The organism is Rhodospirillaceae bacterium (assembly GCA_040219235.1).
Lineage (GTDB): Bacteria > Pseudomonadota > Alphaproteobacteria > Rhodospirillales > Rhodospirillaceae > WLXB01.
On sequence record JAVJSV010000016.1, the window covers coordinates 113,000 to 170,091 of the forward strand.

57 protein-coding genes, 1 tRNA gene and 1 pseudogene (2 of these 59 running past the window's edge) are annotated in these 57,092 nt (G+C 52.0%); 55 read left to right on the top strand and 4 right to left on the bottom strand.

Annotated elements, in window-relative coordinates; all coding sequences use genetic code 11:
• The 24 genes from lon to RIC29_15205 all read left to right on the top strand — a co-directional run.
• Nucleotides 1–44 carry the 3' end of an endopeptidase La gene (gene lon, locus RIC29_15090; protein MEQ8736250.1) on the top strand. 2,365 nt of this gene lie to the left of the window's left edge, so the window shows 44 of its 2,409 coding nt (coding positions 2,366–2,409); its start codon lies off the left edge, out of view; the stop codon is at nt 42–44.
• 355 nt (nt 45–399) lie between these two features.
• On the top strand, nt 400–675 hold the full coding sequence (locus RIC29_15095; GenBank protein ID MEQ8736251.1) for an HU family DNA-binding protein: 276 nt from the start codon (nt 400–402) through the stop codon (nt 673–675).
• Nucleotides 676–808: 133 nt separating this feature from the next.
• A tRNA-Val gene (locus tag RIC29_15100) sits at nt 809–884 on the top strand.
• A 63-nt stretch (nt 885–947) separates the two neighbouring features.
• Nucleotides 948–1,736 carry an aspartate dehydrogenase gene (locus RIC29_15105; protein ID MEQ8736252.1) on the top strand — a complete coding sequence of 263 codons (789 nt, stop codon included), beginning with the start codon at nt 948–950 and terminating at the stop codon, nt 1,734–1,736.
• 322 nt (nt 1,737–2,058) lie between these two features.
• Complete coding sequence (locus tag RIC29_15110; protein ID MEQ8736253.1) at nt 2,059–2,424, top strand: NADH-quinone oxidoreductase subunit A; 366 nt, start codon at nt 2,059–2,061, stop codon at nt 2,422–2,424.
• Entirely contained in the window at nt 2,415–2,969 is a 555-nt protein-coding gene (locus RIC29_15115; GenBank protein ID MEQ8736254.1) for an NADH-quinone oxidoreductase subunit B family protein, read from the top strand. Before RIC29_15110 ends, RIC29_15115 begins: the two co-directional genes overlap by 10 nt.
• Nucleotides 2,970–2,992: 23 nt before the next feature.
• Nucleotides 2,993–3,622, top strand: coding sequence for an NADH-quinone oxidoreductase subunit C (locus RIC29_15120; protein MEQ8736255.1), 630 nt, complete (start codon nt 2,993–2,995; stop codon nt 3,620–3,622).
• Nucleotide 3,623: 1 nt separating this feature from the next.
• Nucleotides 3,624–4,811: an NADH-quinone oxidoreductase subunit D gene (locus RIC29_15125; GenBank protein MEQ8736256.1), complete on the top strand. Its 1,188-nt coding sequence runs from the start codon at nt 3,624–3,626 to the stop codon at nt 4,809–4,811.
• The gene (nuoE, locus tag RIC29_15130) at nt 4,808–5,518 is read left to right on the top strand and encodes an NADH-quinone oxidoreductase subunit NuoE (GenBank protein MEQ8736257.1); all 711 of its coding nucleotides are present in this window, start codon (nt 4,808–4,810) and stop codon (nt 5,516–5,518) included. Before RIC29_15125 ends, nuoE begins: the two co-directional genes overlap by 4 nt.
• Nucleotides 5,518–6,807 carry an NADH-quinone oxidoreductase subunit NuoF gene (gene nuoF / locus RIC29_15135; protein MEQ8736258.1) on the top strand — a complete coding sequence of 430 codons (1,290 nt, stop codon included), beginning with the start codon at nt 5,518–5,520 and terminating at the stop codon, nt 6,805–6,807. The genes nuoE and nuoF overlap by 1 nt, the downstream gene beginning before the upstream one ends.
• 9 nt (nt 6,808–6,816) lie before the next feature.
• Nucleotides 6,817–8,883 (top strand): NADH-quinone oxidoreductase subunit NuoG, encoded by a 2,067-nt coding sequence (gene nuoG, locus RIC29_15140; GenBank protein MEQ8736259.1) that lies wholly within the window; start codon nt 6,817–6,819, stop codon nt 8,881–8,883.
• Nucleotides 8,876–9,907 (top strand): NADH-quinone oxidoreductase subunit NuoH, encoded by a 1,032-nt coding sequence (gene nuoH, locus RIC29_15145; GenBank protein MEQ8736260.1) that lies wholly within the window; start codon nt 8,876–8,878, stop codon nt 9,905–9,907. Before nuoG ends, nuoH begins: the two co-directional genes overlap by 8 nt.
• 15 nt (nt 9,908–9,922) lie before the next feature.
• Entirely contained in the window at nt 9,923–10,411 is a 489-nt protein-coding gene (gene nuoI, locus RIC29_15150) for an NADH-quinone oxidoreductase subunit NuoI (protein ID MEQ8736261.1), read from the top strand.
• Nucleotides 10,412–10,487: 76 nt separating this feature from the next.
• Complete coding sequence (locus tag RIC29_15155; GenBank protein ID MEQ8736262.1) at nt 10,488–11,102, top strand: NADH-quinone oxidoreductase subunit J; 615 nt, start codon at nt 10,488–10,490, stop codon at nt 11,100–11,102.
• A gap of 2 nt (nt 11,103–11,104) precedes the next feature.
• A complete protein-coding gene (gene nuoK / locus RIC29_15160; GenBank protein ID MEQ8736263.1) occupies nt 11,105–11,413 on the top strand; it encodes an NADH-quinone oxidoreductase subunit NuoK in 309 nt (102 codons plus the stop codon).
• A 7-nt stretch (nt 11,414–11,420) separates the two neighbouring features.
• A complete protein-coding gene (nuoL, locus tag RIC29_15165; protein ID MEQ8736264.1) occupies nt 11,421–13,343 on the top strand; it encodes an NADH-quinone oxidoreductase subunit L in 1,923 nt (640 codons plus the stop codon).
• Nucleotides 13,344–13,347: 4 nt separating this feature from the next.
• Nucleotides 13,348–14,901: an NADH-quinone oxidoreductase subunit M gene (locus RIC29_15170; protein ID MEQ8736265.1), complete on the top strand. Its 1,554-nt coding sequence runs from the start codon at nt 13,348–13,350 to the stop codon at nt 14,899–14,901.
• A 5-nt stretch (nt 14,902–14,906) separates the two neighbouring features.
• Entirely contained in the window at nt 14,907–16,352 is a 1,446-nt protein-coding gene (gene nuoN / locus RIC29_15175) for an NADH-quinone oxidoreductase subunit NuoN (GenBank protein MEQ8736266.1), read from the top strand.
• Between the two features lie 12 nt (nt 16,353–16,364).
• Nucleotides 16,365–17,108, top strand: a complete 744-nt coding sequence (locus tag RIC29_15180; protein ID MEQ8736267.1) for a biotin--[acetyl-CoA-carboxylase] ligase — start codon at nt 16,365–16,367, stop codon at nt 17,106–17,108.
• A 2-nt stretch (nt 17,109–17,110) separates the two neighbouring features.
• The gene (locus RIC29_15185) at nt 17,111–17,887 is read left to right on the top strand and encodes a type III pantothenate kinase (protein MEQ8736268.1); all 777 of its coding nucleotides are present in this window, start codon (nt 17,111–17,113) and stop codon (nt 17,885–17,887) included.
• A complete protein-coding gene (locus RIC29_15190) occupies nt 17,884–19,569 on the top strand; it encodes a ribonuclease J (protein ID MEQ8736269.1) in 1,686 nt (561 codons plus the stop codon). The genes RIC29_15185 and RIC29_15190 overlap by 4 nt, the downstream gene beginning before the upstream one ends.
• Before the next feature lie 28 nt (nt 19,570–19,597).
• On the top strand, nt 19,598–20,002 hold the full coding sequence (gene mce, locus RIC29_15195) for a methylmalonyl-CoA epimerase (GenBank protein MEQ8736270.1): 405 nt from the start codon (nt 19,598–19,600) through the stop codon (nt 20,000–20,002).
• A complete protein-coding gene (locus RIC29_15200) occupies nt 19,999–20,574 on the top strand; it encodes a nucleotidyltransferase family protein (protein ID MEQ8736271.1) in 576 nt (191 codons plus the stop codon). Before mce ends, RIC29_15200 begins: the two co-directional genes overlap by 4 nt.
• A gap of 75 nt (nt 20,575–20,649) precedes the next feature.
• Entirely contained in the window at nt 20,650–21,126 is a 477-nt protein-coding gene (locus RIC29_15205; protein MEQ8736272.1) for a hypothetical protein, read from the top strand.
• A gap of 31 nt (nt 21,127–21,157) precedes the next feature.
• Here the strand turns inward: RIC29_15205 and RIC29_15210 are convergent, their stop codons facing one another.
• Nucleotides 21,158–22,894, bottom strand: a complete 1,737-nt coding sequence (locus RIC29_15210; protein MEQ8736273.1) for a thiamine pyrophosphate-binding protein — start codon at nt 22,892–22,894, stop codon at nt 21,158–21,160.
• 72 nt (nt 22,895–22,966) lie between these two features.
• Between RIC29_15210 and dctP the strand changes: the two genes are divergently transcribed.
• The 30 genes and pseudogenes from dctP to lpxB all read left to right on the top strand — a co-directional run bounded on the left by dctP (nt 22,967) and on the right by lpxB (nt 52,404).
• A complete protein-coding gene (gene dctP, locus RIC29_15215) occupies nt 22,967–23,995 on the top strand; it encodes a TRAP transporter substrate-binding protein DctP (protein ID MEQ8736274.1) in 1,029 nt (342 codons plus the stop codon).
• On the top strand, nt 23,992–24,570 hold the full coding sequence (locus RIC29_15220) for a DUF1330 domain-containing protein (protein ID MEQ8736275.1): 579 nt from the start codon (nt 23,992–23,994) through the stop codon (nt 24,568–24,570). Before dctP ends, RIC29_15220 begins: the two co-directional genes overlap by 4 nt.
• 24 nt (nt 24,571–24,594) lie before the next feature.
• On the top strand, nt 24,595–25,071 hold the full coding sequence (locus tag RIC29_15225; protein ID MEQ8736276.1) for a VOC family protein: 477 nt from the start codon (nt 24,595–24,597) through the stop codon (nt 25,069–25,071).
• Nucleotides 25,072–25,183: 112 nt separating this feature from the next.
• Nucleotides 25,184–26,518 (top strand): proline--tRNA ligase, encoded by a 1,335-nt coding sequence (locus RIC29_15230; protein ID MEQ8736277.1) that lies wholly within the window; start codon nt 25,184–25,186, stop codon nt 26,516–26,518.
• Nucleotides 26,518–27,762 (top strand): lipoprotein-releasing ABC transporter permease subunit, encoded by a 1,245-nt coding sequence (locus RIC29_15235; protein MEQ8736278.1) that lies wholly within the window; start codon nt 26,518–26,520, stop codon nt 27,760–27,762. Before RIC29_15230 ends, RIC29_15235 begins: the two co-directional genes overlap by 1 nt.
• Complete coding sequence (locus tag RIC29_15240) at nt 27,755–28,447, top strand: ABC transporter ATP-binding protein (GenBank protein ID MEQ8736279.1); 693 nt, start codon at nt 27,755–27,757, stop codon at nt 28,445–28,447. The genes RIC29_15235 and RIC29_15240 overlap by 8 nt, the downstream gene beginning before the upstream one ends.
• Before the next feature lie 173 nt (nt 28,448–28,620).
• Nucleotides 28,621–29,562, top strand: a complete 942-nt coding sequence (locus RIC29_15245) for a hypothetical protein (protein MEQ8736280.1) — start codon at nt 28,621–28,623, stop codon at nt 29,560–29,562.
• Between the two features lie 65 nt (nt 29,563–29,627).
• The gene (locus RIC29_15250; protein ID MEQ8736281.1) at nt 29,628–30,074 is read left to right on the top strand and encodes a copper chaperone PCu(A)C; all 447 of its coding nucleotides are present in this window, start codon (nt 29,628–29,630) and stop codon (nt 30,072–30,074) included.
• Between the two features lie 86 nt (nt 30,075–30,160).
• Nucleotides 30,161–33,640 (top strand): DNA polymerase III subunit alpha, encoded by a 3,480-nt coding sequence (gene dnaE / locus RIC29_15255; protein ID MEQ8736282.1) that lies wholly within the window; start codon nt 30,161–30,163, stop codon nt 33,638–33,640.
• A gap of 154 nt (nt 33,641–33,794) precedes the next feature.
• Nucleotides 33,795–34,223 carry a hypothetical protein gene (locus RIC29_15260; protein ID MEQ8736283.1) on the top strand — a complete coding sequence of 143 codons (429 nt, stop codon included), beginning with the start codon at nt 33,795–33,797 and terminating at the stop codon, nt 34,221–34,223.
• Nucleotides 34,224–34,237: 14 nt separating this feature from the next.
• Complete coding sequence (locus RIC29_15265) at nt 34,238–34,429, top strand: helix-turn-helix transcriptional regulator (protein ID MEQ8736284.1); 192 nt, start codon at nt 34,238–34,240, stop codon at nt 34,427–34,429.
• 95 nt (nt 34,430–34,524) lie between these two features.
• Nucleotides 34,525–35,469, top strand: a complete 945-nt coding sequence (locus RIC29_15270; GenBank protein ID MEQ8736285.1) for an alpha/beta hydrolase — start codon at nt 34,525–34,527, stop codon at nt 35,467–35,469.
• 3 nt (nt 35,470–35,472) lie between these two features.
• Entirely contained in the window at nt 35,473–35,817 is a 345-nt protein-coding gene (locus tag RIC29_15275) for a hypothetical protein (protein MEQ8736286.1), read from the top strand.
• 10 nt (nt 35,818–35,827) lie between these two features.
• Nucleotides 35,828–36,769 (top strand): glutaminase, encoded by a 942-nt coding sequence (locus tag RIC29_15280; GenBank protein MEQ8736287.1) that lies wholly within the window; start codon nt 35,828–35,830, stop codon nt 36,767–36,769.
• A 10-nt stretch (nt 36,770–36,779) separates the two neighbouring features.
• Nucleotides 36,780–37,313 carry a sulfur transferase domain-containing protein gene (locus tag RIC29_15285; protein ID MEQ8736288.1) on the top strand — a complete coding sequence of 178 codons (534 nt, stop codon included), beginning with the start codon at nt 36,780–36,782 and terminating at the stop codon, nt 37,311–37,313.
• 204 nt (nt 37,314–37,517) lie between these two features.
• Nucleotides 37,518–38,273: pseudogene (rpsB, locus tag RIC29_15290) on the top strand (30S ribosomal protein S2).
• A gap of 368 nt (nt 38,274–38,641) precedes the next feature.
• Complete coding sequence (gene tsf / locus RIC29_15295; GenBank protein ID MEQ8736289.1) at nt 38,642–39,571, top strand: translation elongation factor Ts; 930 nt, start codon at nt 38,642–38,644, stop codon at nt 39,569–39,571.
• A gap of 224 nt (nt 39,572–39,795) precedes the next feature.
• Nucleotides 39,796–40,521 (top strand): UMP kinase, encoded by a 726-nt coding sequence (pyrH, locus tag RIC29_15300; protein MEQ8736290.1) that lies wholly within the window; start codon nt 39,796–39,798, stop codon nt 40,519–40,521.
• Between the two features lie 3 nt (nt 40,522–40,524).
• Nucleotides 40,525–41,088, top strand: a complete 564-nt coding sequence (gene frr, locus RIC29_15305) for a ribosome recycling factor (protein ID MEQ8736291.1) — start codon at nt 40,525–40,527, stop codon at nt 41,086–41,088.
• A complete protein-coding gene (locus RIC29_15310; protein ID MEQ8736292.1) occupies nt 41,088–41,828 on the top strand; it encodes an isoprenyl transferase in 741 nt (246 codons plus the stop codon). Before frr ends, RIC29_15310 begins: the two co-directional genes overlap by 1 nt.
• A gap of 5 nt (nt 41,829–41,833) precedes the next feature.
• Nucleotides 41,834–42,619, top strand: coding sequence for a phosphatidate cytidylyltransferase (locus RIC29_15315; protein MEQ8736293.1), 786 nt, complete (start codon nt 41,834–41,836; stop codon nt 42,617–42,619).
• Between the two features lie 7 nt (nt 42,620–42,626).
• Nucleotides 42,627–43,808 (top strand): 1-deoxy-D-xylulose-5-phosphate reductoisomerase, encoded by a 1,182-nt coding sequence (locus RIC29_15320; GenBank protein ID MEQ8736294.1) that lies wholly within the window; start codon nt 42,627–42,629, stop codon nt 43,806–43,808.
• 19 nt (nt 43,809–43,827) lie between these two features.
• On the top strand, nt 43,828–44,970 hold the full coding sequence (gene rseP / locus RIC29_15325) for an RIP metalloprotease RseP (protein ID MEQ8736295.1): 1,143 nt from the start codon (nt 43,828–43,830) through the stop codon (nt 44,968–44,970).
• Nucleotides 44,971–45,085: 115 nt separating this feature from the next.
• Nucleotides 45,086–47,329: an outer membrane protein assembly factor BamA gene (gene bamA, locus RIC29_15330; GenBank protein MEQ8736296.1), complete on the top strand. Its 2,244-nt coding sequence runs from the start codon at nt 45,086–45,088 to the stop codon at nt 47,327–47,329.
• A 2-nt stretch (nt 47,330–47,331) separates the two neighbouring features.
• Entirely contained in the window at nt 47,332–47,943 is a 612-nt protein-coding gene (locus RIC29_15335) for an OmpH family outer membrane protein (protein MEQ8736297.1), read from the top strand.
• Nucleotides 47,944–47,954: 11 nt separating this feature from the next.
• Complete coding sequence (gene lpxD / locus RIC29_15340) at nt 47,955–48,998, top strand: UDP-3-O-(3-hydroxymyristoyl)glucosamine N-acyltransferase (protein MEQ8736298.1); 1,044 nt, start codon at nt 47,955–47,957, stop codon at nt 48,996–48,998.
• Nucleotides 48,999–49,046: 48 nt separating this feature from the next.
• Entirely contained in the window at nt 49,047–49,514 is a 468-nt protein-coding gene (fabZ, locus tag RIC29_15345) for a 3-hydroxyacyl-ACP dehydratase FabZ (protein MEQ8736299.1), read from the top strand.
• Nucleotides 49,515–49,517: 3 nt separating this feature from the next.
• Entirely contained in the window at nt 49,518–50,324 is an 807-nt protein-coding gene (gene lpxA / locus RIC29_15350) for an acyl-ACP--UDP-N-acetylglucosamine O-acyltransferase (GenBank protein MEQ8736300.1), read from the top strand.
• Between the two features lie 38 nt (nt 50,325–50,362).
• A complete protein-coding gene (gene lpxI, locus RIC29_15355) occupies nt 50,363–51,235 on the top strand; it encodes a UDP-2,3-diacylglucosamine diphosphatase LpxI (GenBank protein MEQ8736301.1) in 873 nt (290 codons plus the stop codon).
• Between the two features lie 14 nt (nt 51,236–51,249).
• Complete coding sequence (gene lpxB / locus RIC29_15360; GenBank protein ID MEQ8736302.1) at nt 51,250–52,404, top strand: lipid-A-disaccharide synthase; 1,155 nt, start codon at nt 51,250–51,252, stop codon at nt 52,402–52,404.
• A gap of 27 nt (nt 52,405–52,431) precedes the next feature.
• Here the strand turns inward: lpxB and RIC29_15365 are convergent, their stop codons facing one another.
• The 3 genes from RIC29_15365 to gltX form a co-directional block, all read right to left on the bottom strand.
• Entirely contained in the window at nt 52,432–53,592 is a 1,161-nt protein-coding gene (locus RIC29_15365; protein MEQ8736303.1) for a PAS domain-containing sensor histidine kinase, read from the bottom strand.
• 77 nt (nt 53,593–53,669) lie between these two features.
• On the bottom strand, nt 53,670–54,956 hold the full coding sequence (gene gltA / locus RIC29_15370; protein ID MEQ8736304.1) for a citrate synthase: 1,287 nt from the start codon (nt 54,954–54,956) through the stop codon (nt 53,670–53,672).
• A 167-nt stretch (nt 54,957–55,123) separates the two neighbouring features.
• Complete coding sequence (gene gltX, locus RIC29_15375) at nt 55,124–56,530, bottom strand: glutamate--tRNA ligase (protein MEQ8736305.1); 1,407 nt, start codon at nt 56,528–56,530, stop codon at nt 55,124–55,126.
• A gap of 127 nt (nt 56,531–56,657) precedes the next feature.
• Here gltX and RIC29_15380 point away from each other — a divergent pair, with 127 nt between their 5' ends.
• Nucleotides 56,658–57,092 carry the 5' end (the start) of a ComEC/Rec2 family competence protein gene (locus RIC29_15380; GenBank protein MEQ8736306.1) on the top strand. It continues 1,716 nt past the right edge of the window, so the window shows 435 of its 2,151 coding nt (coding positions 1–435); the start codon lies at nt 56,658–56,660; its stop codon lies off the right edge, out of view.

Consider the following 57,092-nt stretch of genomic DNA (forward strand, 5'->3'; position numbering starts at 1 on the left):
GCAAAGATGGGGATGCGGACGACGACGTTCTGGTCACGCATTAAGGCGGTTCGCCCGAGTCTTTTATGACTATAAAAAGCCCGGATTCTCAAGGTTTTCGCCTTGAAGATCCGGGCTTTTTCGTGAAAAATACGGTTTTTCCCAACTTGACATCCCTAAAAGTGCATTTTTCGGCAGTTTTCCACAGTTTTCCTTGGTTTTTTAGGAGTCGATGGATTGACGACGAAGGTATCCGGAAGCAAACTCCAGACCATCCCAGCGTTGAGAAACTGCGGTTTTTGAGCTGATTGTGAAAATGCCTGATTGTGAAAAAACCGTGGTCGTTAGAGAACACCATAACGTAGCTGGGATGTTCTCATTTAGATTCACCCAATAGACTTACAGATTAAGGGGTCAAACATGAATAAAAACGACCTGATTGCCGCAGTGGCAGACGGTACCGGATTGACGAAGGCAGATGCCGCTAAGTCAGTGGATAGCGTATTCGATACAATTACTGCCTCACTCAAATCAGGCGGCGAAGTCCGTTTGGTTGGTTTCGGGACCTTCAGTGTTGCCAATCGTGCGGCAAGCGAAGGCCGCAATCCCCGTACCGGTGAAAAAATCCAAATCCCTGCGTCCAAGCAGCCTAAGTTTAAGGCAGGCAAGGGCCTCAAGGATGCGGTGAACAAATAGACGGCCAGTCTATAAGGGTTCCGCACAAGTGCCGGTTGTTAACGCAGCCGGCACTTTTCGTTTCTTGAGACTTTTCATTTTGATAAAGCTGGCATAGTGTGCGGCGCTTGCTGTTATAGAGGCAGAATATTAAGGGCGATTAGCTCAGCTGGAAGAGCATCTCGTTTACACCGAGAAGATCGGCAGTTCGAACCTGTCATCGCCCACCATTTTTACAAAAGCGGGGCCAACCCAATAGAGGGGAATGGCCCTGTTTTTTTGTGGAGGATGCTATGGTGAAGCTTGGCCTGATCGGAAATGGCGCAATTGCTGGCATTGTGACACGTCACTGCGAGGCATCGGGGGGACGGCTGTCGATTGTCGGTGCGGCGGTCACGCCAGAAGATGGGCCAAGCGTCGGGCAACACCCGACCTTCTTAGAACTCTCAAAAGTTTTGGCGCTCAAGCCCAGCCTGGTGGTTGAATGTGCCGGCCAGCAAGCGGTTCAAGCGCATGGCCCGGCCATTCTGAGCGCGGGTATTGACCTGATGATCATCTCGGTCGGGGCCTTGGCCAATGATGCTTTGACAGAGGAATTACAGACAAAAGCCTCGCAAAACGGCGCGAAAATCTTGATTCCAGCAGGGGCGTTGGCCGGTTTAGATGCCATAACGGCGGCAAAGACGGCGGGGCTCACGTCGGTCAGTTTGACAACGCGCAAGCCGCCGCAATCCTGGTCCGGAGCACCGGGCGTAGCGGGAATTGATCTTGGTGCGATCACAGAGGCGACGGTTCTCTTTACCGGGACATCCCGCGCGGCGGCCCTGGCATTTCCCAAAAATGCCAATGTGGCTGCGGCTGTGGCGCTCGCCGGCCTGGGGCTGGATGACACCAGGGTCGAGCTGATTGCGGACCCAACGGTGTCGCGCAACATCCATAAAATTACGGCAGAGGGCGCTTTTGGTATCCTGAACGTGGAAGTTCAGGCCGAACCATCGCCGGACAATCCAAAGACCTCATATTTGGCCGCTTTGAGCATCATGCGCCAATTGGACCGGTTGACAGAGACGCTTGTTATTTGACGGATATGGCGAATTGATTTCGCCGCAAATTAAGGTTCTTTCCAGAGTCGTATGACGACGTCCGGTAATGCGGCCCGAAACCGCAGAAAACCCATATTTGTCAATGGTTAAGTTAGGGCTAAGTTGAGCGTGAGGTAGAGGTAAGTTGGCTTGACTTGTCTACGCAGCAACGGCTACACCAACGCCGGGTCAAGGACATTCAAAAACCGTTGCGAACGTTAAGATTGGTTCGCAGAAAAGAGTCTGAGTGTCTTGAGGATAGAATGACAAAAATAAGGGTTTGGCCCTCATCTTGGGTTAACCAAATGGGACCGAGAAACGCATGCAAGACCTGTTGACCGAGTATTTGCCGATCTTGATATTTATGGGCATCGCGTTTGGTTTGGCGCTGGTGATTGTGATCGCCTCATTGATTGCGGGCCCTTCGAATCCTGACCCTGAAAAAACATCTGCTTATGAGTGCGGTTTCGAACCTTTTGACGATACCCGCTCTAAGTTTGACGTGCGGTTTTATCTGGTCGCCATTCTCTTCATTATTTTTGACTTGGAAGTTGCCTTCCTCTTTCCGTGGGCGGTGAGCTTGTCTGACATCGGGATGTTCGGATTCTGGTCGATGATGGTGTTTCTGGGCGTGTTAACCGTCGGCTTTATTTACGAATGGCGAAAAGGAGCTCTGGAATGGGAGTGACGATTCCGGCTCAAGTCGAAAGCGATCCAATCCGGGCCACCACGGATGCAGATCAAAATGTCGTCGCCCGCGTGGCGGAAGAACTGCAAAGCAAGGGCTTTGTGTTGTCATCGGTCGATAAGCTTGCCAATTGGGCGCGCACTGGCTCGATGTGGCCGATGTCGTTCGGTTTGGCCTGTTGCGCTGTTGAGATGATGCATTCCGCCATGGCGCGTTATGATCTTGATCGCTTCGGCATGGTGTTTCGTCCGAGCCCACGGCAGTCTGACGTGATGATCGTTGCTGGTACCTTGACCAATAAAATGGCACCTGCACTGCGCAAAGTTTACGATCAAATGCCCGAGCCGCGCTGGGTGATCTCTATGGGGTCCTGCGCAAACGGCGGGGGCTACTATCATTACTCTTATTCCGTCGTGCGCGGTTGTGACCGCGTTGTGCCGGTCGATATTTATGTGCCGGGATGCCCGCCTACCGCTGAAGCCTTGTTGTACGGTATTCTGCAGTTGCACAAAAAAATCCGCCGTGTCGGCACATTGGATCGTTAAGCAGACGATCAAGGAGAAGGCGGATGGAAAAAAATTCAGAAAACACATCGGCGCTGGCCGACTTGGCGGAAGCTCTCAGTTTGTCGCTAACGGATGACATCATCAGTGCGACGGTTGAGCGGGAAGACTTAACGGTATGGGTGCAACCGCCCTCCATTGTTAAAGTGCTCAAGCATTTACGCGATGACAGCAATTGTCAGTTTACACAATTGGTCGATATCTGTGGTGTTGATTTTCTCGATCGCGAAAAGCGTTTTGAAGTTGTTTATCATCTGCTCAGTATGAAGCAGAACCTGCGTGTGCGGGTTAAGGTGGCAGCAAGCGAAGACACGACGGTGCCTTCTGTGGCGAGTATTTTTTCCTGCGCTGATTGGTTCGAACGCGAAATTTGGGACATGTATGGCGTGTTCTTCTCGGATCATCCTGACTTGCGCCGTATTTTGACCGATTACGGTTTTGATGGACATCCCCAACGCAAAGACTTTCCGCTCACCGGCTATGTTGAAGTGCGTTACGACGAAACCCAAAAACGGGTCGTCTATGAGCCGGTTAAACTGACCCAAGATTTCCGCACTTTTGACTTCATGAGTCCATGGGAGGGTGCCGAACACGCACACCAGCAAATGCTCCCGGGCGATGAGAAAGCATCCTAAGATGGCTGAATCCATAGAAGCCGAGATTGAGAACTACACCGTTAACTTCGGGCCACAGCATCCGGCGGCGCACGGCGTATTGCGTTTGGTGCTGGAGATGGGGGGCGAGACGATTGATCGTGTTGATCCGCATATCGGGTTACTCCATCGCGGCACGGAAAAGCTGATTGAACACAAAACCTATCTGCAGGCGGTGCCGTATTTTGACCGCCTTGATTACGTGTCGCCGATGAACCAAGAGCAGGCGTATGCGATTGCGGTTGAGCGCCTGCTCGGCATCGATGTGCCGAAGCGCGGCCAGTATATTCGTATGTTGTTCTGCGAGCTGACGCGCATTTTGAATCACATCATGAACATTGCGTCCTACGCCATGGACGTTGGTGCCATGACGCCGTTTCTGTGGACCTTTGAAGAGCGCGAAAAGCTGATGGGCTTTTACGACGATGTTTCGGGGGCCCGCATGCACGCGGCTTATGTGCGTCCGGGGGGCGTTGCCAGAGACTTGCCGCCGGGATTGGCCGAACGGATTGCCGCATGGGCTGAGAATTTTCCGAAAGTCCTCGACGACATGGAGGGCCTGTTAACCAATAACCGGATTTTTAAACAACGCACCGTCGATATTGGAACCGTTAGCAAGGAAGAGGCGCTGGACTGGGGCTTCACCGGGCCGAACCTGCGGGCCAGTGGATATGCGTGGGATTTGCGAAAAGCCCAGCCTTATGACGGCTATGACGAAATGGATTTCGACATCCCCATCGGTAAGCATGGCGATTGCTACGACCGCTATATCGTGCGTGTTGCTGAAATGCGTGAGTCGCTGCGCATCATTCATCAGTGTTTGAAAAAGATGCCGACTGGTCCGGTGAAAGTTCAAGACCGCAAGATCAGCCCGCCACCCCGGGGCGATATGAAAGGCTCAATGGAAGCCTTGATCCATCACTTCAAGCTGTACACTGAGGGCTATCATGTGCCGCGCGGGGAAACCTATGCGGCCGTAGAAGCGCCCAAAGGTGAGTTTGCAGTTTATCTGGTTTCTGATGGGTCTAATAAGCCTTATCGCTGTCGCATTCGTGCCCCAGGCTTTGTGCATATGCAGGGCATGGATTTCATGCTGCGCGGTCACATGTTGGCGGACGTCCCAGCGGTGCTGGGGTCCCTTGATATTGTGTTCGGTGAGGTCGACCGATGAGCACGCGTAACCTTGCCAAAGAGCAACCAGAGCACTTCGCATTTACGGACGAGAGTAAAGCACGGGCCGAAAGAATTATTGCCAAGTATCCAAAAGGGCGCCAGCAAAGCGCGGTCATTCCTTTGCTGGATCTTGCGCAACGCCAAGAGGGCTGGGTGACGAAGCCTGCGATCGAAGTGGTTGCCGAGATGTTGAGCATGCCGGTGATCCGGGTGCTTGAGGTCGCGACCTTTTACACGATGTTCAACCTTCACCCCGTTGGCAAATGTCATCTGCAAGTGTGCACGAGTCTGTCGTGCTGGTTGCGCGGGTCCGATGATGTGGTGAAGGCGTGCGAAGATAAACTGGGCATAAAGTTCGGTGGGACAACACCTGATGGGGCGTTCACGTTGAGCGAAGTGGAATGCGCAGGTGCCTGTGTGAATGCGCCGGTGGTTGCCGTCGGCGATGATTATTACGAAGACCTGGATTATGACCGCATGGCCTCGTTGATTGAGGCCATTAAAGCGGGCACTCCACCTGAGCCAGGGTCCGCCGCTGGCCGCCAAGGGGCGGAGCCGGAAGGACAGCGCTCGACGTTGACCGAGGATCCAAACTCACCGCCGCAGATGCAAGATCTGGCATCTGCAAAGCAGAAGTATGAAGAGGCCAAAGAGGCCGCTCGCAAAGCGAAAGAGGCCGAAATGAAGGCCAAGGAAAACGCGTGATGTTGCAAGATAAAGACCGCATTTTCACCAATCTCTATGGCGAGCACGACTGGGGCCTCGCTGGCGCCCGTGCTCGTGGCGATTGGGATGGAACCAAAGACCTGATGGCGATGGGCCAGGAATGGATCATTGATGAGATGAAAGCCTCTGGGCTGCGTGGTCGTGGCGGCGCTGGTTTCCCGACGGGCCTGAAGTGGTCCTTCATGCCCAAGACGGTTGGTGAGCGTCCGCATTATCTTGTGGTGAATGCGGACGAGGGCGAGCCCGGCACCTGTAAAGACCGCGACATGATGCGGTTTGACCCGCACAAGCTGGTGGAAGGGTGCTTGCTGGCCAGCTTCGCGATGAATGCGCATGCCTGCTACATCTACATTCGCGGTGAGTTCTATCAGGAAGCCTCGAACCTGCAGGTGGCCATTGATGAGGCTTACGAAGCCGGTTTGATTGGTAAAAATGCCTGCGGCTCGGGGTGGGACTTTGATCTATACCTGCATCGCGGCGCGGGGGCTTACATCTGCGGCGAAGAAACAGCCTTGATCGAAAGCCTCGAAGGTAAAAAGGGTCAGCCAAGACTGAAGCCACCGTTTCCGGCTGGCGTTGGTTTGTACGGTTGCCCGACGACGGTAAACAATGTTGAGAGCATCGCGGTTGCCCCAACAATTTTGAGACGCGGTGCGTCATGGTTTGCTGGTTTTGGCCGACCCAACAATACGGGCACAAAAGTTTTCTGCATTTCTGGCCATGTGAACCGTCCATGCAATGTGGAAGAAGAGATGAGCATTCCGCTGAAGGAGCTCATCGACAAGCATTGCGGTGGCGTCATTGGCGGATGGGATAATCTTCAGGCAATTATTCCCGGCGGGAGTTCTGTGCCGTGTTTGCCGAAAGAAATCTGCGACACTGTTCTGATGGATTTTGATTCTCTGCGCGACGTGAAGTCGGGTCTTGGGACTGCCGCCGTTATGGTGATGGATAAATCCGCCGATATGATTGCTTCGATCACACGTCTGTCTGCCTTTTATAAACACGAAAGTTGCGGACAGTGCACGCCGTGTCGTGAAGGGACGGGGTGGCTGTATCGGGTGATGAAGCGGATGGTGACGGGCGAAGCGTCGCTTGAAGAAATTGATATGCTGGAACAGGTCTCCTATCAGATCGAAGGGCATACGATTTGTGCTCTTGGGGATGCGGCCGCTTGGCCGGTGCAGGGATTGATCCGGCATTTCAGACCTGAATTAGAACAACGCATCAAAGACTATCGTGACGGCAAATTGCCGCGTGCGGCGTAAGGACAAGGTATGCCTAAGCTCACTATTGACGGGGTCGAGATAGAAGTAGAACCCGGGATTACCATCATGCAGGCCGCTGAAGAAGCGGGCGCGGAGATTCCCAGGTTCTGTTATCACGACCGCTTGTCCATCGCTGGCAACTGCCGCATGTGTTTGGTTGAAGTTGAAAAGTCACCCAAACCGGTGGCGTCCTGTGCCATGCCGGTCGGCGAGGGGATGGTGGTGCACACCAAATCCGAGAAGGCTGTTAAAGCGCGCAATGGCGTGATGGAATTTCTGCTGATCAATCACCCCTTGGATTGTCCGATTTGTGACCAGGGCGGTGAGTGTGATCTGCAAGATCAAGCCTTGGCTTTTGGGTATGACCGTGGACGCTATGGAGAGCAAAAGCGGGCCGTTAAAGACAAGTACATGGGGCCGATTGTTTCGACGATTATGACCCGGTGTATTCACTGCACGCGATGTGTGCGGTTTGCCGAGGAGATTGCCGGCGTTACCGAAATTGGCGCAACGGGGCGTGGCGAAGATACCGAAATTACAACCTATCTAGAAGGGGCGTTGACCTCTGAGTTATCGGGCAACGTTGTTGATCTTTGTCCCGTTGGCGCACTGACGAATAAACCGTATGCGTTTACCGCCCGCTCCTGGGAGCTGCGTAAAACGGAATCCGTCGATGTTATGGATGCGGTGGGTAGCAACATTCGCGTTGATAGCCGTGGCCGCGAAGTGATGCGCGTTCTGCCGCGCCTGAATGAGTGGGTGAACGAAGAGTGGCTGGCGGATAAGTCACGCAACGCGTGCGACGGACTGAAGTACCAGCGCCTCGATCAGCCTTATGTGCGTCGCGATGGCAAACTTCAGCCAGCAGAGTGGTCAGAAGCTTTTGCTGCAATCGCTGAAAAAGTCTCCGGACTCAGTGGTGATAAAATCGCGGCCCTGGTTGGGGATACGGTTGATTGTGAATCGACGCTGGCATTGAAAGATCTGATGGGGGCTTTGGGCTCACCACATATGGATTGTCGTCAAGATGGCGCAGTGTTGGACCCGAAGGTGCGCAGCTCCTACCTGTTCAACACGACCATCTCGGGGATTGAAGATGCCGACGCCATTTTGTTGGTTGGCACGAACCCCCGCAAGGAAGCACCGATTTTAAACGCGCGCCTCCGCAAACGGTATTTGGCCGGTGGTGTTAAGATCGCAGTCATTGGGGAAGGTGCTGACCTGACCTATCCCTATGAGCACTTGGGTGAAACAGCGGACGTGCTGGCGCAGGTTGCTGACGGCACCCATGCTTTCGCAAAAACTTTGAAAGATGCAGAGCGTCCCATGGTTGTGTTTGGTATGGGCGCGCTGACCCGTGCGGATGGAGCCGCACTTCTCGCGGCAGGTTATAAGCTTGCAGAAGCGACGGGTATGGTGTCCGGCGATTGGAATGGCTTTAACGTTCTTCATACGGCTGCAGCACGTGTTGGAGCGCTGGATGTTGGATTTGTGCCCGGCGAGCACGGCAAAGACACGCGCGCTATTTTGGATGCTGCGGCCTCTGGTGCGATTGAGGTCGTTTACCTGCTCGGCGCAGACGAAATTGATACAACGAAGCTGAAAAACGCGTTTGTCATCTATCAAGGTCATCACGGGGACGCCGGTGCCCATGTGGCTGATGTTATTCTGCCGGGTGCGGCCTATACCGAAAAGAGCGGCACGTATGTGAACACCGAGGGTCGCCCTCAATTGGGGCAGCGGGCAATTTTCCCGCCCGGTGATGCGCGCGAAGACTGGTCTATTGTTCGTGCGCTGTCTGACAGCCTCGGCAAAACACTGCCGTATGACTCGTTGGATCAAGTGCGTGCGGCTTTGGCCGAGTGTAATTCTATCTTCACGCATATTGATGAAGTTATCGTTGAAGATTGGTCTGCGTTTGGCACAGCAGGCGCTATCGAGGCTACACCTTTGGTGTCGCCTGTAACGAACTATTATCAGACAGACCCGATCAGTCGCGCCTCACGTACGATGGCGCAATGCACCCAAGAGTTTGTGATCGGCAAGTCCGGGAAAGTGACGGGCACCTATGGCTGAGTTATGGACAGGTTACATTTGGCCTGTGCTCTGGATCGTAATTCAGATCCTGATGTTTATGGTTCCTATTCTGGTGAGTGTCGCTTATCTCACTTACGCTGAACGCCGTATTATTGGGGCGATGCAAATGCGGATTGGCCCGAACGTTGTGGGCTGGTTTGGATTGCTGCAACCGATTGCGGATGCCCTAAAGCTTTTAACCAAAGAAACAGTGTTGCCATCCGGGGCGAGCCCGATGGTCTTCTTCCTGGCACCGATGGTGACCTTCTCGCTGGCGATGCTGGCCTGGGCCGTTATTCCCGTGAATGCGGGTTGGGTGATCTCCGACCTGAACGTCGGTGTGCTGTATCTGTTTGCGATTTCATCACTTGGCGTCTATGGCGTGGTGATGGCGGGTTGGGCCTCTAACTCGCGCTATGCGTTTTTGGGCGCGATGCGCTCTGCCGCGCAAATGGTGTCGTACGAAGTCTCCATCGGTTTCATCATGATTACGGTTCTAGTGACTGCCGGGACTTTAAATTTGAGTGAACTGGTTCAGGCACAATCGGAGCCATTGTTTGGCTTCCTGCCGGGCTGGTACTTTATTCCGCACCTGCCAATGTTCATTGTATTCTTTATCTCAGTATTGGCGGAAACAAACCGTCACCCGTTTGACTTGCCAGAGGCTGAGTCAGAACTGGTCGCTGGCTTCATGACCGAATACTCATCGATGTCATTTGCTCTGTTCTTCCTGGGCGAATACGCCAACATGATTATGATGAGCGGCATGGTGACCATTCTGTTCCTCGGCGGTTGGTTGCCCCCGTATGACGTTGCTCCGTTGAACATGATACCGGGCGTGGTCTGGTTCGCGGCCAAAATCGCTTTCTGCTTGTTTGTGTTCATCTGGGTCCGGGCAACCTTCCCACGATATCGCTATGACCAACTGATGCGCCTGGGATGGAAAGTGTTCTTGCCGCTGTCGCTGATTTGGTTGGTGCTGACAGCCGGTTTCCTCGTCTACTTTGATAAATTGCCGGCATAAGGAACGGACTTAGCCATGGCATCTTTTGATCGTACCGCGCGTTCTTTTCTGCTCAGTGAATTGCTGAGTGGCATGTGGTTGACGCTGAAGTATATGTTTGGTCCGAAAGTGACCATTAACTACCCGTTTGAAAAAGGGCCATTGAGCCCGCGCTTCAGAGGGGAGCACGCCTTGCGTCGTTATCCCAATGGTGAAGAGCGCTGCATCGCCTGCAAACTGTGTGAAGCCATTTGTCCGGCACAAGCCATCACCATTGAAGCGGTGCCGCGCGAAGATGGCAGTCGACGCACAACGCGTTACGACATTGATATGACCAAATGTATCTATTGCGGTTTCTGCGAAGAAGCTTGCCCGGTAGATGCCATTGTCGAAGGTCCGAACTTTGAGTTCGCGACCGAGACGCGGGAAGAATTGCTCTACAACAAAGATAAGCTGCTGGCCAATGGTGACCGGTGGGAGTCTGAGCTCGCAAAGCGGCTCGAGCTCGACGCACCTTACCGGTAATTCAGGTCAGACGACGGGGAAGACGAATGCAGCAGGTTAACACTAAAAAGACGGTATGCACCATCGGGGGCGCGCGATGATTGCGGCTACGCTGGCGTTTTATCTGTTCGCGGCCCTTGCGGTTATTGGGGCGCTGAACGTTATTTTTCAGAAGAACCCTGTTCACTCTGTGCTGTGGTTGATTTTCACGTTCTTCAATGGCGCCGGACTGTTTGTTCTGCTGGGTGCTGAATTCGTCGCGATGATTTTGGTCGTAGTGTACGTGGGTGCTGTCGCGGTGTTGTTCCTGTTTGTGGTGATGATGCTCGACATCAACATTACGGTGGTGCGGGAAGGGTTCCTGAAGTATTTGCCCGCGGGTCTTCTCGTCGGGGGACTGTTGCTGGCTGAACTGGTCACCGTGTTCGTGGCGTGGCAGGTTTCTGACAGTGCAGAGGCCATGCGTGCTGCGCCAACGCCCGACCCTGCGGTGATTACGAACACCGAAGCTATTGGTCAGATTCTATATACGGATTATCTCTACGTCTTCCAGGCCTCCGGATTAATTCTGCTGGTGGCTATGATTGGATCTATTGTTCTGACGCACCGTTCTCGTGCAGGCGTGCGTAAGCAAGTGATTGCGGACCAGAATGCCCGTCGCCCTGAAGACACCCTTGAGATCGTTAAGGTCGAGTCAGGGAAGGGGCTATAATTATGGTTGTCAGTCTCGCGCACTTTCTCACTGTTGCTGCGATTTTGTTTACGCTCGGTATCTTTGGGATTTTCCTTAACCGGAAAAACCTGATCGTTATTTTGATGTCGATCGAGTTGATGCTGTTGGCGGTGAACATCAATTTCGTCGCGTTCTCGGCCTACCTCGGTGATTTGGTTGGGCAAATTTTCACCATGCTGGTGCTAACTGTTGCCGCCGCTGAAGCGGCCATCGGCTTGGCCATTGTTGTGGTGTTCTATCGTTCTCACCGGTCTATCGCGGTGGAAGATATTAACGAGTTGAAGGGGTAGGGGCATCATGGAAGCTGCCGCAATTTTCCTGCCTCTGTTAGGGGCACTTATCGCTGGGTTCTTTGGCCGCCAGATTGGTGACCGGGCCTCTCAGGTTGTGACATGCGTGGGCGTTGGGTCCGCTGCTGTTTTATCGATCCCACTGTTCTTTGATGTGGCGATTGGCGGCAACGAGCGCGTTGTGACACTGATGAGCTGGATTAACTCCGGCACCTTTGAAACATCCTGGGCGCTGCGTTTTGACACTTTGTCTGCTGTCATGGTGATGACGGTGACCTGTGTGTCCACACTGATTCACGTCTACTCGGTTGGCTACATGAGCCATGATGACTCGAAGCCCCGGTTTATGGCGTATCTGTCGCTGTTTACCTTTGCGATGCTGATGCTGGTGACCGCCGATAACCTGGTGCAGTTGTTCTTTGGCTGGGAAGGCGTCGGCGTTGTCTCCTACCTGCTGATCGGGTTCTGGTTTAAGAAGCCCTCGGCTAACGCGGCGGCCATCAAAGCGTTTGTGGTCAACCGGGTTGGAGACTTTGGCTTCCTGCTGGGGATCTTTGGCATTTACATGCTGTTTGACGCGGTCACGTTTGACGCGATTTTTAATGCGGTGCCGAACCATGTGGATGACAGGGTAACGTTCTTTGGCATTGAAGGGCATGCGCTAACATTGATCTCGCTGCTGCTGTTTGTCGGTGCCATGGGCAAGTCAGCTCAGTTGTTGCTGCACACCTGGTTGCCAGATGCCATGGAAGGTCCGACACCGGTGTCGGCGTTGATTCATGCCGCAACCATGGTGACGGCGGGTGTGTTCCTGGTGGCACGGATGTCGCCGGTGTTTGAATATGCCCCATCGGCGTTGCAAGTTGTGACCATTGTTGGGGCTTCGACAGCCTTTTTTGCGGCCACCATTGGCTGTGTACAGAACGATATCAAGCGCGTGATAGCCTATTCGACCTGTTCGCAGTTGGGCTATATGTTTTTTGCCTGTGGTGTCGGGGCCTATTCAGCCGCCATCTTCCACCTGATGACTCACGCCTGGTTTAAAGCTTTACTTTTCCTTGGCTCAGGGTCGGTCATTCACGCCATGTCCGACGAGCAAGACATGCGCAAGATGGGTGGCATCTGGAAGCACATTAAGTTCACCTATGCGATGATGTGGATTGGCACGTTGGCTTTGGTCGCGGTGCCGCCTTTTGCGGGATACTATTCTAAGGACCTCGTGCTTGAAGCGGCTTACGCGGCACATTCCAGCGTGGGCACCTATGCCTTTGTGATGGGCATTGGCGCGGCGTTGCTAACGGCATTCTATTCTGGGCGGCTGTTGTTCATGACGTTCCACGGCAAGCCGCGTGCGGATAAGGATGTGATGGACCATGTCCATGAGAGCCCATTGTCTATGACGATTCCCCTGGCTGGTCTGGCCCTTGGTGCCATCTTTGCTGGCATGGTTGGCTATGATGTGTTTGTCGGCGATGGCCGACTAGACTTCTGGCGTGATGCGCTGGCCGTGGTTGGGGCAGATGCTGTTGAAGACGCGCATCATGTACCGGCGTGGGTGGTGTGGTCGCCATTGGTTGTGACGGCGATTGGCCTAGCTGTGTCGTTCCAAATGTATATGCGGAAGCCAGATATGCCAGCAAAACTGGCTGCGGAGTTCCCTGGCGTTTATCAATTCCTGCTGAACAAATGGTACTTCGACGAGCTTTATGACTTCCTGTTTGTGCGCCCGGCCTTTTGGATTGGTGACAAACTTTGGAAGAAAGGCGATCAAGGCATCATTGACCGCTTTGGTCCTGATGGCATTTCATCCTCCATTGCCAATGGCGCGCGCAAGCTTGGCGCTGTTCAGTCTGGTTATCTCTATCACTATGCGTTCGCGATGATCATTGGCGTTGCCTTATTCGTATCGTGGATTGTGGTGGGGGGCTGAGCAGATGAACGGATTTGCTGAAAGTTTACCGCTGCTGAGCGTGGTCACGTTTATGCCCTTGCTGGGCGTACTTTTGTTGCTGACGATTCGCGCCGATGACCCAGAGATTGTGGCCCGCAACTGCCGGTGGGTGACGTTGTGGGTTACGCTTGGGGCGTTCCTTGTCTCGCTGCTGATCTGGGCGAATTTCGACAAAAGCACGGCCGACTTCCAGTTTGTGGAGAAGGCTGAGTGGTTCCCGCTGTTTGGGATCAACTACCATATGGGAGTGGATGGCATTTCTATGCTGTTCGTCATCCTGTCCACCTTCCTGATGCCGATTTGTGTGTTGGCCAGTTGGGATGCGATTAAGACCCGTGTGCGGGAATACATGATCGCGTTCCTGATCTTAGAGACCATGATGATTGGCATGTTCTGTGCCTTAGACATGGTGTTGTTCTACCTGTTCTTCGAAGCTGTGCTGATCCCTATGTTCCTGATCATTGGGATTTGGGGTGGGGCGCGGCGCGTGTACGCGGCCTTTAAGTTCTTCCTCTATACCCTGATGGGCTCGGTGCTGCTGCTGGTCGCGATTCTGGCCATGTACTTTGTTGCGGGTACTACAGACGTACCGACGCTGATGGCGACGGAATTCCCGTTCCAGATGCAGTTCTGGCTGTGGCTGGGCTTATTTGCGTCATTCGCAGTGAAAGTGCCGATGTGGCCTGTGCATACCTGGTTGCCGGACGCCCACGTGGAAGCGCCAACGGCAGGCTCGGTTATTCTGGCTGGAGTATTGCTGAAGATGGGCGCTTATGGCTTCCTGCGCTTCTCTCTGCCGATGCTGCCCCTGGCCAGTGAATACTTTACGCCATTGATTTACGGCCTTTCCATTGTCGCTGTGATCTACACATCCTTGGTGGCTTTGGCCCAAGAAGATATGAAGAAGTTGATTGCTTATTCTTCTGTCGCGCATATGGGGTTCGTGACCGTCGGTATTTTTGCCGCGACGCAGCAGGCTGTTGAGGGGGCGATCTATCAGATGCTGAGCCATGGGGTTGTTTCTGGTGCATTATTCCTCTGTGTGGGAGTGGTGTACGATCGTTTACACACCCGCGAGATCAACCGTTATGGTGGCTTGGCCAATAACATGCCGAAGTATGCACTCGTCTTTATGCTGATGATGATGGCCTCCGTTGGTTTGCCAGGGACGGCTGGCTTCGTCGGCGAGTTCCTGGTTCTGACCGGAGTGTTCCAGGTTAATACGTGGGTTGCGCTGTTTACCGCGACCGGCGTGATTCTGGGAGCGACCTATATGCTGTATCTCTACCGGCGCGTCATTTATGGCGAGCTGGTGAAGGAAGACCTTAAAGGTATGACCGATCTCAATCCGCGCGAAGTTGCCATCTTTGCACCTTTATGTGTGGTGGTGATGTGGATGGGCGTTTATCCGATGTCGTTCCTGAGTGTGATGGATGTTTCTGTTGCGAAACTTATTGCCGATTATCAGTCAGCGATTGACGCCAACACGGCCATGCTTGGCCTGGCGGATGGCGTGCGCGTCGCGTTGGGCCGATAGGGGAGATGGATATGACTGCACTCCCAGATTTAACCCCCGCGTATGCTGAGATTTTCTTGGCCATTGCCGGTATGGCCTTGTTGATGGTCGGTGTCTTCCGCAAAACCGATCCGGCGCGCGGTGTTACCCTACTGGCTGTTCTTGCGTTTGCCATTGCAGCGGTTCTTGCGCTGACCACAAATGCTGTTGAAACCGTGACCTTTAACGGCCTGTTTGTGGTGAACGCGTTTACCGGATTCGCCAAGATGCTGATTTTGTTGGCGGCGGCGTTGTCGATGTTCCTGGCGTTATCTTGGGCGAAGAATGAAGGCATCGCACGATATGAGATGCCGGTAATCATGCTGTTTGCCGTGCTGGGCATGATGATGATGGTGTCATCCAACAATCTCATCTCATTGTACATTGGCTTAGAGCTTCAAAGTTTGGCGCTGTATGTGCTGGCCTCCTTCAATCGCGGTAATCTGCGGGCGACGGAAGCGGGCGTGAAGTACTTCGTTCTTGGCGCGTTGGCATCTGGCTTGCTGCTGTATGGCTCGTCGCTGGTCTATGGGTTTGCCGGAACCACCTCCTTTGCCGGACTTGCCGATGCATTGACGGGTGTTGAACAGAACACCGGTGTTTTGGTCGGGTTGATTTTTGTGATCTGTGGCTTGGCGTTCAAAATATCTGCCGTGCCATTTCATATGTGGACGCCAGACGTTTACGAGGGATCTCCCACACCGGTGACGGCATTTTTCTCGGTTGGTCCGAAGATCGCAGCGCTGTGTTTGTTTTTGCGGGTTTTAGTCGGACCATTCGAAGGTCTGATGGATGAATGGCGGCAAGTGCTGACCGTGATCTGCGTTGCGTCGATGCTGTGGGGCGCCGTTGCTGCAATCGCGCAAAACAACATCAAGCGTTTGATGGCCTATAGTTCCATCGGTCATGTTGGCTACGCACTGATTGGCCTGGTGGCCGGCACGCAAGAAGGGGCGAGGGGTATGATTTACTACATGCTCATCTACCTGTTTATGAATGTCGGGACGTTTGCGGTTATTTTGTCCATGCGCGTTAAAGAACGCTACGTGGAAAGCATTGATGATTTGTCCGGATTGTCCAAGACAAATCCGGCCATTGCGTTGGCCTTGGCGATTTTGATGTTCTCCATGGCAGGCATACCGCCTCTGGCCGGATTTTTCGGCAAGTATTTCGTGTTTGTTGCCGCCGTGAACGAGGGGCTGATTCCTCTTGCGGTGATCGGACTTCTGTCCAGCGTCATCGGGGCCTTTTACTATCTACGTCTGATCAAGATTATGTATTTTGATGAGTCTGTAGAAGCTTTTGATCGTCCCGATCACTCCACGGCTTTAATTATGGGATTGTGCGCGCTTTTAGTCGTGCTCTTTGTTGGTCTTCCTGAGCCACTTCTGGCTGGTGCAGACACAGCAGCTGCAGCCCTGTTTCCGGGTTAGACTAAAACTTTCATGACCTTCGTGTCTGAGCTACCGACAGGATGGCGTCTCACCAAAGTCTCCGAGACTGAAAGCACGAATTCAGATATGAGGAAACTCGCCGAAGCGGGCGAGTCTGAGGGCTTGCTTCTTCTGGCAAAGACACAAACGTCTGGTCGTGGCCGGCGAGGCCGGGTGTGGAGCAGCCCAACGGGTAATCTTTATGTGAGTATTCTGGTTGATGCGCCGTCACCAACTGGAGGCGAAGTTGGTTTTGTTGCAGCCTTATCTTTGATAGATGCCGTTGAATTGGTCGCCGGTCGTGAAGTGGCTGCCTTGTGCTGTAAATGGCCCAATGACGTGTTGTACAGAGGTGGAAAAGCCGCCGGGCTATTGCTCGAAGCCGTGCCTGAGCGGTCTCAGGTGATTGTTGGTATTGGGGTCAATTTGATTGAGACAGTGGTTGAAGATGCGCTTTACCCTGTTGGTTCATTGTCTGACTTGTCTATTGCGCCTGAAGATCTAGCCGTAAGCCTCGCGCAGTGTTTATCTAAATGGCTCGGGACATTACGGACGTTGGGATTTGCACCGGTAAGACGGGCCTGGTTGAGCCGTGCGACCGGTGTTGGAGAACATGTTGTCGTGCGTTTACCTCAAGATACCTTTGAAGGCACGTTTAAAGGTTTGGCGGAGGACGGTGCACTTTTATTAGAGCAAGGTATGAGTGGCGTTAAAACTGTGTCTGCGGGTGACGTCTTTTTTGGGGCCGGAGCTTAACCATGTTGCTGGTGATTGATTGTGGGAACACGAACATCGTGTTCGCTGTTTATGAAGACGATAGGCTGGTGGGGCAGTGGCGCACGGCAACGCAAAGCGAAAAAACCGGCGATGATTATGGGGTATGGCTGACTCAGATTATGCAGCGGGATGGCATTGCGCGAGACGATATAACAGCTGCTATTGTTTCTTCTGTGGTGCCCAGCAAGGATCGTGCCTTGCGGACAATGTGCCAATCTTTCTTTGAGGTGAACGCGCGTTTTGTAGGCGATGAAGGTCTTGTACTTGGGCTGAATGTGTTGCTGCAAAATCCCCGCGAGGTTGGCGATGACCGGCTGGTCAATGCTATTGCAGCACAGGAAACCTATGGTGGTCCGTTGATCATTATCGATTTTGGTACGGCGACAACGTTCGATGTCGTCGACAAGGATGGTAACTATGCGGGCGGCGTTATTACCCCTGGTATAAACCTTTCGATGGAAGCGCTGCATATGGCGACGGCTTTGCTGCCTAAAATTCCGATTGAAAACCCTGGGAACGCGCCTGTTGTTGGAACGTCTACCGTAGAGGCGATGAGATCAGGCGTTTTTTGGGGTTACATTGGTTTGATTGAAGGGTTGGTTGGTCGTATCCAGGCTGAACAAGGTCCGGGTTTAAAAGTGATCGCCACAGGCGGTCTGGCACCACTGTTTGCAGAGTCTGCTGGTGTGATTGATCATACGGATGACACGTTGACCTTGCGTGGTTTGCGCGCTGTGCACGAACGTAATCCGGTATGAGCACGGCACGCCCCGCCTCCCGGCCTGTACCAAAGGGTTTAAACAAAGGATTGTGGTTTGTGCCGCTGGGTGGTTCCGGCGAGATCGGCATGAATTTGAATCTGTATGCCTGTGATGACCAATGGCTGATGGTCGATCTTGGGGTCACATTTGGGGATGACAGTATTCCGGGCGTCGATGTGGTTATGCCGGATCCCAGCTTTATCGCCGAGCGCAAGGACACGCTATTAGGCTTGGTGCTGACCCATGCCCATGAAGATCATTTGGGGGCGGTGTGTTACTTGTGGCCGCAACTGCAATGCCCGGTTTATGCGACTCCCTTTGCGGCGGAATTTTTGAAACGAAAGCTCGTCGAGACGGGCCTGCAAGATGTTGTGCCACTGACCATCATTCCATTGGGGGGCAGGCTTGAACTCGGGCCCTTTGATATAGAGTTTATCACGCTGACTCATTCCATTCCTGAGCCGAATGCGCTGGCCATCCGTACATCCTATGGCAACATCATGCATACGGGCGATTGGAAGTTCGACCCTGACCCCCTGATTGGTGAAATCACTGATTTTGCAACGCTTGAGGCGCTTGGTGACGAGGGCGTATTGGCGATGATTGCGGATTCAACCAATGTTTTCTCAGAAGGTGAGGCAGGATCCGAAGGGGATGTGGCTGTTGCGCTTACAGAATTAATTGGGAAACTCAGCGGTCGCGTTGCTGTTGGTTGCTTTGCGTCCAACTTTGCTCGGGTGGAGAGTATTGCGCGGGCGGCTGAGGCCAATGATCGGCATGTCTGTCTTGTCGGAGCCTCGCTGTGGCGTGTCACGGAGACGGCGCGTAAGACTGGCTACTTGTCTGACGATTTAACGTTTTATGAAGCCGAGGATGCAGCCCATCTGCCAAACGATAAAGTGCTCTATATCTGCACCGGCAGCCAAGGCGAGGCGCGAGCGGCTCTCAGTCGCATTGCCTTTAACAACCATCGCGAAGTTACCCTGGAAGAGGGAGACACGGTTGTGTTTTCGTCGCGGGTGATTCCGGGGAACGAGAAGTCGATTTTCAAATTGCAGAATCAACTGGCACGACTAGGTGTGGATATCATTACCGCTAAAAATGCCCCTATCCATGTTTCTGGTCACCCGGCACGGGATGAGATGCGACGCATGTACGGCATGATCCGTCCACATACCGCCATTCCGGTTCACGGTGAATACATGCATATGCGGGCACATGCGGCTCTGGCTTTAGAGTGCCAGGTGCCCCAAGCGATACAAGTGGAAAATGGCTGTGCTGTTCGTCTGGCCCCTGGCGATCCAAAAGTCATGGGTGAAGTTTGGGCTGGAAGAATGTCTTGGGAAGGCACTAAGGCGGTGCCGTTCTGGGATCCGGTGCTGCGAGACCGAAAGAAGATGTTTTATGGCGGCAGTGTGGTGGTGTCGGTTGTTCTGGAGGACGATGGCCGTCTCGCGACAGATGCACAGGTGTCGGTGTTGGGGATCGTTGACCCACTTGAGGCTAAGGGCGAGGACGCCCTGGCTATTGAGATTGAAAGCGCCATTGAAAGATTACCTGGCCGAACAAAGCGGGATGACGGCGTTATTGAAGAGGCTGTCCGCAGATGCGTGCGCCGCATATTCTCAGGCGGGCAAATGGGCAAACCCTTGATTAAGGTTCATGTTGCCAGAGTATAATCGGGTGTTGGTTGCGAAAGAGGGCGATATGATTGGACAATTGAACCACGTGGCGATTGCTGTACCGGACTTGGCGGCGGCGAGCGCCACCTATCGGGATGCGTTAGGGGCTGAGGTTTCTGAGCCAGAAGACTTGCCCGAGCATGGCGTGACCGTGGTTTTTGTGAAACTGCCAAATACCAAAATCGAACTCTTGCACCCGCTTGGGGAGAATTCCCCAATCCAGGGCTTTTTAGATAAAAACCCATCCGGCGGTATGCATCATCTATGCTTTGAAGTTGAAGATATCCTGGCGGCACGCGACCAGTTGATTGCGGAAGGCAAACGTGTGCTGGGCGATGGCGAACCCAGAATTGGCGCTCACGGCAAGCCGGTGCTGTTTGTGCACCCTAAAGACTTTGTTGGGACGTTGATTGAGATTGAGCAGGCGTGAGTGCTGACGAGGCTCGGTTCCTCGATCTGATTAAGATCAACCCTATTAATGAGACGCTTCTAAGCAGACTACCAGACCTTGGTTTGCCTGATATTTGGCTTGTATCGGGGAGTCTGTTTCAAACGGTTTGGAATGTTCAAACCGGTCGCCCACCTCATTACGGCATCAAGGATTACGACTTGTTTTACTTTGAGCCCGGAGATTTAAGCTGGGAAGCCGAAGATGCGGTTATACTAAGATGCAAGGGCGTTTTCTCGGATATCAAGGCGGAGGTGCAGATCCGCAATCAGGCGCGGGTGCATGTTTGGTATGAAGAGAAGTTTGGCGCTCCTTATCCACCCTTGAAGAGTAGTTGTGACGGTATCGATCGCTTCACCACACCCTCAAGCATGTATGGTGTTGGTCATGACGATGAAGGAAACGTGAAGGTATATGCGCCCCACGGCTATTCTGACGCCTTCGATCTGGTGGTACGGCCAAATCCGGATAGTGAGGCTGTGGCCTATGTGTATGCCGAAAAAACGACGCGCTGGAAGGCGTTATGGCCGGAATTACAGGTTGTTCCATTTTGATGTTTTAGGGCTCTGCGGCGCCAGCTCTGCTGTTTTAAGAACCGGTTGTTAACCATTCAAATGCACACTTAAAGCATGAAAAACGAGATTATCAGCCTCACGACATTCGCATGCGTGGTTTTGTCAGTACCGGCACTAGCGCAGATCTCAAGTCATCGTGTCAGCACCGATGATTGCCGCGCAATTGTGGCGCATGTTCCAGCAGATGACGTTGCTTTCGTGCCTGGGGTTGATGTGCGGGGCCGGCAAGTCGCACCCGCAGATCTGGATGGTGGCTACGACATTGCGGTACCTGATGTTGTAAATATCGATATTCGGCTGGACCTGGCGGAACGCCTTGGTCTGGGTGAGGATTCAGAAGGCGGGGTGTCTGCATTGATTGCTGGGGAGGGCGTGGTTGGCCGGGTTAGTGTTCAGGGGCGTGATGTTTACTGGAATGATTCTCTGCTTCCATTGAATCGCGCCTCAATTCTGGCTGCTGCCTGCCGCGAGGCTTTCACCGATGCGGGGATCCCGCTGCCGCTTATTAAGCCTGAGGCAAATGCAGACTAAGACTAGGACGTTTGTTAATGTCTGGTGTCAGCTAGTTTGAAGGTTTGTTTTCTGAGGCAAAGTGCGTTGCGCGCGTTGCCTCTACGTCGTGATAAAGAAGGGTGCTGGTGAGAGGGTTTAGCCCGCCCTCATCCTTGACAATTACATCAACAACAACGGGCTTCTCATTGATATTAAAAGCTTTATCAAGAATTGGTGCTAGGTCCTCAACGGTCTCTACACGAAACCCGATCGCACCTAATCCTTCAGCGACTTTGTTATATTGAACATCGCCAAAATGGGCATTTATGGTTCGTCCAACTTGATGAGGTTGGGTGTGGATTTCATTGCCCCAGCCGCCATTGTTGGAGATGACGCAGAGAAATGGCAGGCCAGCTTGAGCAGCTGAGTCAATCTCGGCGCAATAAAACCCGAAGGCCCCATCACCGGTCACTAGGACCACCTTGCGCTCTGGTGTGCCGGTTTCCGCTGCTACTTCTTTAGACCCAGCAACAGCACCTAAGGCGAGTGGCGTGCCCATCCCCATGGACCCCAGTGGCATGGTGTCCATGTAGCCCCCTTCGGCGCTGTATGTGGTGACAGCCCAACTGCGCACCAGGATGGAAGCGCCGTCCTGCACAAAAATGGCATTCTTTGGCAGGCGCAGGTTGACCTCGCGCGCTAACCGCATGGGATGAATATAGTCCTGCTCATGACCCGTTTCTGCGATAGCATTGAGGCGGTCTTGCAGGGAGGATTTAACCCAAGTGGGGTCTTTCGGAGTGGTTTTGCGGTGTTTCAGTTCTGAAAGTATGGCTTCTAACGAGAGTCTGCAATCGGCATTGATACCGACCTCGACCATGCGATTGCGACCGATTTCCTCAGCCTCAATATCAATTTGGATCATCTTGGTGGAAGCCGGGAACCGAGGACTGAGACCATAGCCGAATTTTTTGCCCATGCGAGCCCCGGCCCAGACCACGACATCGGCATCTTTGGTGGCAAACTGGGCGAGGGGCCAGCCCCAAGCTGAGTCTTGATTTTCATCAACCAGGCCGCGCCCAAGATTGTTGGTGGCAACCGGGATGCCGAAATCCGTGATGAGTTGACGTAAGGCTATGCCAGCACCGGAGCGAAAGGCTCCGGACCCGGCGATGACCAATGGGCGTTCCGCAGTTTCAAGAAGGTCTACCGCTCTGGTCACATTTTCTGGGATCGGTGCGGGCGGAGATGGCATGTGAACAGGTGTGTCGATATCGACCCCAGGATCGACAAGTTGGCTTAAGAAGTCCTTGGGGAAGGCGAGTACGACTGGTCCAGGCCGGCCGGATAAGGCCCGGCGGCAGGCGGCTTCAAGGTACTCGCCAAGGCGCGCGGCGCTCTGAACATTTCTGGCCCATTTGGTGACGGGTTGGACCATGCCGAGAACACCGTGATCAAAGTCCAGTTCTGGCTGAGTCCAACTGTCAGGCTCACGCCCAACCAGGACGACAACCGGGGAGCAGGCTTCCAGTGCTTGTTGCAGGCCAGTGATGGCGTTTGACATGCCTTGGTCGATGTTAACCATGGCAATGCCAACCTTTCCGGTCACACGGGCATACCCATCGGCAGCGCCGACCGTGGCGCTTTCGTGCCGGCCGGGAACGATCCGGAAGCCGGATTTTTCGCATTCATCGAGAAGTTTTGTCTGCGAGGCGCCAGCCAGGGCAAACACGGTTTTGACCCCAAAGCGCTGGAGCACACGCCGCATAACGGACGCGCCCGTAAAGCGGTTTGTTTCGGTGGACATTATTTCTCCCCAAAAGGACCTAGTTTGATTAGGCTGAAGGCTACTTTTATCAATCAGAGATATGTTTGTCTTATGCGGATCATACAACACCATATTAAATCAGCATTTGCAGTTATCGTGTTCGCATTATGGGCGAATATTGGCCCGAGTCAGGCTGAGCCTATAACGGGACGCATTGCCGCGAGCGCGCCAAAGGGTTCAGTTTGGGATCGCCAATGGGATGGCTACAAAGAGGTGTTTGCCTCGCGCCCGGACCTATTTGAACTCGACTACCATATTTATGGTGAACTGGGCGCGTCTGAGCCACTTCTGGGCGCATTGAAACGCGGGCGGGTGCAATTTGTCGGTACGTCACAGTCGGTTATTTCAACTCAGATTCCAGAAGTTGCGGTGCTGAGCCTGCCGTATTTGTTCGAGAGCCGGGCGGAGGCGGATTACGTCTACGATTGTTGTATCCGCGATCTCTATCAGCCGTTGGTGGCCAAAGAAAACTATGTGCTGTTGATGTTTGCGGAAGCTGGCTGGTCGCATTTCTATGCGGATCAAGCTGTGCGCCTGCCGGTTGATGTGAAGGGCTTAAGTATTCGGGCCGCGCAGTCGCCTGCCGTGGTTGGATTCCTCCAGCAACTGGAAGCGGACACCGTGTTTCTGACTATGTCAGACGTTGTGCCGGCCTTGCAGACGGGCATGATCAATGGCGGATTTGGGGCGATTACCTGGCATGTGGGAGCAACACGCGAAGATGCGCCCCATTTCACCCTTACGGGACATGTCTATGAAACGGGATTATTTCTGGTCAATAAACGATGGTGGGACGGCTTTACGGACGAGCACCGTGCGGTGATGCTTCAGGCGTTTGGCGGCTTTGAGCAGCAGCGCACCGAAGTCCGTTTTGATCAGGATGCTGAGATTGCCCGCATCCGGGCCGAAGGTGATCCCGTACACGATCTCACGGAGGCTGAACTTGCCGCTTGGGTTCAAGCCGGGCAAGCGAGTCACGCGGCGGTCCTTGATGAAATTGGCGGTGAGGCCCAGGCGATCTACGACCGTATTATGCAAGCGAAAGCGGCGTTTAAAGCGCAGGCGGGGAAGTACGAATGACGACGCGCGGATATTCCATCGCTTTTGCGCGGGACATGATTCCAGAGAAGATGAAGCCGTATTCCTCATCCCTGCCGCCAATTTATGAGAAATACCAAGGCAAATATCTGGCGATTGGCGGACCCGGTCGCGGCGTTGATTGGCTCTGCGGCGACTGGGGCAATCGCATGGTCATGGTCGGAGAGTTTCCGACACCGCAAGCGGTAGGTGATTTCTGGTGGGGTCCAGAGTACCGGGTGTCGGCCAAGCTGCGGGCCGGGGCTGTATCGGTTGATGTGGGGCAGGTGGCTGGCACCAACCTCGCACCATCAGCCGATCATAAGGTTTTTCTTCTGATTGCGGTTCCTGGTGGGGCCAAAGCGGCGGCTCCTATCACTGTTTCTAAGGGTGATACAGTGATCAGTGCGGCCCCTGAGAGCATAACGACCCTCGAAGGAGATCTCTCCGGATTAGCAATAACAATGGTCGGTTTTCAGACACGAGAGCGGCTTGAGGCCGCCTGGGATATGGTTTCGGATCAGGTTAAAGCACTCGGTGGATATGCCTGCGCAGCATCGCGGGCACCTGCAGGTTAAATCAGAGAAATTAGGGGGCAGCAAATGTCAGACAGCAACAAAACGGCACCGGTCAAAAGGACAACCATCATCGTACGCGATATGGAAAAATCTCTGAAGTTTTATAGAGATTTATTGGGGATGGATGTGTTCTACGAAGGACATATTGGCAATCCTGGGGCCTCTGATCTCATGGGCATGACGATCTCAGGCTTACACATGGTGGTGATGAGCGCAGCTGGCGCTGATACCGGTATGGTGGGCCTTATGGAACTGAAAGATGCAGAGCCGACGATGAAGGAAACGGAGTGGTCTGATACGGTCAAAGCTGGCGAGACTATATTGGTGATCCCGACGGAAAACATGAAAGAGTTGTATGAAGGGATGCTTGCTCAAGGTTTCACTGTGGCCACGCCACCGACCAAAATGGAAGTTCCCAACCGGCCTGAAATTCACGAGATGATGGCCCGTGATCCTGACGGTGTGATCGTTAATCTGACCCAGCGTGGACCATTGCGATAGACTTTTTGATTGATCCTGTGCCGGGCTTGAAAATGGTTTCATAGACAGTCGCCCAAGCTTTGCCTAAATTGCGCGGCAGTCTTGTTATTAATCTAATTTTTCGAGGTTTTTCATGCGGTTGTCGCGCGCTTTCATCCCTACCCTCAAGGAGACGCCGTCTGAAGCCCAGGTTGCGTCACATCGCCTCATGCTGCGGGCGGGGCTGGTGCGTCAGCATGCGGCGGGCATCTATAATTGGCTGCCTATGGGGACACGCGTTCTCAAGAATATCGAGCAGATTGTACGTGAAGAGCAAAATGACGCTGGCGCGCAAGAAATTCTTATGCCCACAATTCAGTCGAGCGAGTTGTGGAAAGAAAGCGGGCGCTACGACGATTATGGCCCGGAAATGCTGCGTATGACGGACCGGCATGACCGCGACATGCTGTATGGACCTACTCATGAAGAAGTGGTCACGGATATTTTCCGCAACAACGTCCGGAGCTATAAAGACCTGCCGCTGAACCTGTATCAGATCAATTGGAAGTTCCGCGACGAAGTGCGGCCCCGTTTTGGGGTAATGCGTGGGCGTGAGTTTCTGATGAAGGATGCGTACTCTTTCGATCTGACCTACGAAGCGGCGAAACATTCCTACAATCAGATGTTTGTTGCCTATTTGCGGACCTTCGCGCGTCTGGGCCTGAAAGCTATTCCAATGAAGGCTGACCCTGGTCCGATTGGCGGGGACCTCAGTCACGAATTTATTGTGCTGGCTGAAACCGGCGAAAGCGCCGTGTATTGCCACAAGGCTCTGCTGCAAAAGCCAATTCCATTGATCGTTGATTATGCCAGCGACCTGCAGCCGATTGTCGATGACTGGACCAGCGAATACGCCGCGACTGATGAAGAACACGATGAGTCGCAGGGCAAAGAGCTTGGGGATGATTTGGTCTCTGCCCGTGGAATTGAAGTCGGGCATATATTCCACTTTGGCAAAAAGTATTCTGATCCGATGGGCGCTCAATTCGCTGCTCCAGGCGGAGAGATGGCTACGCCGTACATGGGCAGCTATGGCATTGGTGTGTCCAGGCTGGTTGGCGCGATTATTGAAGCTTGCCATGATGATGACGGTATCATCTGGCCGGATACGGTGGCGCCCTACCGGGTTGGTTTGATTAATCTGAAAGCGGGCGATGCTGAGACGGATAAAGTGTGCGGCGACTTATACGCCAAGTTCCAGGAGATTGGTCTGAGCACGCTTTATGATGATCGCGAAGAACGCGCCGGTGTGAAGTTTTCCAATATGGATCTGATTGGCTTGCCCTGGCAGTTGATTGTTGGCCCCAAGGGCCTGAAAGACGGCGTGGTTGAACTGAAACGCCGGGCCACGGGCGATCGCCAGACGTTGCCGCTGGGTCAAGTTTTGTCGGTGTTGACAGGCTCTTCTTCTGAGGTGGGGGCCGGCTAATGTTTGGCCCCTTCGAGCGGATGATGGCTGGGCGCTACCTGCGGGCACGGCGCAAAGAAGGCTTTGTCTCAGTCATCGCCGGTTTTTCCCTGCTCGGGATCGGTTTAGGCGTTGCCACCCTGATTATTGTGATGGCCGTCATGAACGGCTACCGGCAGGACATCATGAGCCGGATTCTCGGCGTAAACGGTCACATTGAGGTTCAGGGTATTGAATTCTCGATTGCTGATTATGACGCGCGCGGTGATGCCATCCGGAATATCCCAGGGGTGGAATCGGTCTTGCCGCAGATTACAGGACAGGTCATGGCGACCACAGGCGGTGTGACCTCCGGCGCTGTTGTGCGTGGCGTTCGTGGAGAAGACCTTGAGGCCCGGACGGTTGTCTCCGGAAATATCATTCTGGGGTCGTTGTCTGCCTTTACCCGCGGCGAAGGTCTTATGATCGGTATTCGTATGGCCGACCGGTTCAGAATTTCCGTCGGTGATAAACTGACGTTGATATCACCGAAAGGGAACGTCACGGCATTTGGCACGGCCCCACGCTTGAAAGACTATCCCATCGTTGCTGTTTTTGATGTCGGCATGAGCGATTTCGATTCTTCGATTATCTATATGCCGCTCGACCTGGCTCAAACTTATTTCAAGTACCCCGGCTCGGTTACAGGCATTGAGGTTCAGGTTTCGGACCCGGATCAAGCCCGTTTCATTGCCCGCGAGGTTATGGAAACAACGGGGCCGGGTGTTCGGGTGCTGTCCTGGGAGCAAACCAACTCAACGCTGTTCAATGCGTTGCAGGTGGAGCGCAATGTGATGTTCCTGATTCTTACGCTGATCATTGTGGTGGCGGCATTTAACATAATCGCCGGACTGATAATGCTGGTGAAAGATAAGGGGCGTGATATTGCGATCCTGAGAACCATGGGGGCGACACGTGGCATGATCATGCGGGTGTTCTTCCTGGCTGGTGCGAGTGTGGGAGCGACAGGGACAATTTTGGGTCTGATCCTCGGGATTGTGTTTTGCGAAAACATTGAAGCGGTCCGAAGAGTTTTAGAGACTTTAACGGGTACGGATTTGTTTTCAGCGGAAATCTACTTTCTCTCGACCATTCCGGCGGATATGGATTGGGCCGAGGTGGCCTCGGTTGTGTTGATGGCTCTTGGCCTGTCTTTAGCCGCAACGTTGTATCCGTCATGGCGGGCGGCGCGGACGGACCCCGTTGAAGCGCTACGCTATGAGTAGAATCACCCGCATTCCAGCTCTACAACTTCAGACCGTTTTTCGAACCTTCGAGCAAGGCGGCAAGAAGCTAGAAGTACTACGTGGCGCTAATCTAACGGTGAACCCTGGCGAGGTAGTTGCTTTGGTTGGGCCCTCCGGGTCCGGCAAATCAACGCTGCTGCACCTGGCGGGATTATTGGAAAAGCCCGATAAAGGCGAAGTGATCATCGCCGGAGAAGCCTGCGGCACGGCGTCCGAGGGCCGTCAGACTGAGTTGCGGCTGAAGCATCTGGGCTTTGTCTATCAATACCATCATTTGCTACCCGAGTTCTCGGCGGTCGAGAATGTGGTGCTGCCGCAGATGATCGGGGGGGTGGTCCGTGAGGCTGCGACGGTAAGGGCTCAGGAGCTTCTGACAGACTTAGGGCTGGCGGAACGTTTTGATCATCGGCCAGGGTTGTTGTCCGGGGGAGAACAGCAGCGTGTGGCAATCGCTCGGGCTTTGGCAAATCATCCAGATTTGCTGCTGGCCGATGAGCCTACGGGTAATCTCGATCCACACACGGCTGATGGCGTTTTCGATGGCTTGATCAAGCTGTCACGTGATCATGGCCTGGCGGCGTTGGTTGCTACGCACAATCCAGACTTAGCCAAGCGCATGGATCGTGTGGTGCGCTTGGAAGAGGGCGTGCTGCTTGAGGTATAGGCTGTTGCGGTCTCAATTAAACCCAAGCGTGTAAACCCAAGCGTGTCAAACTATCGAGTCAAAACTATATCTGTTACACGCGGTTACCCTAATTCTTTTAGGGTTTAGACCGGCTTGGATTAGATTAAAGCTCAGTCGCGGTTTGTTTGCATTGATTTGGGGGACATTTCGATATGCCAGCAGAAGCCAGCAGTACATCCGGAACATCTAAGGCCGGTTTTTTTACCCGCCCGCCATTCATCGGGTTATTTGCCTTTTTCATCGTCTTTGTGTTCCAGGGATTGGGACACACCATCATGATCGTGATGGAGAACGTGTTTGGTGAGGAATACGTCTACCAATGCGCCTTTGCCATGGGACTTGCAGGGGCCGGGTTGTTATTCTGGGGGATGAAAAGCAGCAATGAGGTTGCTGCCACATGGCTTGGCTTCTGGGCTGGCTCTTTTCTGTGGACAGGCTGGGTCGAGTTTTCTTTCGTATGGTCTGGCAACTACCTCGGAGTGCCTGATTTGATGGACCCCAATATGCCGGGAGAGATTGCGACAAAAGCCGAATACCTGGTGATGATGTCGTCGGTCGGTGTTTTGGCGTCGACGCTGGTTTACTTTCTGCTGAACAAAGACACGAAGTGTAATTTCTTTTTGTGGTTTCAGCGCAACGCCGGTATGCGTGTGGCCAAACCAACCCCTAATTATGAGCGCAATTTTGCCGCTATTACGGCCCTGGAGACGATTTACGTCATCTGGTTTTTCTATCTCATGCTGCTGTTCATTTATGACGAGAATATCCTTGGGGACCGCCACCCTGTTACGTATGGAATTTTTTTCTTAAATACGATCTGGGGCTTCTATTTGTTTCAGCGGTTAATTAAATTTTGGCGGGTTCCGACCGCGATCCGGTATGGTATTCCGACTGCTATCATTTGCTGGAACTCGGTGGAGTTGGCTGGGCGCTGGCATCTCTTTACGGAGTTCTGGGAAAAGCCGACCGAGTTTGCGCTGGAAATGACTTTGGTGCTGGTTGCCATTGCGATCGCAGCTGTACTGGCCGCGCGCGCGCCGGCGAACCCCAAGTCTGCGTTGTCGGCAGAAGAAAGAGCGGCACATCGAAGTTAGCTTTTCTATCTTATAATTCAGAAAAGCCGGTTGTTATCTCGACCGGCTTTTCTTATGTCTAGCGCATGATCAAATATCTTTTTTCTGCTGGCTCTTTGGCCTGTTTAGTCTTGGCCCCTCTTTCAGGCTTTGCCGCTGATATCGCGATTTCAAACGCGTGGGTCCGGGCGACCATTGGGCAAGCAAATGTGACAGCCGGCTATCTGACCATCGTAAACCAAGGCAGCGCAGCTGATCGCCTGATTGCGGTGGAAGCGCCTGTGGCGGCCAAGACTGAAGTCCATACGACTCTCATGGGAGAGGGCGGTATGATGAGCATGCGGCCAGTTGAATCTGTCGACATTCCAGCCGGTGAGAGCGTCGCTTTGGAGGCCGGCAAAGATCATCTGATGCTGACCGGTATTAAATCAGGCTTGAAAGATGGCGAAGTCATTGATTTGATTTTGACTTTTGAGAGGGCAGGCACCCTTGAGGTGCAAGCCGATGTGGCGCGCCGCAATCCTTATCCCTAAAGTTATGCAGAGATATATCCACTTTTCTGTGGATAACATGTTCTGTGTACTGGTCGTTGAGGGCCAATAATGGAATGAATAGGGGTATGACAAAGCCTGATCATGCTCCCTTTGTGCACCTTAGAACACACTCCGCGTTTTCCCTCGCTGAGGGTGCGATTAAGATTCCCCAGCTGGTTGCGCTGTGCGTCAAAAACCGCATGCCCGCGGTGGCTTTGACAGATACGCGAAACCTCTTCGGCGCCTTAGAATTTTCAGTGTCTTGCGCAGAAAAAGGCATTCAGCCGATCATTGGTTGTCAGCTTTCAGTTGAGCGTGCTGTCGAGGAGGGTAAGGCGGGGTCAGGCCCAAGAGTGCCCGAGCCCGATCAACTGGTTCTGCTGTGCCAGACGGAAGAAGGTTATTCCAACTTGTTGAAGTTGGTCAGTCAGTCCTTTTTAGAGACACCGCCCGGTGAAACACCACATGTGTCTATGGCTGACATCAAACTCAATTCGGGTGGACTTATTGCCTTGACGGGCGGCTTGCAAGGCGCTGTTGGGCGCCACCTTGTTGAGGGGCAGTTCGCCAAGGCCGAGACTGTGCTGCTTGATCTGGCCAAGACGTTTCCAGACCGTTTGTATGTTGAAATCCAGCGCCATGGCTTGCCGGATGAAGATCGTATTGAGCCTGCTTTGGTTGATCTCGCGTTTGCACACGATGTGCCTCTGGTCGGAACCAATGAGCCCGCCTTTGCGGATGCAAGCATGTACAGCGCCCATGACGCCCTGATGTGCATTGCCGAGAAGTCTTATATCTCGATTGCAGACCGTAAGCGGTTGACACCTCAGCATTACTTTAAATCAGCAGAGGAGATGGTCGAACTTTTTGAAGACCTGCCGGAAGCTGTGGAAAATACGCTGGTTATTGCGCAGCGTTGCTCTGTCATGGTGGAGCGTAGAGACCCCATTTTACCACGTTCGCCAAAGGCTGGCGACCGGACAGAGGAAGAGGCGCTGCGAGAACTCTCTCTCGAGGGCCTGGAAGGGCGTTTGAAAAAGCACGTTTTTACAGCGGACATGAGTGAGGCCGATAAACAGGAGGTTGCCAAGCCTTACCGGGAACGCCTGGAGTATGAATTGGGTGTGATTGGTACCATGGGGTTCCCTGGTTACTTCCTGATTGTTGCCGACTTCATTCAATGGGCCAAAGATCAAGGGATTCCGGTTGGCCCGGGTCGTGGTTCGGGGGCGGGCTCTGTTGTCGCTTGGGCGCTCTTAATTACCGACCTCGACCCATTGCGCTTTGATTTACTGTTTGAACGCTTCCTGAATCCTGAGCGCGTGTCGATGCCTGACTTCGATATCGACTTTTGCCAGGACCGCCGAGAGGAAGTTATCAAGTATGTACAGCATGAGTATGGCGTAGATCGGGTCGCTCAAATTATTACATTCGGAAAACTACAAGCGCGCGCCGCTTTGAGAAACGTTGGGCGGGTGCTGGAGATGCCACTCGGTTATGTGGACAAGATCTGCAAGATGGTCCCGAATAATCCGGCGAGTCCCGTGACACTGCAGGAGGCTATTGAGTCTGAAAGCGAGCTCAGAGCCCTGCGCGATACCGACGAAAATGTTGCGCAATTGTTCGATATCTCGCTCAAGCTTGAGGGGCTTTACAACCATGCGTCAACGCACGCCGCAGGCGTGGTTATTGGAGACCGGCCCCTCGCTGAATTGGTTGCGCTATACCGCGATCCCCATTCTGAAATGCCCGTGACTCAGTTCAACATGAAGTGGGTTGAGCAGGCGGGTTTGGTGAAATTTGACTTCTTGGGCCTGAAGACACTCACAGTATTAGATACTGCGGTGAAGCTTCTGGCCAATCGTGACATTAAACTCGATTTAGCAACCATACCTCTGGATGATACGGCGACTTTCGACATGTTATCGCGCGGCGATACGACGGGCGTGTTCCAATTGGAAAGTACGGGCATGCGCGATGTCCTGCGCAAACTGAAGCCAGATGTGTTCGAAGATATTATCGCCGTTGTGGCTTTGTATCGTCCGGGGCCAATGGATAACATTCCTAGTTTTATTGACCGCAAGAACGGGCGCGAGAACATCTCCTATATGCACCCTGTGTTGGAGCCGATCTTGAAAGAAACCTACGGCATCATGATCTACCAAGAGCAGGTGATGCAGGCGGCCCAGGAGATGGCCGGATATTCATTGGGTAGTGCTGATCTTCTGCGCCGCGCCATGGGCAAAAAGATCCAGGCGGAAATGGATGCACAGCGCGAGCAGTTTGTGAAAGGGGCGACGGAAAGAGATACAACCGCTGAACAAGCTTCTGACGTTTTTGATACCATCGCTAAGTTTGCGGGCTACGGCTTTAATAAATCCCACGCTGCGGCCTATGCTTTGGTGGCCTATCAGACGGGGTATCTCAAGGCGAACTATCCGGTTGAGTTCATGGCGGCGACCATGTCTCTTGATATGCAAAATACGGACAAGCTGGAAGGGTTTAAGTCTGAACTCAGGCGCTTGGATATTGAGCTCTTGCCACCTGACGTCAATCACTCCGGTGTCAGGTTCACGGTTGAGCAATTGCCAGACGGGGCATGGGCCGTGCGGTATGCGCTGGCGGCGGTTAAAAACGTCGGTGCCGGTGCCATGGAAGGGCTGGTGAAGGTCAGAGATGAGGGTGGGCCGTTCAAGGATCTTAATGACTTCGCGGGCCGGCTGGACACGAAACTTATCAATAAACGCCTGATCGAAAACTTAGTGCGGGCCGGGGCCATGGACAGCCTGCATTCTAATCGTGCTGAGATGATGGAAGGGTCTGAGATTATTTTGCGTCATGCTCAAGCCGGGGCCGAGGCGCGAAACTCGGATCAGCATGCTCTGTTTGGAGGTGAGGCTGACCTTCCCAAAGTAAAACTGCCGACCGTCGAAGACTGGCGCAAGATGGAGCGTCTGGAAAAAGAGTTTGAAGCTTTCGGGTTTTACCTCTCTGATCACCCTCTTGATGCCTATTCGGCAACGCTTAAGGCGCAGGGCGTCGTGAGCGCGCGTGACTTAGACACACTGACAGCAGCGGATTTTGCAAAGCCACTGCGCATGGCCGGAACCATGTTGAGTAAACGCGAGCGCGTCAGTAAGAGCGGCAACCGCTACGCGTTTTTAAATTTGTCCGATGCGACAGGCTCCTTTGAAGCCGTGATTTTTTCGGAAGTGCTTGCGGCATCACGTGAGCTGCTAGACTCCGGCCAGCCTATGCTGATCACACTTGATGGCCGCCAGGAGGATGATCAGGTGCGCCTGATGGTGACCAAACTCACGCCGCTTGATGAGGCGGTTGCCGCACGGCTCGATAACCTGCGCATTGAGATGAAGGACGGCACTCCGGTTGAGGAGCTGAAGGCTATTATTGCCTCAGACGGTGTTGGTAATGGCCGTATTCTTCTGGTGGCGCGTTCCAACGGGCACGAAGTTGAAGTGGCATTGCCAGACCGGTACGCGATCTCGCCGCAGACCCTTGGACGCGTGAAAGACGTGCCGGGCGTGACCGATATCCTCCAATTTTGAGTCTTTCCGCTCTAAGCTCTTTGCCTTGATTTTCCTATTGAGTGTCAAGTGACCTTGACAGCTACCGTCACACACTGGTATGTCAAGTAAGCTTTACATTTACGGATGTGCATTTTCCCGTGCAACAAGGTGGACACTCAAAGGAGGAGGCAAGATGTTTTCTTTTTGGAAGAGCCCCAGTAATTCCAATGTGTTTGATCGCGATAACAACAAAAAATACCGATGGGAACTAGGTACTGGAGTTCTATTGTATTTTTTGCTGACGATAACCCAAGGCTGGTCCTATCACTTGTGGCAGCTTGATGAGAGTCGTTGGCGCGCAATCATCGCACTTTCGCCGATGATGGGCATTGCGGTTTGTTTATGGGCCGGATGGCGCATGTACAAACGGGTCGATGAATTTCAGCGTCGTATTATGAATGAAGATATTACGATTGCTGCATTTGGTACTGCTTTTATCACTTTTGGATATGGCTTTCTTGAACAGATTGGTTTCCCGCGACTTACCATGTTCTGGGTATGGGGCGTTCTCGGGACTCTGTGGATAATGGTGTACTGGGGCAATCGCCTCTTTCGCCGTTAACACACAACTAGATTATGAAAAACTTGTTGTGCGACATGCGTAAACGGGCGGACTGGTCTCAAGCGGAACTTGCAGATCGGCTTGAGGTGTCCCGCCAGACCGTTAATGCATTAGAGACAGGAAAGTATGACCCGAGTCTGCCGCTGGCCTTCAAAATCGCAGCTCTGTTTGACTGTCGTATCGAAGACGTTTTTTTCCCGGAATAAGGAATGCTCATTCAGCGGCTGACATAGAGCGCAGATGTCATCGCCAAGCGTCTGCAATGTGTTATCGTGTCTAAATAATTTTATAGGAGACAAGTATGTCTAATATTTTTTTCCGTTTCTCACGGCGGGCGGCCATGGTTTCAACTGCCAAAGCGGCTTTGGTTGCAGTCGCCGCGAAGGGCAGTTTTTCTGCGGCCAAAGCGGATGGACACGAAGGCCAGGGCAAATACACGATCACCCGTGGTTATGCAGACGGCCCCTTTGGTCAGGTTCATTACCAGGATGTTTCACCGGCTGATCCGGTCGGTCTACCATTGATCCTTCTGCATCAGGCCCCCATGTCTTTGCGTCAGTTCGATAACGTTTATGGACCACTGGCTGCGCGTGGCATTAGATCGATCTCAATCGACATACCAGGGTTTGGCCAATCGGATACGCCTGATTTTGTTCCGAGCGTTGATGATTATGCGACGGCCATTCCAGCTGTTCTTGATCATTTGGGTCTGGAGAAAGTTGATCTGTTAGGGCACCACACCGGCGCGATGGTTGTCACATCGGTTGCCTTACAGTTTCCGGATCGTATCAATAATCTTGTGATCAACGGCCCGTTCCCAATGACCGACGAAGAACGCGCCAAGTTCCTTAAAGGCAATAAAGAACGTGAGCAGGATTTTGTGTACGAAGACGATGGCACACATGTCCAAAATAGCTTTTTGACTCGTTATCGCATGTATGGCGAGGGCGTAGATGCCAAATTAATTACCCGTTACACGGCTGAAAAATTTATCGGTCTCGGGCCTTTCTGGTACGGACACCATGCGGCATTTCAATATAATCATAATGAAGCCTTGCCCAAGATTACCCATCGCACTTTGCTACTGACCAATACGGGGGATCAGATTTACGAAAATGCTAAATGGGCGAAGGAAATGCGCCCAGACCTGGATTATATTGCGCTTGAAGGCGGTGGTGTAGATGTGGTCGACCAAATGCCAGAGGAATGGGCTGATGCCGTTACTGGTTTCCTAAAAGGAATGTAGGGCATGTTTAGGTATGGTCTTTTATGTGCCGGTGTTCTGGCTTCGATGATCAATATACAGCCTGCAGCGGCTTTGTCTGGCCGAGAGTACTTGCAACTTGATGCCTCCAATCGCGCGCTCCATGTCATGGGGATGGTTGAGGCGATGAAGTACACAGATGATCTATCCGGAACGAATTCACTGAAGTGGTTGTTTCAGTGTGCGGGCAGTTGGACCGGGGTGCAGTTTGAGCAGGCCTTATCTGATTATATTCAGCGCAACCGTTACAAGTTGAGTTATCGCACACCCTCTTTGTTGGTTTCTGCTGTCGGCAGCCGGTGTCCCAATGCGCCCATGTGGGCGAGATAGAGTACGCGCGATGATGCAGTCTAACGTGCTGCAAGATTTAAATATTCAGGATGTGCTTGAGCGTGTCTCGCAGGAGGCCACCAAGGACTTTGGCAAAGGCAGGGTGGCGGCTTATATCCCTGCGCTAAAACGGGTCCCATCGCGCAAGTTTGCGATGTCTGTGTGCACCGTAGATGGCCATGAGTATAATGTGGGCGACTCAGATGAAGCCTTTTCCATTCAAAGTATTTCTAAAGTCCTAACCCTTGCGATGGCACTTGAAGAGTTGGGCACGGGGCTCTGGAAACGTGTCGGCAGAGAACCGTCAGGCAACCCATTCAATTCATTGGTTCAGCTTGAACGGGAAAACGGAATTCCGCGGAATCCGTTTATTAATGCTGGTGCATTGGTGGTGACGGATGTTGTGACGTCACGCATGTCCGACCCAAAGCTCAGCCTACGGAACTGGGCGAGGGCCTTGTCAGGCAATAAGCGCGTTACCTTCGATAAAGAGGTTGCCCAGTCTGAAAACCAGACGGGCGACCGGAATCGAGCTATTGCCTACTTTTTGAAAACCCATGGCAATCTCAAGTCAGATGTTGAGTCGGTATTGGACGTTTATTTTCATCAATGCTCACTAAGCATGTCTTGTCTTGACGTCGCGCGGGCATTCAGGCCCCTCGCCAACCGGGGCATGGTTCCGGGCACAAAAGAGCAGGTGATGCCGCTGCGTCGCGCTAAGCGGATCAACTCATTGATGATGACTAGTGGTGTGTATGACAGTGCGGGAAACTTTGCTTATCGTGTTGGCATACCCTGCAAGAGTGGTGTCGGGGGCGGAATCGCGGGTGTCATACCTGGCGTGATGTCTCTTTGTGTATGGTCGCCGGAATTGGACTCTGCTGGAAACTCTTTGGTGGGGACTAAGGCGCTAGAATTATTTACGACAAAAACAAAACTATCGGTGTTTTAGGAGCCTTGATATGAAACCGTATGCCAGACTCTTAATGATTGTTGTTCTCACAGGACTAGCAGCCTGTGCAACGGACTCGAACGTGTCTCAGAGGGACTTGGCCGGTTTAGACGCACAAAACCCGCAATTGGTGAACGCCTCTGTGGTCAGCGGCGGCCAACCAACAGCGGCAGATTTGGCTCTTCTGAAGTCGAAAGGCATCGGTACGGTTATTAATCTTCGCAGAGAAGACGAGGATCTTGGGTTTGATGAGGCTGCTGAGGCTGAGAGCCTGGGATTGTCATACGTTAACTTGCCTGTGGGTATGGAAAACCTGGACCTTCAGACCGCGACGCAACTGCGCGCCATTCTTAACCAGACGGCAGCGCCCGTTTATTTGCACTGTGGCAGCGGCAATAGAGTGGGCGCGCTATATGCCATCGGCGCTCATTTGATTGATGGAAAACCCCTCGAAGAGTCTCTGGATGTGGGGCGCAAGGCCGGTATGACCGGATTAGAGCCCAGGGTCCGTGAGATTTTAACGAACGCTGAAGCAGCGCCTTAAGTCAGGTAATCTGCACTTCCAAGGTTCTCTCTTCACTGTTTTGGGGATTCCAGGTGGAAAGGTCTTGCTATTCCGCCACTTTCTCCTTAGAAACCGCGTCATTCCACACGCAGGGATGCGGCGCTCGGGTGTTCTGAGTGTTCGGTCCGGTCCAAGGCATGTGTCTTGGTCACCCCCTGCGGAGGCTTAACCGGAGAAAGACTTATGACGCTGCCCACGTTCAGCATGCGCCAGCTCATTGAAGCTGGCTGCCACTTTGGCCACAATACCCGTCGCTGGAATCCGAAGATGGATTCATACCTTTATGGTGTGCGCGACGGTGTTCATATTATCGACCTTCAACAGACCGTACCGCTGTTGCACCGCGCCATGCAGGCCGTACACGATGTGGTTGCCGGCGGCGGACGTGTCCTGTTCGTAGGCACCAAGCGCCAGGCTCACGATTTGGTCAAGGAATACGCAGAGCGCTGCGGCCAGTATTATGTCAATCACCGCTGGCTTGGCGGGATGTTGACCAACTGGAAGACAATTTCTAAGTCGATTAAGCGTTTGAAAGACCTCGAAGTACGTTTTGCCAGCCCAGAAGGCTTGGTTGGTTTGACCAAGAAAGAAGCGCTGAATCTTCAGAGAGAGAAAGATAAGCTTGATCTGGCGCTTGGCGGGATTAAGGACATGGGCAATGTTCCTGACTTGATCTTCATTATTGACACAAACAAAGAAGATATTGCGGTTTCGGAAGCCAATAACCTGAATATTCCGGTTGCAGCAATCTTGGATAGTAATTCTGATCCCAAGAATATTACCTATCCAATTCCCGGTAACGATGATGCCATTCGGGCGATTAAATTGTACCTTGAATTGATGGCAAACTCGGCTTTGGAAGGTATCCAAGACGAGATGAAAGCCGCTGGCGTTGATGTTGGGGCGCAGGATGAAGCTCCTGTAGAAGACCTCTCTGCCGTTGAAGAAGATGGAGCTGACGATGCTGCGCCTGCCGCTAAAAAAATAGCGCCTGCCGCTAAAAAGACGACTGAACCAGCTACAGACGCAGAAAAGAAACCTGCTGTTAAAAAGACAGTGGTGAAGAAAAAAGCCACAGCAAAGAAGGCTACAACGGCTAAAAAGGCCCCTGCAGCTAAGAAAACGACAGCCAAGAAAACCACGGCAAAAAAGACAACAGCAAAGAAAGCTGTGGCCAAGAAAGAAGACTAAAGCTGACAGAAAATAATACGAGCAGGCCGACCAATTTGCGTGATTGCGCAGTTAATCATAGCTGACAATTGTTAACTTGACCGCTCGTAAGGACTGACAAGTAAGGACGAAGACGAATGGCACAAATCACAGCGGCTCTGGTCAAAGAGCTGAGAGAAAAAACCGGCGCTGGTATGATGGACTGTAAGAAGGCTCTTGCAGAAACCGATGGCGATCTTGAAGGCGCGGTTGATTGGCTGCGTAAGAAGGGTTTATCTGCCGCCGCCAAGAAATCTGGCCGTGTGGCCGCTGACGGTCTGATTGGTGTGGCCGTTGATGGTACCAAAGGGGTTATGCTGGAAGTTAATGCTGAAACTGATTTTGTCGGTCGCAACGATAGCTTCCAAGGATTTGTTGAGGCTGCTACTCAGCTTGCGCTCCAGGTTGATGGCGACATGGAAAAGCTGAAGACAACAGATATGCCTGGTGAAGGCCGTAATGTTGAAGAGCAGGTCACCCATTTGGTCGCGACAATTGGCGAAAATATGAAATTGCGCCGGTCTGCCGCATTATCCGTCGATAAAGGTGTTGTGGCGGCTTACGTCCATGCCGCAGTTAAACCTGGTCTTGGTAAGATTGGTGTTTTAGTTGGGTTGGAATCAGATGGTGATACCGAGAAATTGAGTGCATTAGGTAAACAGCTGGCTATGCACATAGCGGCTGCCAGTCCACGGTTTTTGACGACCGATGAAGTTGATGCTGAGACCATGCAACGTGAGCGCGAAGTGCTGACTGATCAAGCCAAGGAATCGGGCCGTCCAGATGATGTCATTGCTAAGATGGTCGATGGCAGGATGCGTAAATTCTATGAGGAAGTCGTATTACTCGAACAGATTTATGTGATTTCTGAAGACAAAGCGAAGGTTAGCAAAGTGGTTGAAGATGCCGCCAAAGACATCGGTTCACCGATTAAATTAACCGGCTTTGTGAAATTTAACCTCGGGGAAGGTATTGAGCGCGAAGAAAAAGACTTTGCCTCTGAAGTTGCTCAAGCCGTTGGCCGTTAAGGCGGCAACTTAAAACTCTAAAAAGCGCCCGTTTCTCCTCAAAAGAAGCGGGCGTTTTTGATTTGAAGTGTGTATTATCTGAGACGTAACGACCGAGATCGCCAGTTAGGCGGGAATGAAGTTGAAAGGGACGTAGACCGTCCCTTTTTTGCAAGTTAACCCGGGCTGGCAGCGCATTAGTCGCCAAGTCGAGAATGTTTGGCCAGTTGGAGGTTTTGCGGATCATGACCAAGGTGCCGAAATATAAGCGGATAATGGTCAAGGTCTCCGGTGAAGGCCTCATGGGGCCAGAATCCTACGGGCTTCACAAGGCTACGGTCTTGGCCATCGCGAAGGACATCAAATCTGTGGCCGAGATGGGCCATGAGGTTTGCTTGGTCATCGGGGGCGGCAACATCTTCAGAGGTGTGTCCGTAGCTGCAGAAGGCATGGATCGCACCTCAGCTGATTATATGGGTATGTTGGCCACAGTCATAAATGCGCTGGCCGTGCAAAACGCGTTAGAAAGCGTCGGTGTCGAGACCCGGGTTCAATCTGCAATAGAAATGAACGAAGTCTGCGAACGCTACATTCGGCGGCGGGCTGAACGTCACCTCGAAAAAGGGCGCGTGGTCATATTCGCCGCTGGCACTGGAAATCCTTATTTTACAACGGATTCTGCCGCAGCGTTGCGTGCGGCCGAGATGCACTGCGATGCTTTGCTTAAGGCAACGCAGGTCGATGGCGTCTATTCTGCTGATCCAAAAACAGACCCAAGTGCAACGCGCTATGATCGCCTGACTTTTGACATGGTTCTTGCTCAAGGTTTGCGGGTTATGGACACGTCAGCGATTGCGCTAGCCAGAGATAATGGGATGCCGATTATTGTTTTTAAGATGCAGGGAGACTCATCTGTAACCCAAGTCCTGAAGGGCGAGGGGAACTTTACTGTCATTACGGAGAAGGAGTGAGATATGGCTGGCTTCGCCGATCTAAAAAAAGACTTGAAGCACCGTATGGAGATGACGTTTGACGTCGTTAAAAAGGAGTTTGCTGGTTTGCGCACAGGTCGTGCTACCACCAGTTTGCTTGATCCCATTATGGTTGATGCCTACGGAAGTCAGATGCCATTGGCGCAGGTTGCGAGTATTGCGGCACCTGAAGCGCGCATGTTGACGGTGCAGGTCTGGGATAAGGGCCAAGTGAAAGCTGTTGAAAAGGCAATCCGGGAATCTAGCCTCGGGCTAAACCCGGCCGTAGACGGGCAGTTGCTTCGGGTTCCGATTCCAGCGCTCAATGAGGAACGTCGTGAAGAATTGAAAAAAGTTGCGGGTAGGTATGCTGAAGACGGCAAGGTTGCCATTCGTAATGTGCGGCGCGATGGCAATGACCAGTTGAAGAAAATGGAAAAAGACGGGGACATTTCTGAGGATGAAAGTCGCCAGTATCAGGATGAAATCCAAAAAATAACGGACGATCTAGTGAAGCAGATTGATGATGCCTTGAGCCAGAAACAAGAGGAGATCATGCAGGTTTGATGGAAGACCTTTCTCTCAAACCCGTTGAAGACTCTGGGCCTGTTCCAGAGCACGTTGCCATCATTATGGATGGCAACGGCCGTTGGGCACATGCCCGAGGTTTGCCGCGCAAGGCGGGCCATAAACGTGGCGCGCAGGCGGTTAAGAAAACTATCATTGCAGCCGCAGAAATGGGCATTAGGTATTTGACGTTGTTCGGGTTTTCTGCCGAGAACTGGCAAAGGCCGGACTCTGAAATTCGTGATCTGATGGCTTTGTTGCGCTTTTATTTGGTGAACAACATCGACCAACTGGCTGAGGATGGGGTGCGCCTGAAAGTTGTTGGAGATCGGTCAAGGCTTCCCTCTGATACAGTTGAGATGATCAGTGATGCAGAGCGGCGCACTGCATTGAATGAAAAACTTATCCTGACCATTGCGCTAAGCTACGGTAGCCGACAGGAATTGGTGCATGTCGCAAGGCAGCTTGCTGAAGCGGCAAAGCTGGGCCGCATTGATCCATCGCGTATTGATGAGGCTATGTTTGCAGACCACTTGTACACTCGTGATATTCCTGATCCGGATCTCTTAATCCGCACTTCGGGTGAACAGCGTATTAGTAATTTCCTACTCTGGCAGCTGGCTTATACAGAACTAGTTTTTACTCAGACACGTTGGCCGGATTTCGATGCGGCTGAATTACATAATGCGGTTACAGAATTCAGACGCCGGGAACGTCGTTTCGGAATGGTGGCGGGCTAATTAGTATGTTTTGGACGAGAGTTGCCACATCTGTCGTTCTCGCGCCTGTCGCATTAGGTGCCGTATATTATGGCTTTCCCGTTTTCCAATTGTTTGTCGCTGCGATGGCGGCTGCCGTCATGTGGGAATTTATTCACATCGTCGGTAAAGCTGGTTTTCCGCCAAGGGCTGTATTGGCGCTGTGGAGCACGATTGGTGCCGTGGGTCTTGCGGCCGGAAATATGCCGTTGGCCCTTGCGGTCATAGCGGTTGTCTGGCTCATTTTGCTGGCTACAGATCAGCGTGGAGATCGAGTACGGTTTGCCTCCACGCAGACTGCACTGCTTTATGCCGCTATCCCGGCCGTTTGCCTTGTTTTTGTTAGAGAGTTAGGTGGGGCCGAAACTGTATTCTGGGTTTTGGCGGTGGTGTGGGCCACGGACATTGGCGCTTATTTTGTTGGCCGGATTGTAGGCGGACCAAAACTTGCGTCCTCGATTAGCCCGAATAAAACCTGGTCTGGAGCGATTGGCGGCGCGGTGTCTGCCGTTGTTGCGGCCATTGGGCTTGCTATTGTTATTGGCGTTTCACCTTCGCTGCTAAGTGTGGCTCTGGCGTTCCTGTTATCAACGACAAGTCAAGTTGGTGATCTTATTGAGAGCCGTTTTAAGCGAGTTCATGGGGTTAAAGACTCTGGGACATGGATGCCTGGTCACGGCGGAGTCATGGACCGTGTAGACGGCTTATGGGCTGTCACGCCGTTTGCCGCTTTCATCTGTGCCGCTTTACAAGGTGGTATGTCGTCATGGTGAGCGGTTGATGCGGCTGGAACGCGAGCAAAAGCGCATCACGATCCTCGGGTCGACGGGCTCAGTCGGTGTGAACACGCTGGACATCGTACGTCGCAATCTAGACATGTTTGATGTCGTGGTGTTGACGGCGGGACAAAATGTAGATCTGCTGATTGAGCAGGCGCTTGAATTTAAACCTGAACAAGCTGTGATCGCGGACTCTTCCTTGTATGATAATTTAAAGGCGGGATTGGCGGGAACAGATATCTCTGTATCAGCCGGTGAAGACGCGCTGATCGAAGTGGCGCAACAGCCAGTCGATTTGGTCATGGCGGCGATTGTTGGGGCTGCCGGACTGGCTTCAACGCTTAGGGCTGTTGAACATTCCCATATTATTGCTCTGGCCAATAAGGAATGCCTTGTTAGTGCCGGAAGATTGTTTATGGACTCTGTAAGGCTTCACGGCGCGCAGCTCTTACCTGTTGATTCAGAACACAGCGCCATATTTCAGGTTTTAGATACCAAACAAGCTGATGCGCTTGACCGCATTATTCTCACAGCCTCCGGTGGACCTTTCCGGGAGTGGTCGTTTGAGCGATTATCCACCGCGACACCTGATCAGGCTGTTGCCCATCCTAACTGGTCTATGGGTGCTAAAATCTCAGTTGATTCGGCGACAATGATGAATAAGGGGCTTGAATTGATCGAGGCTCAATATCTATTCGATGTTGCTGAGTCTCATATCGAAATCGTTGTGCATCCACAGTCTATTGTTCATAGCCTCGTCAGTTATGTGGACGGCTCTGTTTTGGCCCAGCTTGGCACCCCTGATATGCGGACACCGATTGCCTATGCGCTAGGCTGGCCGGAGCGCATTTCGGTGCCTATGGAACGCTTGAATCTCTCAGATATTGCCCAACTTACCTTTGAAGCCCCTGATTTTAAAAGATTTCCGGCCTTGGTTCTGGCACGGCAGGCTTTACAGTCTGGGGGAGGGGCGCCTACTATCTTAAATGCAGCAAATGAAGTTGCAGTGGCCAGATTTTTGGCAGGAGAGATCAAATTTCTGGACATTATTCAAGTTGTTGAAAAGACGCTTGAGCGCTGTGAAAGTGCCGACCCATCCTCACTTGCAGAAGTTATGCTTCTCGACGAAGAAGCGAGAAGGTTGGCGCAAGGATGCAATTTATTAAAGACTGCTGCGGCATAGATTAAGGGACGCTTGACCTTTGGAACAAATACTCGGCATTTCGTTTACGCTGATCAACTTCATCATTGCTCTGTCAGTGGTGGTTTTTGTGCATGAACTGGGGCACTTTCTCGTCGCGAGGTGGAACAATGTGCGATGCGACATTTTTTCCATCGGCTTTGGACCTGAGTTGATCGGTTTTACAGATCGTCACGGCACACGCTGGAAGTTCAGTCTCATTCCCTTAGGGGGCTACGTCAAAATGTTTGGCGAAGCTGATACGGCTAATCCCGGTGCGAAAGATGACGCTAAAGATGTTGATGAGGAAGATAATGGCGTCGGACGTGAGATGACGCCAGCAGAGAAAGCGGTTTCGTTTAAATACAAAACTCTGGGGCAGCGCTCAGCCATTGTTTTTGCCGGACCAGCTGTAAACTTTATTTTTGCTATTGCTGTTTTCTTTATCATGTTCATGTCGGTAGGGAGACCTGTAACAGAGCCGATTATTGGCAATGTAGCAGAGGAGAGCGCGGCTGAGGAGGCGGGGCTTCTCGCTGGAGACATAATCCTGGCGATCGATGGTTCTGAAATTGATCGCTTCGAAGATTTGCAGCGCGTTGTGCCCCTTGGCAATGGCGCTCCAATGCGGCTGACGGTTCAGCGTGATGAGAGTATTCTCGATATTGTTGCGGTTCCAAAAATTGTCGAAGAGGTTGATCCGTTCGGCAACCCACAGAAGCGCGCCTTGTTGGGGATTTCATCGACAGGTGAATCGCGCGCTATGGTCCGACATAATCCTTTTAGTGCTCTGGGTTTGGCCGTCACACAGACATATACGGTTGTAGAGGGGACCTTCATTGCGGTTGGACAGATTATTTCTGGCGAACGAGGGACAGAGGACCTTGGAGGCCCTATTCGGATTGCTAAGTACTCTGGCCAAGCGGCCGAGTCCGGGATCGTTAATTTCATAATATTTATGGCAATTTTGTCGATAAACCTTGGCATTATCAATTTATTCCCTGTGCCGCTGCTTGACGGCGGTCACCTGTTGTTTTACGCCATCGAAGCCTTACGTGGACGACCTCTTTCTGATCAAGCGCAGGAATGGGGTTTGCGGTTTGGTTTGGTTTTGGTGCTGTCGCTTATGGTGTTCGTAACGTGGAACGATATCCTGCAATTATAGCGACGGACGTCGTGAGTCTCCTGCAATGGACCCGGAAAAATATTAAAGTGGAGCCGTGTAAAGGGTGACTAACGGTCGTCAATCTTGGTTGGTAGGTGTTTTGTGCGCAGTAATTATGCTGCTTGCCACGACGCCGTCCTATGCTCAGCAACTGGGCGGTGCAATTGCTCAGATTGCCGTTCAGGGTAATCAGCGTATCGAACCGGCCACAATTCGAACTTATATTTCTGTTCGGGAAGGGGATCCGTTTGACCCGGTGACGATTGACCGTTCACTGAAGAACCTCTTTGCCACTGGCTTATTTGCTGATGTGAGTATCGGGAGACAGGGTGATATCCTGGTTATTCGCGTTGTCGAGAATCCGATTATCAACAGAATAACCTTTGAAGGAAATAAGCGGCTTGATAATGATAAACTCCAGCCTGAAGTGCAGCTTCGCCCCAGGGTTGTCTACACGCGAACAAAAGTTCAACAAGACGTCGAGCGTATTCTAGACCTTTATCGCCGTAGCGGCAGATTTGCGGTTACGGTTGAGCCAAAAGTTATTGAACTCCCACAAAACCGTGTCGATCTCGTATTTGAGATCAATGAGGGCGACCCCACGTACGTTCGTAAAATTACTTTTATCGGCAATGAAAAATTTTCTGATGGCGATTTGCGCGACGTTGTACTGACTCGTGAGGAGCGTTGGTGGCGCTTTCTCACCTCCAACGACACCTACGATCCAGATCGAATGGCGTTCGACCAGGAATTGCTGCGCCGTTACTATTTATCTGAAGGATACGCCGACTTTGAAGTTGTCTCTGCGGTGGCTGAATTATCTCCAGACAGAAAAAGTTTTTTCATTACGATGACGGTCGATGAAGGTCCTCGCTATCGCTTTGGCGAGATGACAGTTGATGTCTCTATACCTAATCTTGATCCGGATGTGTTGCGGGCTGCCATCGTTCCGTCACCGGGGGACTGGTATAACGCTGAAGATATTGAAGGCACCATTGACGTCTTTACAGACCTCGTCGGTGCCCTTGGTTATGCTTTTGTCGATATTCGTCCCCGTGTGTCTCGTGACGTTGCAAACCGAACCATCGAGATCATCTTCGATGTTCAAGAAGGGCCGCGTGTTTTTGTCGAGCGCATCGACATCACCGGCAATGTCAGAACCCTAGATAAAGTTATCCGCCGTGAGTTTCGGTTGGTCGAAGGTGATGCCTTCAACACAGCCAGGCTGCGGCGTTCACGTGAACGCCTTCAAAACCTAGGTTACTTTAAAGAAGTTGAGGTCGATAATGTGCCGTCTGAGGTGTATCCAGACCGCACAGTTGTGACGGCCACGGTTGAGGAACAATCTACGGGCGAATTGCAGTTTGGCATCGGCTTTTCTAGCGCTTCGGGCGCGTTGTTTGATGTTGGTATCCGCGAGCGTAATCTGCTTGGAAAAGGCCAAGACCTTCGTTTCAACTTCAGTTTGGCCCAACAACAAACCCAGATTGATCTCGGTTTTACCGAGCCATACTTCTTAAATCGTCGCCTTGCGGCGGGGGCGGACCTGTTTGCCACAGAAACAGACTTTATTGATGAAGCCGGCTTTATCAGTCAGTCAATTGGTGGGTCGCTGCGGCTCGGGTTCAACTACAACGAATATATGTTCCAAAGGCTGACCTATCTCTTGTCCTGGACTAAATTGGAAGGCATCAGCCAGTTCGCCTCTGAATTTACACGTGAACAAGAAGGAACGACGACCACGTCTCAAGTCAGCCAAACCTTTGCGATTGATAAGAGAAATAATGTTATTGATCCTTCGGATGGCTATTTCATAAGTCTTTCGAATGACTTAGCGGGCCTGGGCGGGACCGAGAAGTATGTCCGATCAAGCGTGGCCCTCGGCTATTACTGGGAGCCGTTTGAAGGCTGGATCTTTAGCGCAACCGGGAATGCGGGTTATATTCTTGGTATTGGTGAAGATATCAAAATCTTTCAAAGATATCAGCTTGGTGGTAACAACCTTCGCGGCTTCGATGACTTTGGAGCGAGCCCAAGAGATTCTAGGACTGGCGATGCCCTGGGTGGCGACTGGATTGCAACCGCGCGCGCTGAACTAAAAATACCGCTTGGTCTTCCTGAAGAGATCGGTATCACTCCTAAGATGTTTACGGATTGGGGTGCTATTGGGTCGCCGACTGATTTGAAAGACAGGAGTTTTGATATTCTAAAGTCGCAACGTGTTCGTGGCTCTGTGGGCCTCGGCATTGAATGGGAGTCGCCTGTCGGACCAATCAACATTGATTGGGCCCATGTTCTACGACAGGCAGATTTTGATATAACTGAAAGTTTCCGTGTGAATTTCGGACAAAGGTTTTAAACATGACTTACTTAAAAACGTCTCAGCACTTTCTCAGTGCCATAGTTCTTACAGCTGCTGCATTTGTAATGACTGCTCCAGCCACTGCGCAAGAAAGCAGCCATACGCGTCCTATTATCGGTGTTCTGAATACAGAATTGATCGAACGGGATTCTCTCGCCGCTAAAGGTATTCGCTTAGAACGCGACAAATACATCACCCGCTATCAGACCGAAGTGAGAGCGCTTGAAACAGAATTGCGGGGAGAAGAGCAGCGTTTAACCCAGCAACGCAACGTGTTGGCGCCGGAAGTGTTTCAGCAACAAGTCGAAGCATTTCAGCAAAAGTTTGCTGTTGCGCAACAGGAAGCGCGGGTTAGTCAGCAAAACCTGAACGCGGTGTTCCAACAGGCTATGGTGCAAATCAACCAAGAAATGATTCGTATCTCGAGCCAGGTGGCTCAGGAGAGAGGCATTAACATGGTTATGCCGCAGAGCCTTATTCTGCTGTCAGATCCATCAATGGACATCACCCGTCCAGTGCTTGAGATTTTAAATGAGCGCCTTCCGGCCGTTGCCATGCAAGATCCTGAAGTTGCCGCAGCAGAAGCAGGCAAGGCTGCTGCTTCAGAATAAGCATATAAAGTATGCCAGACTCACGATTCTTTCAGCGTACCGGTCCGTTCCGGGCTAGAGAGATAGCAGATTGGGTCGGAGCGACTTGTTTCAAAAATGGCAACCTAGACCGCCTCGTCGAAGATATTTCTGATCTCGGCGAGGCGGGTCCAGGGCATTTATCTTACTTGTCCGGAGCGGACTACATTGATCAAGCCGCAACCAGTTCTTGCGGCGTCTGCCTGACAACAGAAACTCTGGCGGAGTGCGCGCCCCCAAGTGCAGTGATATTGCTGGTCACTGATCCGCAGTCAGCATTCGCGACGGCTGCGGATAAATTTTATGCCCCAAAACCGGTACCTTTGACCAAGTGTAAGCCATCAGATTCTGGAGCGATGATTGATGACTCCGCTCAATTGGGTGTTGATGTCACTTTAGAAGTTGGCTGCGTGGTTGGAGCTAATGTTCAAATTGGAGCGCGGACACGTATCGGCCCTGGCACAACGATTGGTGCAGGCGTTGTTATTGGTGAGAATTGCGATATCGGTGCAAATGTTTCTCTAGTGTGCTGCCTTATAAGCGACGATGTCATTATTCATCCTGGCGCTCGGATTGGTCAGGATGGGTTTGGATTTATTTTTGACGCCACAGCACAGCGCCACCGTAAAATTCCGCAGCTTGGTCGGGCCATCATTAAAGAAGATGTTGAGATTGGTGCAAATACCACGATTGACCGTGGTGCGCTTGGCGACACAATAATTGGGCCTGGGTGCCGGATCGATAACCAAGTGCAGATAGCTCACAACGTTGTTCTGGGAGCTCGATGTATTGTTGTCTCTCAAGTCGGCATATCCGGAAGCTGTCAAATTGGAGACGATGTGGTGTTAGCTGGGCAGGTTGGCCTCGCTGACCATGTTAAAGTGGGTTCTAAGGCGCAAGTTGCGGCCAAGTCTGGGGTTATGCGAGATATTGAACAAGAGCAGGTGGTAATGGGGTATCCTGCGAAGCCGATCCGGGAGTTTTGGAGAGATGTTGCGGCTATTGGCCGGTTAAGTAAGCGTAAAAAAACTCCATAGAGAATAGCTATTGAGACACATGCTGTATCGAGAAAAAGGACAAGTCTTATGGATGGTGAGCCAGTCCAAGCGTCAACGAAGACCATAGATATTCATCGAATCATTGAGATGATTCCTCATCGCTACCCGTTTTTGCTGGTTGACCGGGTTGAAGATGTTATTTCTGGTGAAAGTGCAGTCGGCGTAAAGAACGTCACAATAAATGAGCCCTTTTTTCAGGGGCATTTCCCGAGTAGGCCGGTCATGCCAGGCGTATTGATTATTGAAGCTATGGCGCAAACCGCTGCTGTTTTGGTGGTCGATAGCCTCGGCGCTGCGGCTGAAGGTAAACTTGTATACTTCATGAGTATTGAGAACGCACGTTTTAGACGTCCAGTTGAGCCCGGTGATCAATTAAAACTGACGTGCTCCAAAGTGCGGCAACGTGCAAATGTATGGAAGTTTAACGGTGTTGCGAGAGTTGGTGACACAGTTGTTGCAGAGGCAACATACGCTGCCATGATTATGGATGAATAGCCTGTGACAGATGTACACGCGTCGGCGGTTGTCGACTCTTCAGCGCAAGTTGCCGAAACAGTCACGATTGGCCCCTATTGTATTGTAGGGCCTAACGTTGTTTTGGCTGAAGGCGTTAAGCTCACCTCGCACGTTGTGGTCGATGGTCATACAACAATTGGTTCAAATACTGTGGTTCAACCTTTTGCCAGTCTTGGAACGCCACCACAGCATTCTCGGTTTAAAGGCGAACCCTCGACCTTGGTTATCGGTGCAAATAACACCATCCGAGAGCATGTCACCATGCATCCTGGGACTGAACATGGACGGATGACGACGACGATTGGCGACAACTGCTTATTTATGGTGGGGAGCCACGTGGCACATGACTGCAAGGTCGCTAATGATGTTATATTAACAAATAGTGTTGCGTTAGGTGGGCATGTGGTGGTGGATGAGTTCGCCATTATCGGCGGCTTATCGGGGATTCATCAGTACGTTCGCATTGGTAAACATTCAATGATTGGCGGGTGTTCAGCCGTCGAGAGTGATGTCATTCCCTACGGTTCAGTTAAGGGAAACCGGGCCAGATTATCGGGTTTGAATATTATTGGATTGCGGCGTCGTGGGTTCTCACGCGAAGATATTCGGTCACTGCGTACCGCATATGGTCTGCTGTTCTCTCAGGGAGGAAACATGGCTGAACGTATCAGTGAAGTCGCAGATCTCTTTGCAGAGCACCCTGGTGTTCGTGATATTCTCGATTTTATTCAAGCTGATTCTTCACGCGCAATTTGCCAACCGTTGTTCTCGAATGGCAATGGAAGTTGACTCAGTTGCAACCATTTTAAGTTCTTAAGCTGAGGCTCATGGATGACATATCGAAAGATAAACTTGGTATAATCGCAGGTGGAGGCGACCTTCCAAACGTATTAGTGGGAGAATGCTTAAAGCAGAAACGTCTGTTTGTTCTTGTCGCATTGGAAGGAGAGGCAGATGTTGCCTCGCTTTCCGTTAAACCTGATTTGGTTATGCGTATTGGCCGCGCAGGACAATGTTTCCGAAAATTCCGGGAAGCTGGTGTCTGCTCGGTGGTCATGGCTGGTAAAGTTAATCGTCCGTCCTTACTTGGGCTTAGGCCAGATTTCAGAACATTAAAGTTTCTCATTAGAATAGGCACCCGTGCTTTTGCGGACAAGAAGTCTGTCGGCGACGATCGCCTTCTGCGAGCCGTTATTCAGGAAATAGAGTTGGAAGGCTTCAAGGTTGTGGGCGTCGGTGACGTGTTATCAAGCTTGTGTGCTCCACCGGGCGTATTAGGTAGGCATCAGCCTAGTGAGTCCGACTACGCAAGTGTCTCCATTGGCATTATGGCGGCAAAAGAGCTTGGAGCAGCTGATATCGGTCAGGCGGTTGTGGTGCACTCTGAGACTGTTATTGATCGAGAAGATGAGAATGGAACCAATGCGCTTATTCAAAGAGCTGGGCATTCAAAAAAAGCTGCTGGAGGGCTGATCCTGATTAAGACCTTAAAACCGTCTCAGGACCGCCGTGCGGACCTACCTGTGATTGGACCGGAGACAATTGAACATTGCGCTAGCGCTGGCTTCAAAGGCATTGCGGTTGAGGCTCAGGGCACACTAATTCTTGATCGTGGAAAGACAGTCGCTGCCGCCAATGATGCTGGATTGTTTTTTGTTGCTGTCGAGTGTGTCCCGACTGCACACCAAACCTCTTGTTAAAAATGTTAGTTAATATGGACAAGCCAATTGTCTACCTATTAGCCCTAGAACCCTCGGGAGATGCCTTGGGCGCAGCATTGATTGAAGCCATCAGCCAAGAATTGAACGGTGAAGTCATCTTCGCCGGTGTTGGTGGGCAAGCCATGCAAGAACGCGGGCTCATATCTCTGTTTGATCCATCTGATCTTGCTCTCCTTGGTGTTTTTGAAGTTTTACCAAAGGCGAGTCTGGTCTTTCGCCGCGTACGTGAAGTGCTCTTAGACATAGAACGCGTTAAGCCAGATATATTGGTCACGATAGACTCTTGGGGTTTTACTGGCCGTATTCATAAAGCGCTAACCAAGCAGAAGAGTCCGCTTAAGCGCGTGAGATATGTCGCACCGCAAGTGTGGGCGTGGCGGCCTGGACGCGCAAAGCAGTTGTCGAAATGGATAGATCACCTGCTTACTCTTTTTCCATTTGAGCCCCCCTTGTTTATCGCAGCCGGTTTACCGGCCACCTGGGTTGGCCATCCTGTTGTTGACCGGGAGCGGGATGTTGAGTCAGGTGTGCTGCTGCGGAAAAGACTCAACATAAGCGAAAGAGCCACCGTACTCGCGGTTTTGCCAGGTAGCCGGAAATCCGAGGTAAAAAGTCTCACGCCAGTTTTTTCTGAGACGATAGCTCAGCTGTACCAGCATATTCCCGAGCTGGTTATTGTTATTCCTACCGTCTCGGGAGTTAACGCAGATGTTAGAAAGTGGGCTTCGACCATTCCTGCGGGGGCGCATGTGCTGGAAGGCTCGTTGGATAAATTTGCAGCTTTGGAAGCTTCGGATATCGCGCTCGCAGCATCTGGAACCGTAACGCTTGAGCTTGCCCGGGCGCAAGTTCCCCACGTCATCGCCTATAAAGTACACCCGCTTTCTGCATTCGTCTTTCGGCGGCTAACACTCACAAAATACGTTAATCTTATAAATATTTTGCTTAATAGAGAGGTTATCACAGAGTGCCTTCAGCAAGGCTGTACGGCTATAAATCTTGCCAGTGACCTTAAAAAGCTTTTGCCGGGAGCGCCAGGAAGGCTTGATCAGATAAACGCCTTTGAGGAGGCACTGAATCAGCTAACGCCCCCAAATGGAAGTGCCAGCCAGGCCGCAGCCTTGTCAGTGGTTAAGCTGATGACCTAGGTGATTGAACGCAAGGCTGGAAAATTTCTATTCTGTTTTTGCAGCCAGAGTTTGCCGTATGGGTAGTTTTACTTCTGCTCGAGTCCCACCTTCGGGCCGTTCTGTGAATGTCAGTTGGCCTTCATGAAGTCTTACAACCGCATTAATAATGGACAGCCCAAGTCCAATTCCGCTGTTCTCATCTCTGTATTGCCGCAGGGCGGCATCAGATAGCTCAGCATTGTGATTTTGGAAATTGCCGTTTTCTTGTTTCATTCCAATGCCAGTGTCTTTTACGACTATGGTCACTGTCTGTCTCTCCGATGTGCCTTCTGAGTTAACACAAACCTTTACGGTGCCGTTGGGTAGGGTGAATTTTAAAGCGTTATTGAGCAAATTAATCACGACCTGCTTAAGACCTTTGCGATCAGCTTCAACACGTATTGGGATGTCTGGCAATTCGTTCTCTAGTTTTATTTTTTTTGAATCTGCCAGTCCGCTCAGCATAGAAAAACATTCGGAGAGTATTTCATTTAAATCAACCAACTCTAATTTAAGCGAGTTAACACCGATCTCGTAGCGAGACAATTCAAGTAGGTCATCTATCAGTGTTCCAAGATGAGAGGCGGAGCTTTTGATTAAGCCTAAGTATTCATCGAGGTCGATTGGTTTTTTAGAGAGCGTCTCGCGCTGTAGCAGAAAGTCTGTAAATCCGACAATTGCATTCATGGGGGTTCGGAGTTCGTGACTGATATTCGCTAGGAAACGAGTTTTCGCGCGGTCGGCTTGTCGGGCATCATCGCGGGCTTGTGCCAAAGCCGCCATTGCTTCTTTTTCTGCGGTAATATCAATCATCACCCCATATAGCCGGACGGGCCGTCCTTTATCACTTTCGACTGCAGCAATATCACGGATCCAAACGGTGCGACCGTCGGCCGCGAACATTCTATATTCAAACTCGTGCGAAATAAGTTTCGCGGTACAGTCTTGGCAAAAAGAGACGGCGCGAACAACATCATCTGGATGTATTAACGACGACCAGAACCCGGGCTCTTTCCATTTTTCTACAGGGTAGCCCAGCACAGTTTCAGCATAGCGGGAGGTATAGATAAACTCGAAGGTGGTTGGATTTGCTTCCCAACCGATGACGTTGCTGTTTTCGATGATACGTTGATAGATTGAGTCAGTCGTCATGCTTTTGAAAGCCACCAGTACTTAAGTAAGAAAAAAGGCATTGCCAGTATAGCAATGCCTTTTTCTATTACTATCCAAGTCTGGCGGTGAGCTTAACGCTTCCCAAGCTCAACATAGGGACGATGACCTTCACCCGTGTACAACTGGCGCGGCCGGCCAATTTTCTGCTGAGGATCTTCAATCATTTCGTTCCACTGGGCTATCCAACCGGTTGTTCTCGCCAGCGCGAATAAGGCTGTGAACATGGTTACTGGGATGCCCATTGCCTGGAAGATAATTCCAGAATAAAAATCGACGTTTGGATAAAGTTTCTTTTCAATGAAGTACTCATCTTCCAAAGCGATTTTTTCCAGCGCAACTGCGATGTCCAAAAGCGGATTATCTTTGATGCCAAGTTCTGCGAGAACCTCTTTACAGGCTTTGGCTAAAATCGTTGCCCGCGGATCGTAGTTTTTATAAACGCGATGACCAAAGCCCATAAGACGGAAGGGGTCGTTCTTATCCTTAGCGCGTTTAACAAACTCATCAATACGGCTTACGTCGCCAATTTCATTGAGCATATTTAGCACAGCTTCGTTGGCACCACCGTGCGCAGGACCCCAGAGCGACGCAATACCAGCTGCGATACATGCAAATGGGTTTGCACCAGAGGAGCCAGCCAATCGAACGGTCGATGTTGACGCGTTTTGTTCGTGATCCGCATGAAGAATAAGAATACGGTCCATAGCTTTGGCGAGAATCGGGTTAACTTCGTAATCTTCGCAAGGTGTTGCAAACATCATGTAGAGAAAGTTCTCGGCGTATCCCAGGTCATTACGAGGATAGATGAATGGCTGCCCTAATGAATATTTGTAGGCCCACGCAGCGATGGTCGGCATTTTTGCAATAAGGCGGTAGGAAGAGATCCGCCGATGTTCTGGGTTCGTGATATCTAAACTGTCGTGATAAAACGCAGAAAACGCGCCGACAACGCCACACATAATAGCCATCGGGTGCGCATCGCGTCGAAAACCAGAATAGAAGTTCCGAATTTGCTCATGCATCATCGTGTGGTAGGTGATGTCATGCTCAAATTGGTCTTTTTCTGCCTTGTTAGGTAGTTCACCTTTGAGAAGCAGGTAGGCAACTTCTTCAAAGTTACAGTTGTTGGCGAGATCATCGATGGCATAGCCGCGATGCAGCAACATGCCCTCATCCCCATCAATGTATGTGATGGCTGATTCACAGCTGCCCGTCGACGTGAAGCCAGGGTCGTAGGTGAACATGCCAGTATTGGCATAGAACTTCCTGATATCGACAACATCAGGCCCTGTTGAGCCACTGAGGACTGGAAATTCGTAGTTTTGGTTGTCTACGGTGAGGTTTACTTTTTTTGTCACGTGCAGTACTTTCCATGATTGGGATGAGCGCCTCCCAAAAGCGTCAAACCCTTATTTTCTTTAGGAATTATTGCGCTGCTTATAATACGCCAGGGCATTTTGATCAATTGCCAGAGGCGTTAAAGCATTAATGTGACCAATGCGCGAATGCATAAAACCCTTATTTATCAATTACTTTGAGTGTAATCTTCAATTCTCTTTAGAGTTTCTTCTTGGCCAAAAATTGCCATAACTTCAAAAATCGGGGGAGAAACCGTGCTGCCCGTCACGGCGGCGCGGAGCGGTTGGGCCAATTTACCCAGCTTTAGTCCCATTTTTTCAGCGTAATCTCTAGCCCAGTTTTCAAGAGCGTCTGAAGTCCAGGGCTGGAAGTTGGCGAGATCATCCCGCGCTGCAGCAAGTGTAATTCTGGCATCGTCATCCAAAACCTTAAGGGCTTTGTCATCAAGGGTCAGAGGGCGCGGTGTGACATAAAGCCTGGCGCTATCGGTTAGTTCGAGCAGAGTTTTAGCGCGCTCTTTCAAGCTCGCCATGCCAAGTTTGAGATGCGAGCGCGTTGTGTCATCGAGTGAGCTGCCGGCTAGATCTTCTAGCTCATCTTGTATCAGGGATAAGAGCCGGTCATCGTCAGCCGTTTTAATGTAGTGGGCGTTCAGAGCCGTTAGCTTAGCTGTATCGAAGCGGGCAGGCGCTTTGCCAAGGCCAGTGCCATCGAACCACTCTGCGGCTTGTTCATCAGAGATGATTTCATCATCGCCATGTCCCCAGCCCAGACGAAGCAGATAATTACGCAGCGCTTCGGGTAAAAATCCCATCTCGCGGTAGGCTTCCGCACCCAGGGCGCCATGGCGTTTTGAGAGTTTTGCCCCATCTGGTCCATGAATTAGCGGAATATGCCCGTAAATTGGCACAGTCCAGTCCATGGCACGAAACAGCTGGATTTGACGAAAGGCGTTGGTGAGGTGGTCATCTCCCCGAATAACGTGGGTGATGCCCATATCGTGATCATCGACAACGACCGATAGCATGTATGTGGGGGAACCATCGGAGCGTAGCAAAATCATATCGTCGAGTTGCGCATTTGCGACCGTGACTTTGCCCTGCACTAAATCTTCGAGAACCGTTTCACCGTCTTGGGGTGCTTTCAGTCTGATGACGGGGGCGATACCATCAGGGGCGTCTACCGGGTTTCTGTCGCGCCAACGGCCATCATAGCGCGTTGGCAAACCCGCAGCCTTTTGCGCGGCGCGCATGTCTGAGAGTTCTTCTGGAGACGCATAACAGCGATACGCATGTCCACCATCCAATAACTGCTGTGCAACCTCGGCATGCCGTTCCCGGCGCGAGGATTGAGAGACTGGCTCGCCATCCCAATCGAGGCCGAGCCATGCCAGAGCATCATAAATTGCATCAATCGCGTCCTGAGTGGAACGCTTGATATCTGTGTCCTCAATTCTCAGGAGGTACTGTCCACCATGATGCTGAGCAAACAACTTATTGAACAACGCCGTGCGTGCCCCTCCGATATGAAGGAACCCAGTCGGTGAGGGCGCAAAGCGGGTAATGACAGACATAATTTCGCAATCAAACTAATCGTTAGAACACAGCATATCGCTGTTTTTATGCCGTTCCTGTAGCATACTGCTACCATCAGGGAAATGATTGTGCCGTCTGATCACTGACGCATTGGAGCGCATCATCTTGAGTGAAGCTACGCCAAGAGATTTGTTTGACGAAGACGCTCCAGATGAGCGTTTCCCGGACGCGTCTGTTGGCAAGTTATATGCTTTTAGCTCTAGCCGCTTTTTGACCGAAGAACTTGAAAAACAAAGTTCCCATGCGGTGCTGTGGTGGCCAGTTGTGATGGCCATCGGCATCGGTATTTTCTTCGCACTTCCAGCGGACCCACAGCCCTGGATTGGGTTCCTGTGTCTTGCAGCCGTTCTCGCCGTGAGGACGGCGTTTAGGGTCAGCTTTTGGGTGCGATTGTTCACGTTCGTCCTCGCGCTGATCAGTGTTGGATTCTGTGCAGCACAACTTCGGACACATCTTGTTGATGCCCCAAGCCTTCTCGAGGACGTTGGGCCGGCGCTGGTGACGGGGACTGTAATTCAGGTGGAACCTTCGGGATCAGCG

Excerpts from the sequence above, each read along its gene's own strand:
- RIC29_15095 (MEQ8736251.1), top strand. The coding sequence starts at position 400 with ATGAATAAAAACGACCTGATTGCCGCAGTGGCAGACGGTACCGGATTG.
- RIC29_15105 (MEQ8736252.1), top strand. The coding sequence starts at position 948 with ATGGTGAAGCTTGGCCTGATCGGAAATGGCGCAATTGCTGGCATTGTG.
- RIC29_15110 (MEQ8736253.1), top strand. The coding sequence starts at position 2,059 with ATGCAAGACCTGTTGACCGAGTATTTGCCGATCTTGATATTTATGGGC.
- RIC29_15115 (MEQ8736254.1), top strand. The coding sequence starts at position 2,415 with ATGGGAGTGACGATTCCGGCTCAAGTCGAAAGCGATCCAATCCGGGCC.
- RIC29_15120 (MEQ8736255.1), top strand. The coding sequence starts at position 2,993 with ATGGAAAAAAATTCAGAAAACACATCGGCGCTGGCCGACTTGGCGGAA.
- RIC29_15125 (MEQ8736256.1), top strand. The coding sequence starts at position 3,624 with ATGGCTGAATCCATAGAAGCCGAGATTGAGAACTACACCGTTAACTTC.
- nuoE (MEQ8736257.1), top strand. The coding sequence starts at position 4,808 with ATGAGCACGCGTAACCTTGCCAAAGAGCAACCAGAGCACTTCGCATTT.
- nuoF (MEQ8736258.1), top strand. The coding sequence starts at position 5,518 with ATGTTGCAAGATAAAGACCGCATTTTCACCAATCTCTATGGCGAGCAC.
- nuoG (MEQ8736259.1), top strand. The coding sequence starts at position 6,817 with ATGCCTAAGCTCACTATTGACGGGGTCGAGATAGAAGTAGAACCCGGG.
- nuoH (MEQ8736260.1), top strand. The coding sequence starts at position 8,876 with ATGGCTGAGTTATGGACAGGTTACATTTGGCCTGTGCTCTGGATCGTA.
- nuoI (MEQ8736261.1), top strand. The coding sequence starts at position 9,923 with ATGGCATCTTTTGATCGTACCGCGCGTTCTTTTCTGCTCAGTGAATTG.
- RIC29_15155 (MEQ8736262.1), top strand. The coding sequence starts at position 10,488 with ATGATTGCGGCTACGCTGGCGTTTTATCTGTTCGCGGCCCTTGCGGTT.
- nuoK (MEQ8736263.1), top strand. The coding sequence starts at position 11,105 with ATGGTTGTCAGTCTCGCGCACTTTCTCACTGTTGCTGCGATTTTGTTT.
- nuoL (MEQ8736264.1), top strand. The coding sequence starts at position 11,421 with ATGGAAGCTGCCGCAATTTTCCTGCCTCTGTTAGGGGCACTTATCGCT.
- RIC29_15170 (MEQ8736265.1), top strand. The coding sequence starts at position 13,348 with ATGAACGGATTTGCTGAAAGTTTACCGCTGCTGAGCGTGGTCACGTTT.
- nuoN (MEQ8736266.1), top strand. The coding sequence starts at position 14,907 with ATGGATATGACTGCACTCCCAGATTTAACCCCCGCGTATGCTGAGATT.
- RIC29_15180 (MEQ8736267.1), top strand. The coding sequence starts at position 16,365 with ATGACCTTCGTGTCTGAGCTACCGACAGGATGGCGTCTCACCAAAGTC.
- RIC29_15185 (MEQ8736268.1), top strand. The coding sequence starts at position 17,111 with ATGTTGCTGGTGATTGATTGTGGGAACACGAACATCGTGTTCGCTGTT.
- RIC29_15190 (MEQ8736269.1), top strand. The coding sequence starts at position 17,884 with ATGAGCACGGCACGCCCCGCCTCCCGGCCTGTACCAAAGGGTTTAAAC.
- mce (MEQ8736270.1), top strand. The coding sequence starts at position 19,598 with ATGATTGGACAATTGAACCACGTGGCGATTGCTGTACCGGACTTGGCG.
- RIC29_15205 (MEQ8736272.1), top strand. The coding sequence starts at position 20,650 with ATGAAAAACGAGATTATCAGCCTCACGACATTCGCATGCGTGGTTTTG.
- RIC29_15210 (MEQ8736273.1), bottom strand. The coding sequence starts at position 22,894 with ATGTCCACCGAAACAAACCGCTTTACGGGCGCGTCCGTTATGCGGCGT.
- dctP (MEQ8736274.1), top strand. The coding sequence starts at position 22,967 with ATGCGGATCATACAACACCATATTAAATCAGCATTTGCAGTTATCGTG.
- RIC29_15220 (MEQ8736275.1), top strand. The coding sequence starts at position 23,992 with ATGACGACGCGCGGATATTCCATCGCTTTTGCGCGGGACATGATTCCA.
- RIC29_15225 (MEQ8736276.1), top strand. The coding sequence starts at position 24,595 with ATGTCAGACAGCAACAAAACGGCACCGGTCAAAAGGACAACCATCATC.
- RIC29_15230 (MEQ8736277.1), top strand. The coding sequence starts at position 25,184 with ATGCGGTTGTCGCGCGCTTTCATCCCTACCCTCAAGGAGACGCCGTCT.
- RIC29_15235 (MEQ8736278.1), top strand. The coding sequence starts at position 26,518 with ATGTTTGGCCCCTTCGAGCGGATGATGGCTGGGCGCTACCTGCGGGCA.
- RIC29_15240 (MEQ8736279.1), top strand. The coding sequence starts at position 27,755 with ATGAGTAGAATCACCCGCATTCCAGCTCTACAACTTCAGACCGTTTTT.
- RIC29_15245 (MEQ8736280.1), top strand. The coding sequence starts at position 28,621 with ATGCCAGCAGAAGCCAGCAGTACATCCGGAACATCTAAGGCCGGTTTT.
- RIC29_15250 (MEQ8736281.1), top strand. The coding sequence starts at position 29,628 with ATGATCAAATATCTTTTTTCTGCTGGCTCTTTGGCCTGTTTAGTCTTG.
- dnaE (MEQ8736282.1), top strand. The coding sequence starts at position 30,161 with ATGACAAAGCCTGATCATGCTCCCTTTGTGCACCTTAGAACACACTCC.
- RIC29_15260 (MEQ8736283.1), top strand. The coding sequence starts at position 33,795 with ATGTTTTCTTTTTGGAAGAGCCCCAGTAATTCCAATGTGTTTGATCGC.
- RIC29_15265 (MEQ8736284.1), top strand. The coding sequence starts at position 34,238 with ATGAAAAACTTGTTGTGCGACATGCGTAAACGGGCGGACTGGTCTCAA.
- RIC29_15270 (MEQ8736285.1), top strand. The coding sequence starts at position 34,525 with ATGTCTAATATTTTTTTCCGTTTCTCACGGCGGGCGGCCATGGTTTCA.
- RIC29_15275 (MEQ8736286.1), top strand. The coding sequence starts at position 35,473 with ATGTTTAGGTATGGTCTTTTATGTGCCGGTGTTCTGGCTTCGATGATC.
- RIC29_15280 (MEQ8736287.1), top strand. The coding sequence starts at position 35,828 with ATGATGCAGTCTAACGTGCTGCAAGATTTAAATATTCAGGATGTGCTT.
- RIC29_15285 (MEQ8736288.1), top strand. The coding sequence starts at position 36,780 with ATGAAACCGTATGCCAGACTCTTAATGATTGTTGTTCTCACAGGACTA.
- tsf (MEQ8736289.1), top strand. The coding sequence starts at position 38,642 with ATGGCACAAATCACAGCGGCTCTGGTCAAAGAGCTGAGAGAAAAAACC.
- pyrH (MEQ8736290.1), top strand. The coding sequence starts at position 39,796 with ATGACCAAGGTGCCGAAATATAAGCGGATAATGGTCAAGGTCTCCGGT.
- frr (MEQ8736291.1), top strand. The coding sequence starts at position 40,525 with ATGGCTGGCTTCGCCGATCTAAAAAAAGACTTGAAGCACCGTATGGAG.
- RIC29_15310 (MEQ8736292.1), top strand. The coding sequence starts at position 41,088 with ATGGAAGACCTTTCTCTCAAACCCGTTGAAGACTCTGGGCCTGTTCCA.
- RIC29_15315 (MEQ8736293.1), top strand. The coding sequence starts at position 41,834 with ATGTTTTGGACGAGAGTTGCCACATCTGTCGTTCTCGCGCCTGTCGCA.
- RIC29_15320 (MEQ8736294.1), top strand. The coding sequence starts at position 42,627 with ATGCGGCTGGAACGCGAGCAAAAGCGCATCACGATCCTCGGGTCGACG.
- bamA (MEQ8736296.1), top strand. The coding sequence starts at position 45,086 with ATGCTGCTTGCCACGACGCCGTCCTATGCTCAGCAACTGGGCGGTGCA.
- RIC29_15335 (MEQ8736297.1), top strand. The coding sequence starts at position 47,332 with ATGACTTACTTAAAAACGTCTCAGCACTTTCTCAGTGCCATAGTTCTT.
- lpxD (MEQ8736298.1), top strand. The coding sequence starts at position 47,955 with ATGCCAGACTCACGATTCTTTCAGCGTACCGGTCCGTTCCGGGCTAGA.
- fabZ (MEQ8736299.1), top strand. The coding sequence starts at position 49,047 with ATGGATGGTGAGCCAGTCCAAGCGTCAACGAAGACCATAGATATTCAT.
- lpxI (MEQ8736301.1), top strand. The coding sequence starts at position 50,363 with ATGGATGACATATCGAAAGATAAACTTGGTATAATCGCAGGTGGAGGC.
- lpxB (MEQ8736302.1), top strand. The coding sequence starts at position 51,250 with ATGGACAAGCCAATTGTCTACCTATTAGCCCTAGAACCCTCGGGAGAT.
- gltX (MEQ8736305.1), bottom strand. The coding sequence starts at position 56,530 with ATGTCTGTCATTACCCGCTTTGCGCCCTCACCGACTGGGTTCCTTCAT.